We start from the raw sequence: 55,232 nt of genomic DNA, 5'->3' as shown, positions 1-55,232 counted from the left end.
GGTAGTGCACGAGGCCGTCGCCATGGTCGGCGGCATCCGGCAGAACGAACTCGACGATGCCCTGCGCTTCTACGACGACCTGGGCTTCGACTCCGTGATGCTGATGGAGCTCAAGTACCGGCTGGAGGTCCGCTTCCCCGAGATCGGCGAACTGTCCATGCCGGAGATGCTCTCCAGCCTGGTCAGCCTCGAGTCACTCATCGGGTATCTGGGCGAGCAGCTGCTGTGTCTTGCCGGGGGACAACCCCCGGACCCCCGGCCGCTGCGTCTTCCCGGGGGACAACCCCCGGACCCCCGGCCGAAGAGCGGGCCGGCAGGGCGGACCGGACCGCTCTCTCGAGGTGAGTCCGAGTGAACGCGTCCGGTGGCGCGGTGAGCCGGTCCGGCGGCCGGAGCGGACCGGTCCTGCTGGCCGGTGTCGGCACCGCCCTGCCCGGCGCGCCCGTCGACAACGCCGCGCTGTCCCGCCTCCTCGGTATCGCCCCGGAGTGGATGGAGACATTCATCGGCACCAGGACCCGGCACTTCGCGCTCGACCTCGACGGCGGAACGGTCCGCTGGACCCTCGAGGACCTGTGCACCGACGCCGCCGACCGGGCGCTCGCCGACGCCGGGGCCGACCCCGACGACGTGGCGTTCATCGTCCTCGCCACCGCGACCCCGGACGCCCTGATGCCGACCACGGCCGCGCTGGTGGCCGACCGGCTCGGCATCGACGGGGTGCCCGTGTACCAGCTCCAGTCCGGCTGCTCGGGCGCCGTCCAGGCGATGGCGCTCGCCTCGTCGCTCCTCGTGGGCGGGGCGCGCGGCCCGAAACCGGTCGGACTGGTGATCGGCGGCGACGTCTGCAGCAAACACCTCGATCTGCGCCAGGACTTCCGGGAGATGCCGCCCTCCCAGCTGGTCAACTATGTGCTGTTCGGCGACGGCGCGGGAGCCGCCGCCCTCAGCCGTGCACCCGGCACCGCCCGTGCCGTGCTCAGCAGGGCCGACCACCGGCTCAGCGGTCTCGGCAGCGCGCCGGGCCAGCGCGTCGAGTGGTTCGGACAGGCGGACCGCCACTCCGGCCGGCCCGCCGTCACGGAGGACTACAAGGCCGTCGAGGCCCGGGTGCCGGTCATGGCCCAGGAGATGCTCGACACCATGCTCGACACGCTCGGCTGGCCCGCCGAGTCCCTCGGCCATGTCCTTCCGCCACAGCTCAGCGGTCGGATGACCGAGCGGATCACGAGGGGTCTGAGGCAGGGCCTCGAGTGGGAGGAGGTCTCCTGTGTCGCGGAGACCGGCAACAACGGGAACGCGCTGGTCTTCCTCCAGCTGGAGCGGCTCCTGCCACGGCTGGCGGCAGGGGGTCGCGCGGTCGGCATCGCGATCGAGTCCAGTAAATGGATCAAGTCCGGCTTCGCAGTGGAGGCGACGGGATGAGCGCGCGGGGCGGAGCACAGCAGGAATTCCGGGCGCTGCACTCGGCGGGCCGGCTCGTCGACGCGTATGCCCGGATCCCCGAGCTGCTCGCCCGGCTCGACGACGGTGAACTCGACCTCGCGGGACGGCTGCTCGCCCGGCTGGACCCCTCGGACGTGCTCGCGGCCCACCCCGGCACCCCGGCGGTACGGATCGCGGTGACCGGTCGCTCCACCACGGCCGGGCTGGTCCCCGCGCTCACCGCCCAGCTGGCCCGGCACGGACTGCTGCTGATCCCGTACGCGGGCGGCAGCGGCGGCTATGTCCAGGACCTGGCCGACCCGGCCTCCGGACTGTACGCACACGAGCCGGACCTCACCCTGTGCGTACTGGACCCGCTCACCGTCTGGGACCGGGTGCGGCCGCCCTGGCAGCCGTACGACACGGCCCTCGAGGCCGAGCGGCAGCGGCTGCTGCTGGCCGAACTCGGCGGCGCCCACGCGGCACACGCCCCGGCCGGCGCGACCTTGGTACTGAACACCGTGCCGCTGCTGCGGCGCTTCACCCACCAGCTCACCGGACTCGCGCAGCGCGCCGAACTGGGAGCCATCTGGCGCGAGTTCAATGCCGACCTGCTGCGGATGACCGACCCGGCGGCGGGTGTGGCCGTACTCGACCTGGAGCCGCTGACCGCTGCCGGAGTGCGCGCCGACGATCCGCGCCTGGGCGCGTACGCCGACGCGCACTGCACCGCCGAGCTGCTCGCCGGGTACGCCCGCGAGGCCGCGCACCTCGCCCGGGCGCAGCGCGGCGACGCCAAGAAGTGCCTGGTGCTCGACCTCGACGGCACGCTGTGGGACGGGATACTCGCCGAGGACGGCCCCGAGAAGGTACGGGCCGCGGACTCGCTGCGCGCGGGAGCGTTCGCCGGCTTCAGACGTACCGTCGAACAGCTCGCCTCCCAGGGCGTACTGCTCGCCGTGTGCAGCAAAAACGATCCGGTACCGGTGGCCCGCGCCCTGGCGGCCCACCCCGACTGGCCGCTGAGCACGGACGACTTCGTCAGCATCGTCGCCGACTGGGGCTCCAAGGCCGAAGGCGTCCGCAGGATCGCGTCGGACCTGGGCATCTCGCCGTCCGCCGTGGTCTTCGCCGACGACAGCCACTTCGAGCGGGAGGTCGTACGGGCAGGAGTGCCCGGCGCTGCCGTCGTGCCCCTGGACGGCGAGCCCGCCCACCACACCGAACGCCTGCTGGCCGACGCCTGGTTCGACGTACCCTCCGTCAGCGAGGAGGACCGCGACCGGGCCGCCCGCTACCGGGAACGCGAACAGCGCGAGCGCCGGCGGGCCGCGTCGAAGGACTACGAGAGCTTCCTGAAGAACCTGGACATCGAGGTCGACGCCGGCCCCGCCGCCAGCCATGAGACCGCAAGAATCGCCCAGTTGAGCCTGCGGACCAACCGCTTCAACCTCACCGGGGAACGGCTGACCGGCGCAGAGATCCAGCGCATCGCGCAGGACCCGGACGCGCTCGTGCTCGCGGTACGGGCCATCGACCGCTTCGGCGACGACGGAGTGGTCGGCGCGGTGTTCGCCCGCACGGACGGCGCGGGACTGCACCTGGAGAACATGGTCGTCAGCTGCCGGGTGCTCGGTCGCGGGATCGAGAACGCCGTACTGGCCGGGCTGCTGCACGCGGCCCGCGAGGCCCACCTGCCCGCCGTACACGCAGCGTGGCGGCCGACCGTGGCCAACGAGGCGCAGCGCGCTTTCTGTCCCGCGCACGGCTTCCGGACCACGCACGAGAGCAGCGGCGAGGTCCGCTACCTGCACGCTCTGGAGGAGCTGCCGCCCGTCCCGTCCCATGTGCGGCTGCGGCTGCGCCTCACGCACGACCGGGCCCAGGAGGTGGAGTCATGCACACCGTCGTCGATCTGATCTCTCTCGCCAACGAACACCTGGGCACCGATCTCGAGCCGGCCGACGCGGAACGTGAGCTGACCGAGCTGCCCTGCTGGGACTCGGTGAGTCTGCTGCGGCTGGTCAGCCTGCTGGAGCGTGAGCTGGGCAGGCCGGTGCCGGTAGCCGAACTGCTCGAGGCGCGCAGCCTGGGCGAGATCTGGACCGTAGCGGTGGGGACATGAGCGTGTCCGGTGACCGGGCGAGGCGCCATACGCGCTACTACCTGAACTGGGCACGGGCGGCGGCCCCCGTGCATCTGGGCGCCGATGTCGACATGACTCGCGTCGAGGAGCACCGCGCGGCCGCGCGCCGGGCGGATCTGCGGTACTCGGTGGTGAGTTACCTGCTGTATGCCGCGGGGCGGGTCGTGGCCCGGCATCCCGAGGCCCGCGCGATCGCGCGGGGCGTTCTGTGGCCGCGCACCGCGCCGCTGCCGGACGTGGCGGCCAAACTCGCCCTCGACCGCACGACCGAAGCGGGCGAGCGCGTGGTGCTCACCGCCGTACTGCCGCGCATGGACGTGGCGTCACTGACGGAGATCCAGGATTTGGTGGACCTGTGCCGCGAGAGCGACCCGCACGACCTTCCCGGTGCCGCCGCGGTGCGGCTGCTGAACCAGCTGCCGCCGCCCTTCGGGGAGTTGGTGTTCCGGCTCGGAGTACGGAGTCCGGTCACCAGGGCCCAGCGGCTCGGGACCTTCGCGGTGAGCTCGCTCGGGCACCGCGCTGTCGACATCTTCCACTCCTACGGCGGCACGGCGGTCACCTTCTGCGCGGGACGGGTGGCCGACCGTGCCGTGGTGCGTGGTGGCCGGGTGGCGGCAGCGCCGGTCATGCGCCTCGGCCTGACCTTCGATCACAGAGTGCTCGACGGAGCTGCCGCGGCGGACGTACTCGACGGAGTGGTGAAGCGGTTGGAGGGCTGGCATGGTGATCTTTCCGGGACCCGTGGCGAACCCCGCGACGGAGCAGGGATTCGCGCGGCCCGTGCGGGTGACCGGCCCCGAGGGCCCCTGGGAGCAAGTCCGTGACGCGGTACGGGAGTACGGCAGCGTGGTGGTCCACGCCCAGCTCGACGACTGGCTGCCGGGCGATCTGGACGCGCCGGAGCTGCGCCCGCTGCTGGGCCGCGACTACGCGCGCTTCGCCGCGATGACGCACCATCAGATCCGGTCCCGTTTCGTGGCGTCCAGGCTGCTGCTCAAACATGTCGCGTGCGCGGTCATCGAGGCAGAACCGCAGAGTGTCGAACTCGCCTACAAACCGGGCGGACGCCCCTATCTGCGCGGCCTCGACCAGATCGACATCAGCCTCAGCCACACCGACACGCTGCTCCTGGTCGGGCTGACCCGCCGGGGCTGGATCGGTGTGGACGCCGAGCTCAGGGACCGGCCGATGCTCGGACTCGGCACCGAGAACCAGGTGTGTACGCCGCACGAGCGCACGGCCCTCGCGCAGATCGCCGACGAGCGGCGCAACGGCGCGCTGGTACGGCTGTGGACCCTGAAGGAGGCGTACAGCAAAGCGATCGGACAGGGCATGCGGTTCCGTTTCACCGAGTTCGGCTTCGGGCCCCAGGAGCGCAGAGTGCAGGTCCTGAGACCGGACGGATCGCGGGGGACCGGCGACGAATGGACCTTCCACACCTGCCTGGTGGACCGCCGGTACACGGTGAGCGTGGCGCTGTTCGACGCGGGCTTCGGGGACACCAGCGACACCGCGGCCGCCACCATGCTCGACGCCGGCCTCCTGGAGGCGCTGGCGAACACGGGACAGGACGAGTCACCGGCATGACGATCACGACAGAGGTCTGTGTGGTGGGTGGCGGCCCCGGGGGCCGCGCGCTCGCTCTCGCGCTGGTACGCCTCGGGCGCCGGGTGGTCCTGCTGGAACAGCGCACGGGCGGAGCACGCGTCTTCCGCGGCGAGTCCGTCTCGCCCGACGGGGTGCGCCTGCTGGCCGGCCTGGACGTGCTGGAACGCGTGCGGGAGCACACGCACGAGGTGCACCGGCTGGAGATCGCCGACGGAGGCGCCCGCGTCCTCGACGTACGGTTCGAGACCTTCCCGTACGCCTATCGCCATCCGGTGGAGCTGGCCCAGCCCGTACTGCTGTCCGCGCTGGCCGAGGCGGCCGCGGAGCAGGGCGGCTGTACCGTCGTCGAACCGGCCTCGGCGGCCGAGCTGCTGCTGGACGGCCGCGCGGTGCGCGGTGTGCGCGCCAGGACGCCCGACGGGCTGAGGGAGATACGGGCCGAGATCACCGTCGGCGCGGACGGCCGCTACAGCTCCGTACGCCGGCTCTGCGGCCTCGACCGCGGCGCGAGGCGCACGCCGCTGGAGCGGGACGTGATCTGGATGAAGCTGCCGTTCCCGGCCGCCTGGGACCGGCGCGCCTACCGGGTACGGATCAGCTCGGGCCGCCACGGACTCTTCCTGCCGAGCACCGACGGCACTCTGCGGGTGGGCCTCAACATCCCCAAGGGCGGTCTGCGCGAACTGCGTTCGGGCGGCCTCGGGCAGCTGCACGCGCGGCTCGCGGAGCTCGCGCCCGAGCTCGAGAAGGAGGCTGTCGACGGCATACGCGGCTGGTCCGACACCACTCTGCTGGACATCTTCACCACCGACGTACGGCGCTGGTCGGCGCCCGGAGTCGTACTGATCGGCGATGCGGCGCACACTCTCTCGCCCGTACTCGGTCAGGGCGTCAACCACGCTCTGGCCGACGCGGTCGCACTCGCTCCGCTGCTCGCCGAAGCTCTCGGTGCGCCCCGCAGCGGCCGCCCGGCCGCCCTCGCCGCCGCCGTGCTCGCCTTCCAGCAGACCAGGGAGGGCCCGGTCCGGCGTTCCCGGGGGCTGCAGCTGCGCCAGGAGCGGATGTTCAGCCTCTCCGCGCGGCCGGCGGCGGCGCTACGGCGCACCGTGTACCGGGCGATGAACGCGAGCCCCGCCCTCCAGCGCCGGGTGCTCGCACCGGCGTACTTTCCCGGTCAGCGGCCCGGGCCCGCTGCGGTCCTGCGCCGGACGGAGCAGCGGACATGAACGATCGGCACGGGCCCTCGCTGTCGCTGCAGGAGTTGCGGCGCCATGTGCTGCTGCACGCCCGCGCACAGGGTCTCGCACCCGCCCACTGCCGCCGGCTGCTGGCCGGGGTGGCGACCGCGCACGGAGCGGGGCGCGACTCCTGGCCGGCCGTCTGGAGCCGTGCGGGGGACCGGCTGGCCGGCCGCGGCAAATGGCTGGAGGCCTGCCGACACTACGGCCTCGCCCGCTTCCCGTACGCCGCCGCCGACGATGTCGTGCGCCGTCGCGCGCAGCTGCTGTGCGTCCAGTCCTTCGACCAGTGGCGCCGGACGCGCCCCGGCCTGGACCGTATCGACATCGCGCTGCCCGAAGGCAGGTTCGCCTGCTGGACGGCCGGACTCTCCGCCACCCGGCCCCGTCCGTTGATCGTCGTCATGGGCGGCATCGTCAGCGTCAAGGAACAGTGGGCGCCGATCCTGGCGCGCGCCGACGCGCTCGGCGTCGCCCTGGCAGTCACCGAGATGCCGGGCGTCGGTGAGAACACGCTGCCGTACCGCGCGGACAGCCATCGCATGCTCAGCGCGGTGCTCGACGCGGTGGCGGACCGGGCCGAGGTGCAGCGGACGTACGCCATCGCGCTGAGCTTCGGCGGCCATCTGGCACTGCGCGCAGCCCTTGTCGACGAGCGGGTGCGCGGGGTCGCCACCGTGGGCGCACCGCTGCGTCACTTCTTCCTCGACCGGGAGTGGCAGCGCCAGGTCCCCGACACGACCGTGCTCACGCTCGCCCATCTCATCGGCTGCAAGCCCGATGACGTCCTCGACGCCGTGCGTGAATGGGCGCTGACCGAGGACGAGTTGAGACGGCTGGACATCCCGGTCACCTACGCGGCCGCGCTGCGCGACGACATCGTGCCGCTCGCCGAGACGGCCGCGCTGCTGCGCGACCGCACGGCTCGGCGGGAGGTGCTGCTGCTCGACGACGAGCACGGCGCGCCGGCCGAGCTCGGCCGGGTGCGCGTGGCCCTGCTCCGCGCCGCGCTCCGCACGGTGGGTGCGCATCCGGTGCCCAGAGGGCTGCTGGCCGCGGCGGGCGGGACGCAGCGCCTGCTGAGCCGGAGAGGAAGGCTGGCTGTATGAACGACGCCCGCGGCCGGCGAACGGGGGCTCCGCCCCGGACCCCGGACGCCCTTCAGGGGGTCCCCCCACGCCCGCAGGGCGTAGGGGGAGTGTCCTCAATCGCCGGACGGGCTGAATTTCAGCCCCGCCGGCGATTGAGGCGCGGGGTCCGGGGCGGAGCCCCAGTGCGGGAACGCTCCGGCTGGACCTACCACGCCCCCGAGGGGCGGACCCTCAGCGGCGTCGTCGGCGTGGCCGCCCTCGTCACGGGCGCGCGCCTCGGCGGGGCCCGCAGCCGGGTGCTCTGGACAACCGCCGTGCTCCCCGACATCGCCCTGCTCTACGGCATCGCGGCCGCGCCCGCCTTCGAGCGTCTGCCCTCCTACGCCGTACGCCCCTACAACGTGCTGCACTCGCCCGCCGTACCCGCCGCCCTGCTCACGCTCGCGGCCCTCACCCGCAGTCGGCGCTTCGCGGTCGCCGGGCTCGGCTGGCTGGGCCATATCGCCGTCGACCGCGCCTTCGGGTACGGGCCCCGCAGGCCCGACGGTCTGCGGTACTGAACTCCTCGCTCCTCAGCCCCAGTTCACCGGCAGCGACTCCAGCCGGTTGACCAGCAGCCCGGTGTGCATCCGGACCTCTTCCACCGGCACGGCAAGTCGCAGCGAGGGGAAGCGGCGGGCCAGCGAGGCGAGGGCGATCTGCAGCTCGGCCCGTGCCAGCGGTGCGCCCAGGCAGTAGTGCGGGCCGTGTCCGAAGGCCAGATGCGGAGCGTCCCGGCGGCCCGGATCGAAGCGGTCCGCGTCCGGGAACCGGCTCTCGTCCCGGTTGGCGGAGCAGATCGCTCCGATGACCGCGCTGCCCGCCGGCACGGCCGTGCCCCCCACCTCGATCTCGGCCGTGGTGACCCTGAGCGGACCGCCGTCCCCGATGGGATTGATCCGCAGCAGCTCCTCCACGAGTGTGGCCGCCGGCTCCGGCGACGCGGGCACCAGACCCATGCCGCCGCTGTGCCGCAGCAGCGTGAACACAGAAGTGCCCAGCACCCCCACCGTCGTCTCGTGCCCGGCGATCAGCAGCGTCATCGCCATGGTGATCAGCTCGTGCTCGGTCAGCGGGCCGTCCTCGTCCCGTACCTGGACGAGCGCGCTGAGCAGGTCGTCGCCGGGCTGCTGCCGCTTCTCCGCCACGAGATGCTGGAGATAGGTGACGAGCGCCAGCTTGCGCTCCAGCATCTGCTCGGGCGTGTGAGCGGTGAGCGAGAGGACCGCGTCCGACCAGCCCCGGAACAGCTCACGGTCGGCGAAGGGCGCACCCAGCAACTCGCAGATCACGGCAACGGGATAGGGGAAGGCGAAGGCCTCGTTGAAGTCGACCGGGCCACCCTGATCCGCCATCCGCTCCAGCAGGCCGTCCGCCAGCTCCTGGATACGGGGCCGCAGCAGGTCAACCCGGCGCGCCGTAAAGGCACTCGAGACGAGGGAGCGCAGCCTGGTGTGCTCCGGCGGGTCCATGGTGAAAAGGCCGCCCGCGTCGAACGGGACGGCTGTGAGCTTCGGCGACTCGGGAAGCACCGTGGCCGCTCTGCTGCACCGGGCGTCGGAGAGGACAGTACGTACATCGTCGTAGCGGCTGAACAGATACGCTCCGTCGCCGCTGGGCATGACGACGTCGGACACCGGGGCGTCACTGCGCAGCCGCGCGTACTCCTCCGGAAGGTCGGTCGCCGAGTGACGAGGGGGCGGGTAGCTGCGCACCGCGGACTCCTGAGGCATGACCACACCGTCCGACCTGGTGCTCGGGATGTGCTCGAGCGGGTGTTCAGGACGGGTCGGGGAGGTATCCTCAGCCTTCGCTGACGGCGGGTTGGGGGAGGCCGAGTGCTGCGGGATCCATCGCACATGATCAGAGTGGTCCTTGCCGAGGACATGCACATGGTGCGGGGAGCACTGGTCGCCCTGCTCAACCTCGAGGCCGACATACAGATAGTGGCGGAGGTCGGAACGGGACGCGACATTCTGCCCGCGGTGCTGCAGCACCATCCCCATGTGGCGGTGCTCGACATCGATCTGCCGGGCATCGACGGGCTGTCCGCCGCCGCCGAAGTCCATGCCAAACAGCCGTCCTGCCGCACCCTGATCCTCACCGGACTCGGCCGACCCGGCAATCTGCGCCGGGCGCTGGAGGCGCAGGTGTCCGGGTTCATCCTCAAGGACGCGCCGCCGAGCCAACTCGCCGACGCGATCAGGCGGGTGTCCTCGGGTGAGCGGGTGATAGACCCGCAGCTCGCCCTCGACGCCTGGGCGGCCAGGGACAATCCCCTCACCGCCCGGGAGACCGAGGTGCTGCGGATGGCCGCGGGCGGGGCCGAGGCGCCCGACATCGCGGGACGGCTGTATCTGACCGTGGGGACCGTACGGAACTATCTGACCACAGTCGTCACCAAACTGGGCGCGCGCAACCGCGTCGACGCGATCCGCATCGCCCGGGAGCAGGGCTGGCTCTGAGCGCCCGCCCTAGACGATCTGCTTGTCCATCAGGACCAGGGCCGGCCGGTGCGCCCTCCGGCTCTCTCCGCAGTCCAGCGGCACCTTCGCCTCCAGATGGAAGCAGCCGTCCGCCCGTACACCGGCGGTGAGTTCACCGCCGATCGCGCTGACACGGGTGGAGAGATTGCCGATTCCGCTGCCGTCGTACGCGGCCGTATCGCCGGAGCTGCGGGCGACCCCGTCGTTCCTCACATGCAGCACCACCGTGCCATTGCCCATGTCCCGTGCCGAGATGCGGCAGCGGCGGACCGTGCTGTGCCGCAGGATATTGGTGATCCCCTCCCGCAGTACGGTGGCCAGCACCGTGCCCACCCGGTCGGGCAGGTCCATCAGTGTGGAGTCGACCTCGATGCCGATGCCTGCCGCGCCGAACACCGAGCGGGCGGAGGCGAGTTCCGCGCAGAACGACATGTCCCGATAGCTGCGGGCGACCTGCCGGGTGTCGGCGAGCGCCTGACGGGAGATCTCCAGCACGGTGGAGAGCTCTTCGCGGGCCCGCGCCGGATGCTGATCGACCAGCCGCAGCGTCAGCTCGCTGCGGAGTGTGATCGCCGAGAGGCTGTATCCCAGCAGATCGTGCAGATCGCGGGCGAAGCGCAGCCGCTCCTGTTCCACCGCGAGCCGGGCGATCTCCTGTTGCGCGCTGCGCAGTTTGAGCACCATCTCGGACAGCGAGGTCAGTCCGTAGACCAGACTCGCGGTGGTGATGGTGGAGACGCCGATGTACGTGGCGTCGAGGTAGGTCCTGCCGGACCAGGTCGTCGTCAGGCCCATGGTGGTGGCGACGGTGAGTCCTGCGCACACCCAGGACCACGGTGAGCGCAGGACGAGCAGCAGTGATCCGGTGAGAAAGCCGGTGATCCCCACCCAGGCGGTACCCATCAGCAGGATCGGCGGATAGCTCAGCGCCAGTTGGATGACCAGGATCCAGTACTGCTGTCTGCGCTTGAGCCGTACCCGGCGGGGTGCCGAGAGCACCACCTGGCACGCGAACATCCCGAGCAGGGCCAGCGCGCCCGCGATGAGTTGGAACAAGCTCTGCTGCACGGTGAGCAGATGCAGGGTCGCAGCGGCCAGCACGCCGCCGAGAGCAACCAGCAGGATGCCCAGGGCGATCTTGGGAGCCAGTCCCGCATCCCCTCCATCGCGACCGTACATGGCTGGATCGCGGTGGTCTGCGCTGTGCAAGTGTTGTCTCTCCTGGGTTCGTTTCACGTCAAGCATGTGACCCCCCGTTGCACTGCGTAGCGTGGTTTCAGATCCTAGGCGAGTGCAACGGGGCCGTGACTGTCATTACTAGACAAACAGCGGTATCGGATTGAGCTCCTCGTAGGGAATCGGCGTGGTGCGCCGCCCCAGACGCACGGGTACGTCATAGAGCCTGCCGGGACCGAAGCGTGTCCAGAAGTGGCGCAATCCGGGTACCAGAACCTTCACTGCCGGGAGCTCCAGATCCGGCCGGGTCTGATCGAGGACCAGCAGCTCCATGCCGTGTGCGCGGACCAGTTGCTCCGCGGCATGGACGTCGTCCAGGAGGTCCGGGCGCAGGGTGTAGCCGTACTCGGTACGGCGCTTCGCAGGGACCGTCGGATCGGGGCCCAGATAGGGCTGATTGGCAAGTGTGCGGCGGGTGCACCAGTCGAGGAGGGCGAAGTCGTCCTCGGCAGGCGCCTCGAGTACGGCGGGCAGCAGCTGATTCATCTCGGTGAGTGCGCGCCGGAGTGCGATATCGGGATCGAAGTGGCAGCCGAAGCCGAACATGATGTCCTCCTCCGGCTTGTCGGTCCGGCGCGAGATAGCGGCCATCGACGGAACGCCCAGGTCGGAGGTGAGATCGAGCACCCAGAACTCCCGTTTGAGCAAGGAGTACTCGGCGCGCATCCCGTCGATCCACGGGTCGGGGAACGAGTCCAGGTCCACCGCCGGCTGTGAGGTGCGGTTGTACCACCACAGCGCGACCGAGTCCCGCTCGACGAGCTCGAAAAAGCCTTGCAGGATGGCGTCTTCGAGACTGCTGCCCGCCGCGTTGCCATTGGAGTCGGCCACGGTGAAGCAGGGGCCCTTGGCGGGCGGTGGGGCGAAGTAGAGCATCCCGGTCGGCACCATCCGGTGCCTGCCGTGGGTGACCGACCAGACCGGCGTCCAGTCGACGGCCGCCTTCTCGTCGAACGGGTCGCAGATGTACTGGAACGGTGGCTGTACGGCGTTCCACTGCAGTCGGTCGGTGTACTGCCGCTCGTGGTACAGCTGGCACTCATTGGGGTGGATCGCCTCCCCGGCCAGCTCCCTGAGACTGGCGCGGATCCTCGGCTCGTCCCCGTGCATCGTTGCGGAGTAACGCTCCACCCCTTCGCAGAGCGCGCCGACCTTCGCATCCAGAGCGGTGACCCCCTTGCCACCGCTCTGGCTGCGCAATCCGGAGCGGAACGCCGCGAGACTGCGCGCGGTCCACGCCGGATTGGGCCCTGAGCGGTACGCGTTGAGGAAGTCGGGACCGCCGGGCGCGCGGTGCAGCGAGCTGACCACTCCGGTGACCGTGCCGACCAGGTGCTCGTAGCGTTCCATGACCTGTTCGGCCGTCAGGGCCCGGTGACCGTTTCCGCTGAAGGTCTTCTTGGGCCGCGACGCGAGGGTGATGGGCTGCTGCACGCGGTCCCCGACGAGCCGCGGGTCACCGCATTCGGGGCATTGCGGCCGCTGACCGACCGGATGTGCCCGGACGGCGAGCTGAAGAGTGTCCAGAACTCGTATGGTCAGCTGGCTCTTGTCGCGGTAGCCGGCAACCCACTTGGCGGCTTCCACGGCGATCGCCTGCAGGGCCAGCGAGCGGCTCGCGGCGATGGTCGCGCGTGGCGGCGTTGGCGGCGACGACATGCCGAGCGCCTGCCCGACAAGCTGTTCCGGCTGGCGGTGGTGCTTGAGCCGGTAGGCCATACAGCTCCAGCAGGCCCCTTCGCCCGGCTGGAACACCGGCCCGATCCATGGTTCGACGCCATGTGGTTTGGCGAGCAGCCACGGATGTCCGCTACGGCGCTGTTCCTTGTCGATGTCACGCAGCTGAGGCAGGAGATAGTCGTCGCACAGGACGACCGTCAGATCACAGCCGCCGGGGCCGCTCAGCGCGACCCCGGCGGTGAAAAAGGCGTCCCGGGCGGTCGGCCCGCCGACGTCACCCAGGTCCAGCAATCGGACCCGGCCCTCGGTCAGCGCCCTTCCGGCAAGCGTCGCCTCCAGACCGGCGGCTTCCCAGTACGCCGATGCGTCCTGGTCCGTCGATGCGGTTTGCGGCGCGGCATACCCGGTGACCAGATTCGCCTGCGTCAGCTTCCCCAGGAGACTGCCGAGTTCGGTGGGCGACAGCAGTCCCTGGGTGTCCCGCACAAGGGCGGGCAGGTCCCGGCTGCCGTCGAGTAGAGGAGCGATGGCTGCTACTGCGTCGCCCTCGATCGCGGTGACACCCTGTTCGGAGACCAGATAGGTCGCCTCGCCCGGTATGACGGCGGTGGTGAGGTGTCTCCTGAACCCGATCCGTGGCCATAGGGAATCCATGTGCGGCTCACACGGGCAGGGTGCCGACGGCGCCCTGTCGGGCTGCCGGCCCAGGAGGGTAGGGCTGCTCGGTGAAGCAGATGCAGGCACGTACCGCCCCACGCACGGAGTGCGCGGCGTCCGGTTCCCCCGAGGAGCTGAGGTTGGTGATCGTGACTTCGATGTCGGCCTCCGCCGGCAGCGCGGGGACGGTGCTTTCCGGTGTCATCGGAATGCCGAATTCGGCGAGAACATTGCGCGGCTCCAGCGCGTACCGCAGGGCGAGTTCCGGCTGCAGAAAGCTCCGGGCGACGAGTTCGGCGAAACGCCAGTCGTGTTCCACGGAGGTGGTGCAGGCCCCTTGAGCTGCGGTTCCGCTGGACGCGTAACCAGACATCATCGTGCTCCCATCGTGATGTGAACGGTGCCGGGCGGATGTTTCCCCTGCGGATGTTCGGCTGCGCATACGAGAGCAGTGTGCTGTCGGGTGACTTGAATCGAACAGTGGAGGCGTCATCTCCCTGGATGTGAAGATTTCATAGGCCCGTTCCAGGTGATCTCCATGAGTGGCTTATGAGCTGGTCACTGTTTCTGCACATGTGCTGCATGGGACCCTCCGTGAATCAGCTTCTCGCCGGAGGAGCTGTCCGACGGGGTGAGGAAAAGGCCATGCCGAACAGGGGGCGCCGAGTGCGCGTCGAAGTACTGGGAACTCTCTGCGGCGAGGCCGCGGGAGTCTCGGTCCTTCCCAGCGCCTCCAAACCGCGGCAGATTCTGGCTCTTCTCGCCCTCAACGCGCAGCACATCGTGCCCGTCCCGGTCCTCATGGAAGAGCTGTGGGGCGCCGGCCCGCCGCGCAGCGCGCCCACCACGCTGCAGACCTACATCCTGCAACTGCGCCGCAGACTGCGTGCCGCGATTCCCGAAACGACGGGGGTCTGGGACAAGAACGTGCTGGTGACACGGCACGGCGGCTATCTGCTCGACGCGGATCCCGCCGATGTCGATGCCCTGGAGTTCGACAGGCTCACCTGTGCCGGCCACACCGCCTTCGAAGTCGGCGACATGGCTGCCGCATCGGGCAGTCTCACCGCGGCTCTTGAGCTGTGGCGCGGCCCGGCGCTGGCCGACGTACCCCATGGGCGGCATCTGGGTATCGAGGTGACCCGCCTGCAGGAGAGCCGCCTCGGCGCGCTGGAGCGACGCATCGGCGCGGATGTACGGCTCGGCAGGCACCGGGAAGTGCTCGGTGAGTTGTGCGCGCTGTGCGAACGCCACCCTTTGCACGAGAGTCTGCGGGCGCTGCAGATGCTCGCCTACTGCGCGGACGGCAGGTCATCCGACGCACTGATCGCCTACAAGCGCCTTCGCGAAACCCTGATCGAGGAACTGGGCCTTGAGCCTTCTCCCCGAATTCAGCGGCTTCACCAGGCAATCCTCCGCGGTGAGGAAGCCATGGAAGTGTGGAGCGGCTCCTGCCGCCCGGGTGGTGCCGGCGTTCTCACCGGCTGACGCCGTACCCCGGTGAACCCGCTCCACCTCACTCCAGCTCTGATCAAGCGGCCTTCCAGCGGTGGTCGTGACGATCGGGACCCGCGTAGTCGAAACCGGTGCGGTGTGAGGAGGCGGCGTGAACCACTATCTCGCGGTGTCGCCCGGAATCTCGAAGTTGCCGGACCCGGCGCTCCGGCTGTTCTGCTTCCATCATGCGGGCGCCGGGGCTCTGACGTTCGCCCGCTGGCGTGCCCGTTTCCCGGCGGACGTGCAGGTCCTTCCGGTACGGCTGCCGGGCCGGGAGACCAGACTGCGGGAGCCGCGCATCACCGACTCCGGACAGCTGCTCGCCGAACTCGACACATATCTCGGCCCGTTGCTCAATGTGCCGCACGCCTTCTACGGGCACAGTCTCGGCGCTCTGGTCGCCTACCGGTTCGCACTCCACCGGGTCCGGGCCGGGCAGCGGCCGCCGCTGCTGGTCGGCGTCGGCGCCTGTGCCGCGCCCCATCTGCCCACCCCGCTCGTCGAGCAGTCGGATCTGCCCGACGAGGGACTGCTGGCCGCGCTCGCGCGGTACGGCACCCTGCCGCCCTATCTTTTCGAGCGGCCCAAGTGGCTGAGCATCCTGCTCTCCACCATGCGTGACGATCTCCAGCTCGCACGGAGCCTGCGGGACGGGGCCGGCGAACGGCTGCCAAGCCCGCTGTATGCCTTCGCGGGTGCCGAAGACCTGGTCGCGACCGCTCCGGCGGTCGCCGCATGGAGCCGCTACACCAGCGCCGCCTTCGATCTGCGGACGGTCCCGGGCGGTCACTTCTTCGTCCGTGAGGCCGAGCTGCCCACCTTGCTCGCGGCACAACTGCGCCACCTCGCACCACATCCGATCGCCTGAGCTTCAACGCCTCGAAGGGAGTAGCGGATATGGACATCAGCGTGCTGGGGCCCTGCCGGGTCATCCAGTCGGGAGTCTCTGTCGTCCCCACTGCAGTCAAACCACGCAAGGTCCTCGCCCTGCTCGCCATGCACCCGGACCAAGTGGTCTCGGTGGGCTCGCTGGTGGAGGAGCTGTGGGGTGAAGCCCCGCCACGCAGCGTCCAGACCACCTTGCAGACCTACATTCTTCAGCTGCGCAACCTCATAGCCGCCGCACTCGGCGGGGCCCTCCGGCCCGAGCTGCCGAACGGCGCCAAGAGCATCCTCGTCACGGAGTCGGGCGGCTATCTGCTCGACACCCAGGGCGGGGTGGTCGATGTCTCCGAGTACGAACGGCTCGCCGGGACCGGGCATCGCGCCCTGGAAAGCGGCAACTGCCCGGTGGCGTCCGACTCCTTCCGCAGGGCGCTCGCCCTGTGGCGCGGCCCCGCACTCGTCGACGTACAGTGCGGACCGCTGCTGGAGATCGAGGCGACCCGGCTCGAGGAGTCGCGCCTGAGCATCCTCAACCAGCGCATCGAGGCCGATCTGCGGCTCGGACGCCACCATGAACTCGTGGGTGAGCTGTCCGGACTCGCCGCCCAGCATCCGATGCACGAGGACACCCAGGGGCAGCTGATGCTCGCGCTGTACCGCTCCGGACGGCGCGGCAACGCGCTCGAGGTGTACCAGCGGCTGCGTTCGGTCCTCTCTCATGAGCTGGGCCTCGACCCGTCCCCCCGGCTCCAGCATCTGCAGCGCGCGATGCTGGAATCCTCACTCGACCTGGAGGTCTCGTCCGAGCCCGTCCGGGTGGGAGTGGGCGCGGGAGCCGGCGGAGGTATCGAGCGCGCCTTGCGGGCGCGCTGACAGCTCACGCCCCGGTGGCATGCAAGCCGCATCGCCGTTCGCGGCATTCCGTGCGTACACGGCATCGGCCGGATCCTCCCGGCGCCGCAGCAGCTGCGCCGCCTGCCACATCTGTGCCGCCGCCCGGGCGGTGTCCTTCGCGCGGAAGCCCTCGCACAACTGGGGCAGATGGGGCCGGAGCGCGTCCTGGACGGAGGGCGCGAACTGCACATCCCCGTCCGGGGAGATACGCACCCCCTCGGCGAAGGTGAGCCGTTCGTTGTAGGCGACTGCCTCGCTCAGCGTGAGACCGTGCGGCAGATCGAGTTCGACCCGCCGTCGCGAGACCCGCGCGGGATATCCGCCGGGCAGCCCCTGCGGTCCCGGCACGGCGGTGCGCAGCTCGGGGCCGCCGTGCAGCGCCGTGAGCAAGCGGGCCACCGTGTGCGCGGTGACCGGGTTGAGTGCCTCGCGCGGTACGCCGCGCTGCTGAGCCAGGAGCTGTCCGACACCGCCCAGTTCATGGTTGCCGAGCCAGACCCTGGCCTCGTCGTCCGGATGGTCGGGCCGGTGCAGATGGCGATGGTGGGCCAGCACCCGCAGGCCCCGCCGGGCCGCCGGGCCGAGCGCCGTCTGCACCGAAGTGGTGATCAAAGTTCCGTTGCCCACCCCGCACACGAGGGGAAGTCCGAGCCGGTACAGCAGCGGATTGACCGCATCCGGATAGCAGGCGTTGATCAACTGGGCCTGGGAGTCCACCTGTTGGAGTGCGCGGCCGACGCGCAGGGCGACGGCCGCCTGGAGCGGCAGGGTCGCGGCGAAGCCGCAGCGGTCCAGCACCCTCGTCCAGGCGGACGGCGTACGGTCCCGCTCCCACGGCGAGTGCCAGGAGGCGCACACGAGCACTGTGCCCGGCCCCACCGCCGCCAGCCGCTCCCTCAGAACCGCGTCGTCGGAGTCCAGCGCACCGGGGAGGAACCGGCGCGGCACCCGGCAGAGTGCCGCCTCGGCGCGCGCCAGACAGCAGACCGAGGAGGCACGCCGGCTGTCGCGGCCAAGCACATGCACCTCGCCGGGGCCCTGCGCCGCGGGGGTGCGGGCCAGTGCCACACAGACGGCGCGGGCGAGCGAGCCCGTGCCGACGACGACGAGCGTGGGCGGGCTCTGTCGTCGGATCACCGGCCCTCCTCCTCGGTACCGGCGGCAGGGTGCGCAGTCGGGCCGGCCCAGGTGAGCACGGCGTTCTCCGATGCGCCGGCCCCGCCGACGCTGATCACACCGCGGGAGGCGGACCCACTGGCGCCGTCGGTGAGGAAGCGTGCCCAGCATCCGCCGGGCCGGTCGCCGAAGAGCATCGGGCTGAGGACGGGGGCGACGTGGGCGGTGAACGTGCTGGTGCCGTCGGTGAGTTCGAGAGCGCAGGTGGCGGGCTCGACGTACTCCTGGACGATGCTGTCGCCGGCGGCGAAGGCCGCCTCGACCGCCTGCCGCCAGTCGACGGGCTCGGTGTAGCGGCCGACGAGGACCTCGCGGCCCATCATGCCGATGGCCTTCTTGAGGACGAACCGCTTCCGCCGGACGAGCAGAAGCTCCAGGAGTTCATGTTCCTGCCCCTCCCAGCGGGTGCGGCCGGGGAGAGTGATACGGGTCCAGGGAAGATGCCGTTCGGCGAGTCGGCGTTCGGCGCGGGTCATCCAGGGGCGGCCCTCCGAGACCAGCGCGAGGGCCTTCTTGTTGGCGAGCAGACCGCTGCTCTGCGGTGGCAGGAGAAGCAGCCCCGCGCGCTGGGCGTCATGCACAGGTCGCAGGCTCTGACCGCGTTCTCTCCAGTCGGCCGGGGCGAAGTTGCGCAGGCCGAGCGGGTAGCGCAGATTGCCGGGGCGGCCGAGTGCCTCGGGCAGCCGGTCGGGTTCGAGGAAGTCGGCGGTGAAGCCGCGGCGGCGGAACTGCTCCAGTTCGCGTTCCTGGAAGCGGATGTCGGCGTCGTCGCCCTCGAGATCGCCCAGACTTCCGATGATCGCGATCGCCCTGGGCAGCCGGCGGCTCGCGCACACGTCCTCGAATGCCCGCACCCTGGTGGCGAGCGGATCGTGTCCGAAGAAGCGTTCGCGATGCGTGTGCTGCCAGACCTCGGTCAGACCGTGGGACTCATTGGGGCCGCCGAAGGTGCCGCTGACGTTGAACTCCAGCAGCTGCGGGCCTCTTTCCCCGATGACGATGTCCGGGCGAGCCATCATGGAGCAGTACGCGGTCTCGGTGTTGTCCTGCCCGGACAGCAGCGGATAGTCGTGCGGATCCGCGCCGAGCGCCTCCGCACGGGCGGGCCATCCGGTACCGAGGGCGAGGACAGCCCGGCGTACCAGAGCCAGCAGCGTACGGGCGATGCCGAACAGCTCGTCGTAGGACTGCCGTGGCAGTACGAACGGCTGCGCCGGCAGCCAGGGCCCCGGAAGCGACACGCTCAGCCCCGCCAGCTCCTCCCGCAGCAGCGCGGTCACCTCACTCGGCGACGCCGTCCGCAGAGCGGAAGGTGCGGGCCGCTCGTTGTCCAGGAACCACGGATGGGAGCTGCTACCGGTCATGGCCGCCGCCCCCGGTGCGACGACGCCGGCCCCATGGCGCGGGTCACCACAGGATGCAGCTCGGCGGGGTGCTCCGCCCTGTGCAGCCGCTGGGGGGATATCGGCGAGAAGTCAGTGTCCGCGTACGACCCCGAGCCGTGTACGAGCACTTCCGGCTCGGTCAGCAGCCCGCGGTCGACGGCCTCCATCACACCCGTGAAGACCATGACGAGCGACCACTCGCGCAGCATGCGCGGATCGTGCGGGAGCTCGACACCGGCCGGCCGCAGCATCTCGCGGATCTGGGGGTAGCGGGTCAGGCACTCGTGCAGCGAGACGACGACGCCCCCGCCGCCGTTCGCCCGGATCAGCGGCGTCATCACCTGGCTGGTCATCGGCGTACGCGTGTAGAAGGTCGGGTCGATGACCTCGTCGGGATGGTGGGTGGTGCGCGGGAAGTGCGGGTCGGTGCTCTGGTGGTAGAGCCCGGTGGACGCCTCCAGGGTGTAGCGGGGCATCCGGTCGTGCGAGGGATCCCCGTGCAGCAGATCCAGGACCATGTCAGGGGTGTTGAGGTGCTGTACGAGAAAGTAGCGCGGAGACACCCGCTCTTGGCCGCCACCGGTGAACGACATCCCGTAGTGGTGGCCGAGCAGACCGAAGGCGCTGGACACGGCGTGCGCGTGCAGGCGGCCGCCGGCCGGCGGCGGGGGCAGCAGCTCCTCCTCCATCAGCGCTCTGACCGTGTCAGCGGCCTGGTAGTTGGCGATGTCGAGGGTGTACCACAGGGCGCTGCCGTACCGGGTGCGCAGCATGTCCGCGTTCTCGTCGTAGTAGCTGCGGGCGAGTTCCTTGACTCCCGCGGGGTCCGGTCCCGGGTAGGTCACCACGGGGTTGCGGCGGCGCAGTTCGGGGTCGGAGCTGAGCGGCGAGTCCCACAGTTTGACGCGGGAGCGCTCCGGCACGACGCTCACGATCCGCAGCTGGTCCCGGTCCGCGAGCCCGGCCCGGTGCGCGCGCAGCACGGCGTCGCGCAGCGCGGTGGCCTTGTTGCCGGACGAGGGGGTGAGAAGGGTGACGGGCTCGCCGGTACGCCGGATGTATGCCACGGCCCTGGCCACCATCACCAGAGAACCGAAGGTCTTGGTGGTACGGGTACCGGGATTGCGGCGCAGATCCAGCAGCCGCATCCGGGTGCCGCGGTAGTCGGAAAGCCGGACGACGGCGGCCTCGGAGGCCTCGAGGTAGCGCAGCACCGCGTCGTCGAGCGGCGGCAGCTCGGCGCCGGGGGTGAAGTCGCCGGGCAGGGACCTGTGTTCATGCATGGCCCGGACGGCCCGGCCCACCGTCTCCCAGTACCGGGAAAGGGCGGGGACCACTGCCGTATCGGCGTGCTGAAACCGGTCGGTTGTCTCAGTGCTGTTCATGTCCGACTGACTCCTGACTCTGCTGAGGAAGGAAGAAGAGGAAGAGGTGGGGGGCGAGCGGCGCAGGTTCATGTCCAGTGCTGCCGGAGCTTCCGGTACGCCTCGGCGAGCGGCAGGCCGGGCCGCTGGTCCGCGGCCCGCACCACGCCGAGAGCGGCGTCGAGGAACGGTGTGCCGTCCGGCAGAACACGCGGGTCGTGCTCGATACGGAAGATCAGCGGGGCGTCCATGTCCTGGACCAGCCGGACGCGCAGCGCGAAGCGCGCGGTCTGGTCCTCGGGCTCCATCTCCGCGGCCAGTTCGGGCGGGCAGGGCAGGACTCGCAGCCCGGCGGCGGTCAGCCGGCCGAGCGGCGGAAGGAAGTTGAAGACGGCGATCCGGTTGTCCTCGGTGGCCGGTGTCTCCAGCTCCCGCAGCGACAGGCCGTGGAAGGGGGGCGCTGCGGCATTGGCGCGGACGAAGCCCGCCAGCCAGTCGCCGAGCAGACGTGGCTCCTGCTGTGGAGGGACGGTGACGGCATGCTCGGCGAGCGGGCCGGGGACATTGAGCCAGTCGCGCCGGTGGCGGCCGTTGCGGAAGTAGTTGAAGGGCACGAACAGCGGCTCGGCTTCATCGCTCCAGGCGGAGAGGACCAGCTGGGTCGCGGCGAGCAGAAGCCGGTGCCGGTCGCTGCCCACCGTTTGCGCAAGCCGGTTGATGACGGCGAGGTCCTCGTCGCCGAGGGCCAGCTGTGCGGCGGCGTCGGTGCTGTACGAGGTGACCTCGCTGTCCTTGGCACCGGGGAAGCGTGGCCGTCGGTGTCCGTCCGCTGCCCTGTCGAGCGCCCTCTGCCAGTACGCCCGGGCGGCTGTCCGCCCGGCGGATTCGCCGAACTGCCGGGCGAAGGCCTGGAACGAAGGGAACGACGCCGGCGCGTGGGCGGTCTCACCCGCCAATATCGCGTACTGGTACAGCAGATGACGAATGATCAGTACCAGGGTGCGTCCGTCGGCGCATGAATGGTCGATGGCGATCAGCAGCAGATGCTCGTCGGGGCCGGTGCGGGCCAGCAGGAAGCGCGCGGCCGGATCGTCCTGGAGATGGAACGACGCCTCGGCGGCCTCCCGCAGCGAAGCCCGGATCACCTGGCGCGCCGGTCCCGGCTCGATCTCCTCCAGACGGGCCGGCGGGCGGCCCCGGTCCGGCACCCAGCACACCGTGCCGTCACCGCGGGCGCGCAGCCGCCCGCGCAGCACATCCACACCCTCCGTGGCCCGGCGCACGGCACGGCCCAGCAACGCGATGTCCAACGGGCCGCGCAGCAGCAGGAGTTCATGCACCGGCGGATAGCGGTGCCCCACCGGATGGCCGTCGGGCCCGAACTGAGCGCGCAGCAGCATCTCCCGTTGCAGACCGTACGGTTCGGCGTCCATCGGCTATCGCTCCTCGGCTGTGACGGCAGCTGCGGGCTCCGGCTCCGGCCCACGTGCCCGGCCGCTCAGCAGGCCGGGCGCGAGCATCAGCGCGGGACCTGCCATGACGAATGCGATCAGCGCGGCCAGACCCAGCTCGCCGAAGCCCGCCAGCGCTCCCGAGACCCAGACGCCGAGCACCAGGAAGGCATCGCACAGCGGGACGAGAAGGGCGAAGTAGCGTCCGGTCATCCGGGCCGCGAGCCGGCTCTGCACCTCGGCGTAGAAGACCACCGTGCCGACTGCCTCGAAAGCCCCCGCCAATGCCAGAACGACGATCGCAGGCGCCGGATGGTCCAGCAGCGGAAGCGTCAGCCAGCAGACTCCCTCGACCACATTCACCGTCATATAGACAGCGCCCTGCCGGTAGCGGCCGAGCGCGGCGGCGAGAAATCCTCCGAGCGAGGCCCCGAGACCTATTCCGGCGGCGAGATAACCGAACATCCCGGGAATGCCGGAGTAATGGTGGAGGGCATAGAGCGGGAGGAACAGTTTGCTGATTCCGAAGCCGAACATATATGTGAAGGAGGTGAGTGTCATCACCGCCAGGAAGCGGTCCTTGGTGACGATCCGCGTCAATTCCCGCACATTGTCGACGAACATCCGGCGCAGGGTGACGGCCAGCAGCGCGGCCCGCCCCGGCGGCGCGGCCACGGCAGTCGCCCGATCGTCCGGGGCTACGGGTGCGGGTGCGGGCATGCCGATCAGCAGCAGGGCCGCGACCAGGGAGAAGGCCGCGTCCGTGAAGAACAGCAGGGACAGCCCGAAGGGCACCAGCACACCGGCGACCGCGGGCCCGATCAGATTCGGCAGCCGCTCCGCCGACACCAGCAGCGCGTTGCCGCGCAGCTCGGACCCGGCGGGGACGGCCACGGTACGCAGGGACATCCGGGCCGGCACCCCGAAGGCGTACGCGATGCCGGAGGCGACGGCCAGCACCTGGACCTGCCACAGCTCGCCCGCGGCCGGCAGCAGCGGGATCACCAGGGCGCCGCCCAGCGCGCCGCCCATCGCATACCGGCGTGGGTCCGCGCGGTCGACCAGATCTCCGACCACGGCCCCGAACAGCACATTCGGCAGCAGCTCCAGAGCGAGCGTGAGCGCCGCCTGGAGTCCTGACCCGTACTGCTTGAGCACCAGCAGGGGCAGTCCGACGGCCGTCATGGTGGCGCCGAGTCGCAGGGCGAACAGGGACATGGCCAGTCGGAGCAGCGGCCAGTTCCGCAGTGACTCACGCATAGTGGCGCTCCTGTTGAACGATGCGGACGGCCGCTGCACGTTAGCGGGACGGTCTTGAGGACAACTGGAGGCGCAGCCTCAGCCCCAGGTGAGCACGGCGTTCTCGGAGGCCCCGTAGGCGCTGACACTCACCACTCCGCCTGCCTCGGGCTTCGGCGTCGCGTAGTAGCGTGCCCAGCATCCGCCGGGCCGGTTGCCGAAGAGCATCGGGCTGAGGACGGGGGCGACGTGGGCGGTGAACGTGCTGGTGCCGTCGGTGAGTTCGAGAGCGCAGGTGGCGGGCTCGACGTACTCCTGGACGATGCTGTCGCGGGCGGCGAAGGCCGCCTCGACCGCGTGGCGCCAGTCGGCGGGCTCGGTGTAGCGGCCGACGAGGACCTCGCGGCCCATCATGCCGATGGCCTTCTTGAGGACGAACCGCTCCTGCTGGGCCAGGAGCAGCGGTGGCAGCTCGTGTTCCTGACCGTGCCGGCGGGTGCGGCCGGGGATGGTGATTCGGGTCCAGGGAAGATGCCGTTCGGCGAGTCGGCGTTCGGCGCGGGTCATCCAGGGGCGGCCCTCCGAGACCAGCGCGAGGGCCTTCTTGTTGGCGAGCAGACCGCTGCTCTGGGGTGGCAGGAGAAGCAGCCCGGAGCGCTGCGCGATCCGCACCGGATCGACGCCGATGCCGCGTTCTCTCCAGTCGGCCGGGGCGAAGTTGCGCAGGCCGAGCGGGTAGCGCAGGCTGCCGGGGCGGCCGAGCGCCTCCGGCAGGCGGCCGGGCTCGAAGAAGTCGGCGGTGAAGCCGCGGCGGCGGAACTGCTCCAGTTCGCGCTCCTGGAAGCGGATGTCGGCAGTGTCGAGCAGATCCCCGGGACTTCCGATGATCGCGATCGCCCTGGGCAGCCGGCGGCTCGCGCACACGTCCTCGAATGCCCGCACCCGGGTCTCCAGCGGGTCGTATCCGAAGAAGCGTTCACGGTGGGTGTGCTGCCAGACCTCGGTCAGACCATGGGTCTCGTTCGGTCCCCCGAAGGTGCCGCTGACGTTGAACTCCAGCAGCTGCGGGCCTCTTTCCCCGATGACGATGTCCGGGCGGGCCATCATGGAGCAGTACGCGGTCTCGGTGTTGTCCTGCCCGGACAGCAGCGGATAGTCGTCCGGATTCGCGCCGAGCGCCTCGATACGGCCCGGCCAGCCGCCGTCGAGTGCGAGGACCGCCCGGCGTACCAGAGCCAGCAGCGTACGGGCGATGTCGAACAGCTCCTCGTACGACTGCTGCGGCACCACGAACGGCTGCGCCGGCAGCGGGCCGTCGAGCGGCACACTCAGCCCCGCCAGCTCCCGGTGCAACAGTTCATGCGTCTCGGCGGCGGACAGCCGCCGCAAGGACGCCGGATCAGGACGGTCGGTGTCCCGGAACCATGGGTGAACGGTGCCTCTCGGCGCGGACGCGGTGCTGGTCATGGCCCTCTCCTCACTCGCCGCTGCGCTCAGCGGACGAACTCGCCGCGCAGGGTGCCGGCGACCGGCTCCGCGAGGTCGGCCCCGGTGCCGGTGATGCGGTTCTCGCTGTCGACGAAGACGACCTGCGGGCGGTGGTGCTCCAGCTCGGAGTCGTGCAGCATCCCGTAGCCGATGATGATCACCAGGTCACCGGGGGAGACCAGCCGGGCGGCCGCCCCGTTGATGCCGATGACACCTGATCCGGGCTCTCCCTCGATGGCGTACGTGGACAGCCGTGCCCCGTTGTTGATGTCCACCACGTCGACCTTCTCGCCGCTGACGAGACCGGCGGCCTCCAGCAGATCGCTGTCGATCGTGATGGACCCGACGTAGTGCAGATCGGCGTGAGTGACCGTGGCGCGGTGGATCTTCGACTTGAGCAGTTCCCTGAACATCCGTGATTCCTCCGGGAGTTGGGGCCAGCGGGAATCAACTCCGGGAAGCGCGCCGCGAGCGGGAATCGAGCCCATTGCTATTTCTTTCGAGAGTAATTCTCCGCCCCGCTCCTTCTCCTTCTTTCTTCTGGACACGTATTCCTTCTTCTGTTTATTCTGTCATTCATCGCTGCACCGGGCTGAGTTCCGGGCTCTCGTGCGAAGAGCCGCAGGAAAGTTAGTCGGACGGTCTCGAGAACCACTGGAGACCCTCCGGCCGCCACCGGTTCCCGTCGGTCCCGCCCCGACATCCCTGTGCCGCGAGGAGACAGCTCGATGAGCCATCCGTCCATGCCCGTTCTGGAGTCGTTCACCCGCACCTGGCCCAACCTCGAAGCCGCGCACGAGAAGGCGATGAGGTCCGCCTCCGCCCTGTTGACCTGCCGTGCGGACCTGCTGTCGCTGCTGACACGGGTCGCCACCTACAGCAGTGCCCGCGATGAACTACTGCGTTCCGTGGGGGCGTTGACCGGCGCGCCCTGGGAGCTGGCCCGCAACTGCCCGCCCCAGCTGTCGCGGCTCTCGGTGTTCCTGCCGTCGAACAACATCCTCTACTCGTACGCGCTGTTCGGCCTGATCCCCGCGCTCTACTGCGACGAGGTGATCATCCGTCCCTCGGCGCGTGTCCGGGACACCGCGTATGCCGTGCACAAGCTGATCAGCAGCCGTCTCGACCCGGATCTCGCCCAGCGCATCAAGATGGTCGACGTCTCCCAGCGGCAGTTCAAGCCGATCTGCTCGGGGTCCGACGCGGTGGTCTTCACCGGTCAGCCCTCCAACGCCCATGCCGTGATGAAGTCCGTCGGCGACCGGCCGCTGTTCCTCGTCATGGGCTCCGGGCCCAACCCCCTGATCGTCGGCCCGCGCACGGACCCGGGTGCCGCCTGCCGGGCCATCCTGCGCGCCCGGCTGTACAACTCCGGCCAGGACTGCCTGTGCCCGGATGTCATCTTCGTGCACCGGCTGCGGCTCGACGCGATCGTCGAGCAGCTGCGCGCCGAACTGTCCGTACTCACCGTGGGCGCGCGCAGCTGGCCCGACACCGTACTGACCCCGCTGGTCTACGACGACGCCGCCGAAGGCGCGGCGGAATTCCTCGCCGAGAACGCCGACCACGTGGTCAGCGGCGGCGAGGTGGACCTGGAGCGGATGCTGGTCGAGCCCTCGCTGCTGGTGTTCCCGGAAGGCGTGGGCTTCCACCCGCCGGAGCTCTTCTCGCCGGTCTTCTGCATCGTGCCGTACGAGGACCCGGAGATGCTCCGCGAGTGGGCCCGCAGCCCCGAGGAGCTGGAGCGGGGCATGTATGTCTCGGCGCTGGGCGAGCCCCGGCTGACGGGCGAGACCCTGGGCACCGCCGTCATCAGCCGCAACGCCACCACACTGGACGCGGAGGACGGCAACCAGCCGTTCGGCGGCTACGGCGTGCACGCCAGCAGCATCCGGCGCGACGGGCGGCTGATCGGCCGGCCGCTGCTGCTGTCGGCGGAGGCAGGCCTGCGGCAGTCCGTCATCACCGGACCGCTGCGGTGAGCGTCGCGACCCAGGCGTACGACACCCACACGGGCGCGCAGGCGGGGTTTGCGCGGACGCTGGTGGCGGACGCGGGGAGGCCGGGACCGGGGACCGTACAACTCGTGACGCGTGTCCTTGCCGCTCTGGTGGCCGGGTCGGATCCGCCGCCGCGCGCTGCGCCCATCGTGCTCGCCGCGACCGACCACTGCCTGCGTGCCGTCGCCGAGTACGTCACGAAGTGCGAGGACACCGCACGGCGGCTGCGGCCCTCGGTGTCCCTGGCGCTCGAACCCTCGCTGCTGCTGGGCCGGTTCACCGTCGAGCAGGGGTGGGCCGCGCCGTGCTACGCCCTGGTGACGCCCGGCGGGGCGGGCGCGGGCGCGCTGCGCTGGGCGACGGCCGCCGTGCGCAGCGGCAGCGTGCCCGCCGCGGTGGTCTGCGAGGTGCTCCACGGTCAACTCGCCGGCCAGGAGAGCGTGGTGGCGGTCGCCGGGCTCATCGGGCGAAGCTGTGCGGCCACGACCGGCGTACGCACCCTCGCCGAAGACCTCGACGTCAACGCCCTCGACAGCGTGCTGCTGCGTGCCGCACGGGGCGAGGGGGCAGGGACATGAGCGGCATCCCCTCCGCCTGGCAACAGGCGGCCGACTGCCTCGCCGACGCGGGCTGCGAGACCGTCTTCGGACTGCCCACCGACGAACCGGGACTGCTGGACGCGGCCGACGCGCACCCCAAGCTGCGCGCCGTAGGGGTACGTGCCCACCGCGCCGGAGCCTGTATGGCGATCGGCCATGCCGTGGTCACCGGCCGGCCCGTGGTGCTGGCCCTCGGCGCGGGACCGCCGTTCGGCGACGCCGTCACCGCCTTGATCGAAGCCGACTCGCTGTGCGCGCCGGTGGTCGTGGTGACCACGCGAATCCCCGCCGAGGGGCTGGGCCGCGGGGGCTTCCAGGACGTCGACCAGGCGGCCCTGGCCGCTGCGTTCACCACGACGTATCTGCGGGTCCAGGACCCGGGGACGCTGGCCTGGGCGCTGCGCAGAGCCGTCCATATGTCGGTCAACGGGCGGCCCGGGGTGAGCGTCGTCGAGGTCGGCCACGAAGTGACCGAGGCCGCGATCCCCGCTGACGCGCCGCCGGGCTACGGACCCGTACGGCGGCTGCGCTCCGTACCGGAGGAGGCCGAACTGCGGCGCGCCGCCGGGATTCTGGCCGTGGCTGAGCGCCCGCTGCTGCTCCTCGGCGGCGGCGCCCGCGCGGCGGCGGCGGGAACCGCCGCCCTCGCGCTCGCCGAGCGCTGGGGAGCGCCGGTGATGACGACCGCGGCGGGCCGCTCCACCGTCCCCGAGGACCACGCGCTGGTCTGCGGCTCGGTCGGCCTGTACGCGACGCCGCCGCTGGAGACCGTCCAGTGCGGCGCGGACACGGTGCTCGCCGTGGGCAGCCGGCTCGAGGAGACCGCCCGCATGGGCTGGGACACCCTGGAGTCGGTCCGGCTGGTGCAGATCGACAGCGACCCGGCGGCGTTCGGCGCGGGCGTGGTGGAGCCCGCCGCCGCGCTGCTCGGAGACGCGGCCGCCACCGTGGCGCTGCTCGCCGGGCTGCTCCCGCAGCGCACCCCGGAACGGGAGGAGTGGCTTCGGACCGCGGCACACGCCCGCCGAACGGCACAGCTGAGCTGGTCCGCCGACGGCGACCGGGCCGAATCGCCCGCCCGTACCGCGCTGCACGCCCTCGCCGAGATCTTCCCGGAAGCCACCACCGTCCACGACAACGGCATGAACGACATCTGGTCGTACCACTGGCCGGTCCACCGGGTCGGGCCGCGCGCCCGGACCGTGGTCCCCGGCGAGCAGACGATGCTCGGCTTCGGCACCGCCGCCGCACCGGGAGTCGCTCTCGCCGCGGGCCGCCCGACCGTCGTGGTGTGCGGCGACGGAGGGGCCGAGATGGGCCTGGACGCCCTGCCCACCGCGGCCGAACTCGGCCTCGGCCTCGTCCTGGTCGTATTCGACAACCAGGGCTACGGCTGGCCCCGGCTGCTGCGCCACGAGCTGGACGCGCCCACGGGGCTGACCCGGTTCGCCAGGCCACTGCCCGTCGACGACGTGGTACGCGGCCTCGGCGGGCAGGTCGAGTCGCCGGACGGCGCAGCCGCCATCCCCGCCGCGCTCCGCCGGGCCCGGGACGCCGCCGCGTCGGGGTGTATCGCCCTCGTACGTATCAAGGTCCCCGACGACGATGTGCCGCCCGGCGTCAGGCGGCTGTTCCTGACCGGCGGAGAAGACGCGGGAGACCCGATATGAACGCAGCTCCGGGTCCCCTTGTCATCGACGGGAACCTCATCACCCCCACCGCGCTGGGCACCGCGGTCGAGCGGACCGCCAAGACCCTGAGCCGTGAACTCGGGCCCCCGACCGGCCGCCCGCCCCTGGCCGTGGGAGTCGACGCGACGACCGGCCCCGCCGTGATCGTCACGGCGCTCGCCGCCGAGCGGCTGCACGTGCCCCTCTTCCTGCGCGGCCACTCGGCCGCCGTACAGCACTGGCCACCGCAGGTCATTGCCGTCGCAGCCCCGAACGGGGGCGAGCTCGCCCCCGTCGTCACGGCGACGCCCCGCCGGCCCGTGGAACCACCGGCCCCCGGCACCGGTGCGGTGTTCTGGACCTCCGGCAGTTCGGGCACCGCCAAAGCGGTCGTCCTGTCCCGGTCCGCACTCGACTACCAGGCCGAGGCCACCGCCCGCCATCTCGGCATCGACGGCGACGACGCGCTGCTGCTGCCGCTGCCGCTCAACCACGCCTACGGATTCAGTGTGTTCGGCATCTGGCGCCGGTTCGGCGGTGAGCTCAATCTGCACACCGTGCTGCGTCCGGAGGCGGTCGCCGCCGATGTGAAAGGCCGCCGTACGACCTCGCTGGACGGTGTGCCCTTCCTCTACACGCTGCTCGCCAAGGCCGCCGAGTCCGACCCCGTACTGCGCGCAGGGCTGAGGGCGCTGACCGTACGGGGCTGCGGTGGCGCTGTCCTGCCCGCCACCGTCGCCGCGCACTTCCTCGACGTCGTCGGAGCACCCGTGCACGACGGCTACGGACTCACCGAGGCGGGCCCCAACGTGGCCCTGTCCTCGGCCGCGCACTCCCGTACGGGCACGGTCGGCAGGCCCCTGCCCGGCACCGACGTACGTATCGCCCCCGACACCGGCGAAGTCCTGGTCCGCGGACCAGGACTGATGACCGGGTATCTCGGCCGCCCGGACGAGACCGGGGACGCGCTGTCCGGTGACGGCTGGCTGCGCACCGGGGACACCGGTGCGCTCGACCCGGACGGCTACCTCAGCGTGCTGGGCCGGCTCAAGGACCTCATCATCGTGCTCGGCGAGAACCACGCACCGGCCACCATCGAGGACGTACTGCGCGCGGACGAGGCGGTCGCCGACGCCGTGGTGGTCGGCGTGCCCACGCAGAAAGCCCACGGCGACTCGGTGTTCGCCTTCGTCGAGGCGGCCGACCCCGGGCGTCCGCCGAGCGAAAGGGCGCTGCGCACCCGCTGTTATCAGGGTCTGCCGCCGCTGCTGAGGCCCCGTGTCATCCAGGTCGGCGCCCTGCCGAGGCTGCCCGGCGGCAAGGCCGACCGGCAGCGGCTGCGCCGGCTTGCCGCCACTTCGGGAGGAGCGCGCTGATGGCCCCGCGAACCACACCCGACACTGTGATCACCGGCATGGGCCTGATCACCGCCTACGGCGGCGGCACCCGCGCCTACTGGAGCGGACTGCTGGCAGGATCCCGGGCGCTGCGCCCGCATGCCGCCCTGGCCGCCGCGGGCTTCGAGCGCACGGTGACCGCGCCGGTCGCCATGGCGGACGGCGCGGCGCGCGGCGAGCGGCACGGCTCGCGCCGCAGCCTCCTGGCCCGGGTCGCCACCGGCCAGGCGATGCGCGAGGCCTCTCTGACCGAACTCGGGCCCGGAACACTGGTGGTGACGGTAGGTCAGACGCCGCAGGCCGACGACGCGAGGGAAAACGCGGGTGACGGCGCGGCGCCGCGCTGGGGACGGGACGAGCTCGCCGGCCCCTCGCCCGCAGACCTGCCCGGCATCTCCCCGCGCGCCGAGACCGTCTATCTCTCCCAGGCCTGCGCCTCCGTCTCCTTCGCCCTCGACTACGCCCGCACCTGGCTGCGCTCCGGCTGCGGCACGACCGCACTCGTCGTCGGCACCTGCGTACTCAACGCCTACGAATACGCGGGCATGGCCATCACCGGGGCGCTCAGCCCCACCGGCGCCCGCCCTTTCGACACCGCCCGCGACGGCACCAGCCTCGGTGAAGGCGCCGGAGCGCTCCTGCTGGAGACCGCGGCGGCCGCCGACCGGCGCGGTGTGCGACCACAGGCCGTTCTCGCCGGCGCCGCCGCCCGCGTGAACGGCCGCAGCCCGGCCGCCTCGGACGAGGAAGCCATCAGCGACTGCGTCCGTGCGGCCCTGGACGACGCCGGACTCGAACGCGTCGGCTACATCCACGCCCACGCCACCGGAACCGTCCAGGGCGACTCCGTAGAACTGGCCGCGCTGGAGGCCGTGGGCGCTCCACGCGGCTGGGAGGCCGTCCCCGTCAGCGGCCACAAGGGCGGCATCGGCCACCTCATGCACGCCTCGTCCGCCCCCGGAATCGCCGCTGCCCTGGGCTATCTGCGCACCGGCACGGCCCCCGGCACGCCCGGCCTCGACGCCCCGGAAGCGGCCGGCCGGTCCCTACGCCTGCTGACCAGGCCTCGTGAGCTGCCCGGCGCGCCCCGCAGCTGCCTCGTCAACAGCTTCGGTTTCGCCGGAAACAACTCCTCCCTCGTCCTGACCGCACCGGATGGGAGCACCCGATGATCCGCACGCTGCGCGCCCGGGCCGACTACGGCTGGCGGCACAGCGCCGAGCCCGCCGTGGCCCAGCTGCGGCGGCTGTACGAAGGCGAGTTGCGTGCCGCCCTGCCCCGCAGATCCGTGCACACCCACGGCGCGGACGGCGGACCCGGCGTCTTGTACACCGGCCCGCAGGAGATCGGCAAAGGGCTGCTCGCCCAGATCGAATGCCACAGCGGCAGCCCCGGCTCCCCGGCCGCCGCCGGACCCGAGCTGGTCATGGTCACCGCATCGGCCCGCCGACTGGCCGCACTGCCCGGCGACCGCTCGCTGCTGCTGCCGGCCCGCGTCCACCAGATCGTGCCGATCCGGGGCGACCTGGCAACTGTGCTGGCCGGCCGCAGCCGCCGGAATCTGGACAGATTCCGGCGCAACCAGCGGGTGGAAGGCTGGAGTTGGGAACACGCCGGAACCCAGGAAGACCTCGACTTCTTCCACCGGCGGATGCTGCTGCCGACCGTGCGCGACCGGTACGGCCCCTACGCCGTCAGCGAGGACCCGACCGTGATGCGGGAGTGCCTGCTGCGCCAGGGCCATCTCTTCTTCGTACGGGCCGGCGGCCCCGGCGGAGAGCGCATCGCGGGAGCACTGTGCCGCTGGGACGCACGACGGCGCACCCTGCGCTTCCGGCTCACCGGAGTGCTTGACGCCGACCCCGAGCTGCGCAGGGCCGGCGCACTCATCGCCGCCGAGTACTTCGTCTTCGACTGGGCGTGGCGGCACGGCGTCGCCGCGGTCGACCTCTCCGGCGGCGCTCCGTTCCTGTCCCGCCCGATCGTCCAGTACAAGATGCGGCTGAACGCCGAGATCGTGCCGGCGCCCACCCCCGTACGCCATCTCGGGACGTGGTTGCACATCGCGCGGGACAGTGCGGGGGTACGCGATTTCCTGGTGGCCAACCCTCTGCTCGCCACAGTGCCCGGCGGCGGTCTTGAAGCCGTCTACTTCCACGACCGGACGCGGCCCGTGCGGGAGGATGTGGCGTGGCGCAGCGCGGGCGTCGACCGGTTCCGCGCCGTGGACCTCGATGAATTCCTTTCCCCGCGGGCAAAGTTGGACGACGGGTCAAGCGGTGCTCCAGTGCTGCCTGTCACGGTTCTGGAAGGCCCGCCAATCGCAGGGCTTCCCAGCACATTCCACGAAGGAGGCCGACGGTGGCACACCGGACGCTCATAGTGGCTCGGATGGAGCCGGGCAAAGCCGGCGACATCGCCAAGATCTTCGAGGAGTCGGACTCGAGCGAGCTGCCCCACATGATCGGTGTGGCGAGGCGGTCGCTGTTCACCTTCCACGACCTCTACTTCCATCTCGTCGAGGCCGACAACGACATCAGCCCCCGTCTCTACCAGGCCCGCAGCCATCCCCTCTATGACGACATCAACACCCGGCTCGCCGAGTGCGTCTCGCCGTACGACCCGAACTGGCGGGAGCCCAAGGACGCGATGGCGCAGCCCTTCTACGTGTGGACCAAAGAAGGAGGAAGGATCCAGTGAGCGAGTTCACCCTGGCGGAGCTTGCCGGCAAGCTCCGCGAATGCGCCGGAGAGTCCGAGGGAATCGACCTCGACAGCGACGCGGTGCTGGACGTTCCCTTCATCGACCTCGGCTACGACTCGCTGGCGCTGCTCCAGGTGACCGGAGTCATCAAGCGCGAGCGCGGAGTCGAGCTCTCCGACGACGCCGTGGTGGAGGCAGAGACACCGCGCATCCTGCTCAAGATGATCAACGTCAATCTTCCTGAGGCGGCATGAGCACCGAAGATGCCATCGCTTCGGGTCTGGCCGGAAAGCGAGTGCTCATCACCGGGGGCACTCGCGGCATCGGGCGGGCGACGGCTCTGGCCTTCGCCCGTGCCGGGGCACAGGTGGTGGCGGGACACAGCAGGGACGGCGAGGCCGCCGAGTCGCTCGTGCGGGAACTGGGCGAGTTCGGCGCCGGTCATCGGACCGTACGCGCCGACGTCACCACCGCTGACGGAGCCAGAGAGCTCGCCGAGGCCTGCGAGGAGCAGCTCGGCGGGCTCGACGTCCTGGTGAACAACGTCGGCATCGACGGCCACGCCAAGTTCGGCGATCTGGATGCGGCGGAGTGGCAAAGGCTGTTCGACCACAATGTCACCTCCGCCTATCTGGTCACCCAAGCCGTGCTCGATCAGCTCACCGAGGGCGCGTCCATCGTCAACATCGGCTCGTCGGTCGCCCTGCGCGGCCGGCCGTTCAGCGCCCACTACTCCGCGTCCAAGGCGGCCCTCGTCGGCTTCGGGCGGGCGCTGTGCAAGGAGCTCGGGCCGCGCGGCATCCGCGTCAACACCGTGGCCCCGGGTGTGACCGAGGCCGAGACCGGAGGAGATCTGCCGCCGCAACTGCGGGAGCGGATCGCCTCGATGACCGCTCTGGGCCGTCTTGGCAGGCCCGAGGACGTGGCCGGGGCCGTGCTCTTCCTGGCGGGCGACGCCTCCCGCTATGTCACCGGTGCCACGATCACCGTCGATGGAGGAATCTGATGCCGTACGCAGCGATCACCTACCGGGTCAAGCCCGGGCACGAGGACGAGATCGCGGAGATCTTCGCGCATTTCACCCGGGTCGACACCCCCGACTACCAGGGCGAGGACGGCGCTGCCGCCGGGCGGCTCCTGGGCACCGGAGTGTTCATCAAGGACGACGTGATGGTGCGCGTCATCCACTACGAGGGCGACTTCGCCGCCATCGGCCGCCATATGGCCACCCAGAAGGGCGTGCACATCCTGGAGGAGAAGCTCCAGCCGTATCTGGCCGAGGAGCGTGACACCTCCTCGCCGGCCGGCTTCGCCGCGTACTTCCGCAACGCCACGATGCGGTCCATCGCGCAGCTCAGCGTCGACTCCCACCCGGCACAGGCCTGAGTGCCATGACCGAGGTGCTGGGGATAGCTGTTCTCCTCGGCAGCGGTGTCACCGCGGGGGTGCTCTTCGCCGTGGCGCTGAGCGTGCTCCCGGCACTCTTCGCCATGGAGACGGGCACCTACGTGTACGCGCACAAACTGCTGGGCCGCAACTGGGACCCGACCATGCCGGTCGTCGTCCTCACCTCCACGCTGCTGACCGCGGCGCTCGCCGTCATGGCCGACGACGGCGCCGCCCAGGTCCTGTTCACCGCCGCCGCGGTCCTGCTGCTGGGGGTCTCCGCCGTCTCGCACCTGTGCAACGTGCCGATCAACCGCAGGGTGAAAGCCGTCGAGAACCCGGACGAGCTACCGGCCGACTGGCAGGACCCGCGCCCACTGTGGCGCCGCTGGCACCTGCTGCGCACTCTGCTCGCCGTCATCGCGCTCGCGCTCAATGCCGCGGCGGTCACCGTGCTCTGACACGGTGACCGCCGCGGCGGTTCTGCTCGTACGTACGCTCAGCGCACCATCTCCATCTGGCCCATCATGCCCATCGTCAGATGGCCCATCAGATGGCAGTGGAACATGAACATCCCCGTGTACTCGGTGAACTTGATCTTTATCCGGGCACTCTCGCCGGGCATCACCGAGACGGTGTCCTTCAGCCCCGCCTCGCTCGGCCCGGCCGGCTTGCCATTGCGCTCCACGACCTGGAAGTGGTCCAGATGCGGGTGCAGGGAGTGCGGGATGGTGAATGCCACGTCCTTGTTCTCGATCGTCCAGATCTCGGTGGTGCCGAGCTTGGGACGGAAGTCGACGCGGTTGATGTCGAAGGGCTTGCCGTTGATCAGGTGCTGCTGGCTCTGCGGATCGAAGGACATCGCGAACTGCCGCTCCACCGTCGGCGTACCGAGGTCCGCCACCGGCCGGAGCCGGCCCGGCACACTGCTCGGGTCGTCCGCGCCGCGCACCACGTCGAAGCGCATCACCTCGGGGGCTTCGCCGGGATACGTCATCATCGTCTGCAGCACGATCTTCGAACCGACCGGGTACTTGGAGAAGTCGACGACTATCTCCTGCCGTTCGGCCGGCCACAGCTGCAGGATCCGGCTCGGCACCGGGGCGGGCAGCAGACCGCCGTCCGTGCCGATGTGCGTGAACTCGTCACCCTCGCCGAGCCGCAGCACGAAAGCCCGCTCATTGGACGTGTTGACCAGGCGGAAACGGTACTTGCGGGCGGCCACCCGGAAGTAGGGCCTGGGCGAGCCGTTCACCAGAAATGTCGGCCGCTCCTGGAAGCCGTGCAGGTCGTACACGAGCGTGCCGTTGTCCTCGATCTTGGCGTCACGCAGCTGCAGCGTGACGTCGTACTGCCCCTTGGGAAGCGGCAGCCGGTCCTCTTCGGGGTCGGTGAGCACATAGGTGGCGGCGGCGCCGCGGTAGATGTTCTCCGCATGCGCGTGGTGCGAGTGGTCGTGCACCCACATCGTCGAGGCCAGTTGGGTGTTGGGGTAGTGGAACAGCCGGCTCTTGCCGGGAGCCACCTCGTTCTTGGGGTGGCCGTCGGAGTGCGCCGGGACGTGCCCACCGTGCAGATGCATCGAGAACGGCACGTTCAGGGCATTGGCCTGCTCGATGACCACCGGCCGCCCGCGCCGCGCCACGATCAGCGGGCTCAGCGCGCCGTTGAACGTACGGACCGTGGAGGTCGTCCCGGGAAGGATCTCCACATCCGCTTCCCGTGTCGTCAGCCGGTACAGGTCGTAATCGGCAAGCCGGACCGGCCTCAGCGGCGGCGACACCTTCAGCGGCACGGTGAACGGGGTGGTGGCGTCCACGGTGCGCCTGGGCTGCGCCCCGAGAACGAGACCGGCGGGTACGGCGGCCAGAACACCGGCCGCTGCACCCGCCTTGAGCAGACTTCTGCGGTTCAGCACGGAATCTCCCTCAGTTCGTGGACTGGACTGTGGCGTCGCGTACGGACATCTGCGCCATGCAGGTGAGCAGGGACCGCTCGAAGGTGGCGACAAAGCCTTCGACGGTGTCCGTCGCACGTGGCCTGGTCAGATAGGGGGCGAGCTTCTCCTCGACCTCGCGCACGCCCGGCTGCGTCGCCATGTGCCGGGCGATGGCGCCCAGATCCCCCTGGTACTCGATGACGCGGACCATGGTGTCGTCGCGGATGAAGACGGCGGTGGCCAGAATCCGCGCGGCCTCCTCGCCCCCGTCGCCCTTGACGACGGGGGAGCCCACCCGGCGGAATCCGGTGAAGATCTCGGTGATCTCCTTCTCGTAGCCGGCCTTGATGTCGTACGTGATGGCGGCGAAAGGCATGGCTGCTCCCTCGATGGGTGCTGTGTCTCGCGCCATGGCAGGTCACAACGCTCGCCGTCGGCTCGAGCGTGAGTACACCGGGGCGTGGTGCAGGCACATCAATGCCTCTTCGAGCCGGTCTGTAGGAACGGCTGCGACGGTTCCAGCCACTGGACGGACCAGGTCGTTGAGGAGGCGGGCAGTGACCACCGAGATCACGCGCACCGTGCGGGTGCACGCTGACGACGTCGAGGCCAACACCCGGCGCGGCGGCGACATCCGGACGACGCTCAGCCCCAGGACAGTGGGGTGCACTTCCGGATTCGGCGGTGTGCTGACCCTGGAGCCGGGCGACTTCGTCACCGAGCACTACCACCCGTATTCCGAGGAGTTCCTGCATGTCGTCTCCGGCCAGCTGGAGATGACGATGGACGGCCAGCCGATCACGCTCGGCCCCGGCGACTCGCTGCTGGTGCCGATCGGCGTACGCCACCGGCTGGTCAACACCGGCACCGGGACGGCGAGCGGCGCGTTCCATCTGTCACCTCTGGCGCCCCGCCCCGAACTCGGGCACGTGGACACCGAGAAGGTCCAGCGGCCGCAGGAGTCCAACCCCCAGGTGGGCGGTGCCCAGTGAGCCGTAGGGCCGTCATCACCGGTATCGGTGTGGTGGCGCCGGGCGGGGTGGGCAGGGAGGCATTCTGGGACCTGCTCTCCGCGGGGCGCACCGCGACCCGCCGGATCACGCTGTTCGACCCCAGCGCCTTCCGTTCGCAGGTGGCAGCCGAGGCCGACTTCGACCCGGTGGCCGCCGGACTGAACCCGCGCCAGATCCGCCGCATGGATCGCGCGGCGCAGTTCGCGGTGGTCAGCGCGCGTGAGGCCGTCGAGGACAGCGGCCTCGACTTCGCGAACACTCCGCCCGAGCGCATCGGTGTGAGCCTCGGCAGCGCCGTCGGCTGCACCATGGGGCTCGAGGAGGAGTACGTCCTGCTCAGCGACGCCGGCCGGCACTGGCTGGTGGACCACACCTATGGAGTGCCGCATCTGTACGGCTACATGGTGCCGAGCACCCTGGCCGTCGAAGTCGCCTGGGAGGTGGGCGCGGAAGGACCCGTCGCCCTGATCTCCACCGGCTGCACCTCCGGACTCGACTCCATCGGGCACGGCGCGCAGCTCATCGAGGAGGGGACGGCCGATGTCGTGCTGACCGGCGCGACCGACGCCCCGCTCTCCCCGATCACCGCGGCCTGCTTCGACGCCATCAAGGCCACCTCGCCCAACAACGGCGACCCGGAGCACGCCTCCCGCCCCTTCGACCAGGACCGCGACGGTTTCGTCCTCGCGGAGGGCTCGGCGGTCCTTGTCCTGGAGGAGAAGGAGGCCGCCGAGCGTCGCGGCGCCCATATCTACGGCGAGCTCGTCGGCTTCGCGGGACGCAGCAACGCCTTCCATATGACGGGCCTGAAGGCCAACGGACGAGAGATGGCCGAGGCGATCAAGGTGGCCCTGGACCGGGCCCGGCTCGCACCGACCTCCGTGGACTACATCAACGCGCACGGCTCGGGCACCAAGCAGAACGACCGGCACGAGACCGCCGCCTTCAAGCGCACGCTCGGCGGCCACGCGTACAAGGTGCCGGTCAGCTCGATCAAGTCGATGGTCGGCCACTCGCTGGGCGCCATCGGCTCCATCGAGGTCGCGGCCTGCGCCCTGGCGCTGGACCGCCAAGTGGTGCCGCCCACCGCGAATCTGCGCACCTCCGATCCGGAGTGCGATCTGGACTATGTGCCGCTGACCGCCCGGGAGCATCGGATGGACGTGGTGCTCAGCGTCGGCAGCGGCTTCGGCGGCTTCCAGAGCGCCATGCTGCTGGCCCGGCCGGGCATGGTCGAGTACGGGAGGAGCTGACGGTGAGCGCTGCCACAGCACAGGCCCCGGTCATCACCGGTCTCGGCGTCGTCGCGCCGACCGGGCTGAGCGCCGAGGCGCACTGGACCGCCGTCCTCGGCGGGACACCGGCCATCGGCCGGATCAGCCGCTTCGACCCGTCCGCGTACCCGGTGCGGCTGGCGGGCGAGGTGCCGGACTTCGTCACCAAGGAACAGGTGCCGAGCCGGCTGATCGCGCAGACCGACCGCTGGACGCATCTGGGGCTGTCCGCGGCCGAGGCGGCCATCGCCGACGCGGAGGTGAACCCGGCCGAACTGCCGGAGTACGAACTGGCCGTGGTGACCTCCAGCTCATCCGGCGGCACCGAGTTCGGCCAGCACGAGATGGAGAACCTCTACCAGCACAACCCCGAGTGGGTCGGCGCCTACCAGTCGATCGCCTGGTTCTACGCCGCCACCACCGGCCAGGTCTCCATCCGGCACGGGCTGCGCGGCCCCTGCGGAGTGATCTGCTGCGAGCAGGCCGGCGGTCTTGACGCCATCGGCCAGGCCCGACGGCTGATCCGCACCGGCTCCCGCCTCGTCGTCACCGGCGGGACGGATGCCTCCCTGTGCCCGTACGGACTCACCGCGCAGCTGTCCACGGGCAATCTCTCCACCGTTCAGGACCCCGCCCGCGCCTATCTGCCCTTCGACGCCGAGGCATCCGGCTATCTGCCCGGCGAGGGCGGCGCGATGCTCATCGTCGAGAGCGCAGAAGCCGCCGAGGCCCGCGGCGCGCAGAAGATCTACGGCAGGGTGCTCGGCTACGCGGCCGGCTTCGACCCGCCGCCCGGCTCCGAGCGCCCGCCGTCGCTGCGCCGCACCATCGCCGCCGCGCTCGCGGACGCACGGCTCGAACCCGGCGCCGTGGACGTGGTGTTCGCCGACGCGGTCGGCGTGCCCGCGGACGATCTGGCCGAGGCCGAGGCGCTCGCCGAGATCTTCGGCGCGCGTGGCGTCCCCGTCACCGCACCCAAGACACTGACCGGCCGGCTGTACGGCGGGGGCGCGCCCCTCGACGTCGCCACCGCGCTGCTGTCGCTGCGCGACCAGGTGATCCCGCACACCGTGGGACCCACCGCGGTCGCCCCCGGACACGAGATCGACCTGGTGCTCGGCGAACCGCGCCACCAGGAACTGCGCACCGCGCTCGTGGTCGCCCGCGGGCACGGCGGCTTCAACGCCGCGCTCGTCCTCGGGCGGGCCGACTGACCACCGCGCCACACCGACTACCGGCAGGAGGCCGCCATGGCGGGACACACCGACAACAGCATCGTGATCGACGCGCCGATGGGCCTGGTCTGGGACTTGACCAATGACCTGAAGTCCTGGCCGCAGCTCTTCAGCGAGTACGCGTCCGTCGAGGTGCTCGAGGAGGAGGGCAAGGAGATCACCTTCCGGCTGACCATGCACCCGGACGAGGACGGCAATGTCTGGAGCTGGGTCTCCAAGCGCATCCCCGACCCCGAGACCAGGACCGTCCAGGCCTTCCGGGTCGAGACCGGACCCTTCGAATTCATGCGCCTGTACTGGGAGTACACCCAGGAGGACGACGGCGTACGGATGCGCTGGGTGCAGGACTTCCATATGAAGCCCGAGGCCCCGGCCAGCGACGCCGGTATGACCGAGCACCTCAACCGCAACACCGGTATCCAGATGAACCTGATCAAGCAGAAGGTCGAGGCCGAGGCCGCCCGCCGGACCACGGCTGGCTAGGAGGCATCAGGTGATCGCCCTTCTGGTCCCCCTGGTCGTCCTGGTCAACGGACTGGCCGCCGGAGTGCTCCTCGGCACCCAGCTCGGCGGCTGGCCGCTGCTCGCCGCACTGCCCGCCGACCGCTATGTGCACGCGCACTCCTTCTTCGCCACCCGTTACGACCCGGCGATGCCGCTGTGCCTGCTCGGGACGCTGATCGGCGATGTCGTACTGGCGGTGATCGCCCCGGGCCAGGCGGTCCGCGCCCTGTTCATCACCGGCGCCGTGCTCGCGGCCGCCACCGTCACCATCTCGCTCACCAAGAACGTCCCGGTCAACAAGTGGGTACAGACGCTCGATCCGGACAATCTGCCGGACGACTTCGAGGCCAATGACCCGCGCTGGAACTGGGGCGCCTGGAACCAGCGGCGCAGCGTGCTCACCGTGCTTGCGCTGCTCGCCAACTGCTCTGCCCTCGCACTGTTGCTCTGAACTCTTCCGGAGGAGAACCATGGATCTCGGCCTTACGGGCAAGAAAGCCCTGGTCACCGGCGGCACCCGAGGAGTCGGCCGAGGCATCGTACGGGCGCTGGCCCAGGCCGGCGTCGATGTCCTGACCTGTTACCAGAACTCCAGCGACGCCGTCACATCGCTCGAGAAGGAACTCAAGGAGACCGGCGGCGACCACCATGTCGTCAGGGCTGACGTCGCCGATCCGGCCGATGTCACCGCGCTGCTGGCGCAGGCCAAGGCGCACTACGGCCGCCTCGACCTCGTGGTCAACAACGCGGGCGCCATCAGCCACATCCCGTACGCGGAGCTGCCGTTCGACGAATGGCGGCGGATCATCGACACCAACATCACCGGATCCCATCTGGTGATCCAGAACGCCCTGCCGCTGCTGCGCAGGGGCTCCTCGGTGGTCACCATCGGCTCCAAGGCCGTCGAGGCCGGCATTCCGCTCCGCTCCCACTACACCACCACCAAGGCGGCCATCGTCGGTCTGAACCGGTCCCTGGCCAAGGAGTTCGGCTCCAAGGGCATCCGCTTCAACGTCGTCGCACTCGGCGTCATCGAGACCGAGAACCTGCACAAGATGCCGGCGGAGCAGCAGAAGCTGATGATCGAGCGGTACAGCGCCAAGACGGCGCTGGGCAGGCTCGGCACCCCCGAGGAGGTGGCGGGCGCGATCCTCTGGCTTGCCAGCGATCTGTCCCGGTACGTCACCGGGGCCACCATAGGCGTCGACGGGGGGATCTCCTGATGACCAACGGCAACAGCAACGACAACAGCAACCGCAACAGCTCAGGAAACGAAGGCGCGTTCCGGGTACTCCTGCGGATGGAGATCAACCCGGGCCTCGAGGCGGACTTCGAGAAGGCCTGGCGCGGCAGCACCGAGGCGGTCACCGGCCACCCCGCCTGCCTGGGCCAGTGGCTGTCCAAGGACACCGCCGAGGAGAGCGTCTACTTCATCGTCAGCGACTGGACCGACGAGCCCGGCTTCCGCGAGTTCGAGTCCAGCGAGGCCCACCTCGCCCACCGCGAACGGCTCCACCCCTACCGCGGCAAGGGCTCGTTCAACACCATGCAGGTGGTGGCGCACATCCAGGGCAAGGCCTCCGCGCATGCCGCGTGAGGTACGGGTCCTGGTCCACCAGGCGGCCCACGACGACGAGCAGCTGGAGGCGGTACGCGCCGCGTACCACCTGGTCAGCAAGCGACTGGCGGAAGTGCCCGGCATGCTCGGCAACGAGCTGCTGCGCTCACCGCTGGACCCCACCTCGCTCGTCGTCGTGAGCCGCTGGGCCGATCTGGCCGCGTTCCGGCGGTGGGAAGAGGGCGCCGGACACCGCGAGGACACGGCACCTCTGCGCCCGTACCGCGACACCCGGCTCGCCGTGCCGTTCGGCATCTACGAGGTAGAGGCGGCCTACTGAAGGGCTAGTAAGAGATGACCACCACGGTTCAACCCGCAGCCAACGCCACCGCCGGCGAGCAGGTGGCATGGGTCTCCTGCTCCGGCTGCCGCTCACTGGTCTACGGCAAGCGCTACGCGCGTCTGCTGCGGGTCTGCCCGGAGTGCGGGGCGCACGCCAGGCTCGACGCACCCAGCCGTATCGCGCAGCTCTTCGACTCGAGCAGCACACAGATGGTGCCCGTACCGGCCACCCAGCTCAACCCACTGGACTTCGTCGACCAACAGCCGTACGCGGAAAGGCTGCAGCAGGCCAGGGCCCGTACCGGGCAGCAGGACGCCGTGCTGGTGGTCCGCGGCCGGATCGACGGACGGCCGCTCGTCGCCGCCGTCATGGACTTCCGCTTCTTCGGAGGCAGTCTGGGGGTGGCGGCGGGTGAGGCGATCACCACGGCCGCCGAGACCGCGCTGAAGGACCGGGTGCCGCTGCTGATCGTCACCGCGTCCGGCGGAGCGCGCATGCAGGAGGGCGCGCTCTCCCTGATGCAGATGGCCAAGACGAGCAACGCGCTGGCCGAGCTGGACGAGGCCGGACTGCTCACCGTCACTCTGGTGACCGACCCGACGTACGGCGGGGTAGCCGCCTCCTTCGCGACGCTGTCCGACGTGGTGGTCGCGGAACCGGGCGCCCGGATGGGCTTCGCCGGACCGCGGGTCATCGAGCAGACCATCGGACAGCAGCTTCCCGCAGGCTTCCAGACCGCCGAATTCCTCCTGGAACACGGCCTGGTGGACGATGTCTGGCCGCGTACCGAACTGCGCGCGCGGCTCAGCAGACTGCTCGCCGTGGCCGAGGAGCCGGGCCCCGACTGGGGCGCAGGCGAGGAGGACCCGGTGGTCCGCGACAGCCAGCTCCTGGACCAGCTCCCGGCCTGGGACTGCGTCCAGCTGGCCCGTGAGGCCGGCCGGCCCACGGCGCTCGAGCACATCGGCTACTGGCTGGACGGCTTTGTCGAACTGCACGGCGACCGGGCGGGCGAGGAGTGCCCGGCGATCGTCGGCGGCCTCGGCCGCCTCGACGGACTGCCCGTCATGGTGATCGGCCATCAGAAGGGTCACACCACGGCCGAACTCGTCAGCCGCAACTTCGGTATGCCCTCACCGGCCGGATACCGCAAGACCGCCCGGCTGATGCGGCTCGCCGCCAAGCTGGGCATTCCTGTGGTGACCCTGATCGACACCCCTGGCGCCTATCCGGGCCTCACCGCCGAGGAGAAGGGCCAGTCCAACGCCATAGCGGAGAACCTGCGGCTGATGGGCTCGCTGTCCGTGCCGGTGGTGGCCGTGGTGACCGGCGAGGGCGGCAGCGGCGGAGCGCTCGCGCTCGGCGTGGCCGACCGGGTGCTGATGTGCGCCAACGCCACCTACTCGGTGATCAGCCCGGAGGGCTGTGCGGCGATCCTCTGGAAGAACGCGGCCGAAGCGGCGGTGGCTGCTGACGAACTCGCCCTGGACGCCGCCTCGTTGCTACGCCTCGGCGTGGTCGACGGAGTGATCCCGGAGCCCGAGGGCGGCGGACACAAGGACACCACCGCGATGAGCGACGCCGTGCGCCGCGCGGCCGTTGTCGCGCTCCGCGAGCTGCGCGGCGTCACCGCGTCACCGGCTTCGCGCCGACGGCGCTTCCGGGCCTTCGGACTGGCCCACGACCTGGAATCACGGACGTGACCAGGCCCCACGGCAACGGTACATACGACGGCAGATACGACGGCAGGTTCTACGGAGAGAGACCGATGAGCGAAGTGACCAAGGAGAGCCTCGGCACCACCAGGACCGGCGATCCGCTCGCCGGTCTGGACTACGACACCAGCGCGCTGGCTCTCACCGATATCTGCCGCAGCATCGCGGACGTCGTACGAGTCGGCACCAGCCACCCGCGCCGGGTCCGGGTGGCCCTGGGTGCGGCCAGCATCGAGGTGGAGTGGGAGGAGGGGCAGGCACCCACCGCCCGCGAGCCCGCCGCCGCGCCGGCCAACGATGAGGAGTCGGTCGACGGATACCACGAGTGCGCGCCGCTGGTCGGCACGTTCTATATCGCACCCTCACCCGGCTCCCCGCCCTTCGTCCGCCCCGGCGACCGTATCGAGGTGGGCCAGCAGCTCGGCATCATCGAGGCGATGAAGCTGATGAACCCGCTCGAGGCCACCAGGGCGGGACGGGTGGTCGAGGTGCTCGTCGACGACGGCACCTCGGTCGAGTACGGACAGCCACTGGTGCTCCTCGACCCCGAGGACTCCGTGAGCCCGGCCGGAGAGGGATGACCATGGCCTTCGACACGATCCTGATCGCCAACCGGGGCGAGATCGCGCTGCGGGTGATCAGGACCTGCAAGGAGATGGGCATCCGCACCGTCGCGGTGCACTCCACCGCCGACAAGGACAGCGCACACGTACGGGCCGCCGACACCGCGGTGCAGATCGGCCCCGGTATGCCGCGCAAGAGTTACCTCTCCGCGCCCGCGGTGATCGAGGCCGCGCTGCGCACCGGGGCCGACGCCGTCCACCCCGGCTACGGCTTCCTCTCCGAGGACCCCGACTTCGCCGAGATCTGCGCCGACAACGGACTGGTATTCATCGGCCCGCGGCCCCAAGTGCTCTCCCGCCTCGGGGACAAGGCCGTGGCCAGGGCGCTGATGACGGACGCGGGACTGCCCGTACTGCCGGGCAGCCCCGGCACGGTGGACAGCGCTGCCGAAGCGACCGACCTCGCCGGCCGGATCGGCTTCCCGCTGATCATCAAGGCCGCGGCGGGCGGCGGCGGGCGCGGAATGACCGTGGTACGCCAGCAGAGCGAACTGCTTCCCGCCTACCGCCAGACCCGCGCCACCGCGCAGGCCGTATTCGGCGACAACCGGGTCTACCTGGAGCGCTTCTGCGACAGCGCACGCCATATCGAGGTCCAGGTACTCGCGGACGGCCATGGCACGGTTCTGCACCTCGGCGAACGCGACTGCTCTGTGCAGCGCAGGCACCAGAAGCTCATCGAGGAGAGTCCGGGACCCGGCCTGCACAAGGAACTCACGGCAGCGATGGCGCGTGCCGCGGTGCGCGGCGCCCGGGCGGTCGGTTACACCGGCGCGGGCACCTTCGAATTCCTCGTCCACGACGAGGGTTTCTCCTTCATGGAGATGAACTGCCGTATCCAGGTGGAACATCCGGTGACCGAGGCGGTGTTCGGGGTCGATCTCGTACGCGAACAGATCCGCGTCGCGGCGGGGGAGAGCCTCGGCTTCTGCCAGGAGGACCTCGCCCCGCGCGGTGCCGCCGTCGAATGCCGGGTCAACGCCGAGGACCCGGCCCGTAACTTCGCGCCCTGTCCCGGCACGCTGGAGGAGTTCGTGCCGCCCGGCGGCCCCTTCGTGAGGGTGGACACCCACGGCTACGCGGGCTGGCGGGTGCCCTCGCAGTACGACTCGCTGCTCGCCAAGGTGATCACCTGGGCGCCCCAGCGGGACCAGGCGCTGGACCGGATGGACCGGGCGCTGGCCGAGTTCCGCATCGCCGGCCCCGGGGTGCACACCACCATCCCGCTGCTGCGGGAGGTCATCGCCGACCCGGTGTTCCGGGACGGCAAGCACGACACCTCGTTCCTCGACGCCCGGCCCTGACACCGGGACGCCCGCAGGCCCTGACAGCGTGCTGTCAGGGCCTACGGGCGTCGTGCGTCGGGACTCGTCGGCGGTCGAGTCTCACCAGCCGACGACGGTGTCCCGGCGGAAGAGAACCCCTGAAGGGCCGTCATCGGGGAGCGTCGCCGCACGGGCGACGGCTTCGGCCGCGGCCTCGGGCGACTGTGCGGCCTCCGGCCGCATACGGGTGCGTACGAGCCCGGGGTTGACCGCGTTGACCAGGACGCCCGAGCCCTCCGTCTCCTTGGCCAGCATGACGGTGAGGGCGTTCAGCGAGGCCTTGGAGACCGAGTACGCGGGGCACTGCGCGGCGATGCCGATGGTGAACGTGCCGGTGCCGCTGGAGACATTGACGACCCGGCCCCAGCCGCGCCGCACCATCGCGGGCACAAACGCCTGCGCGATCCGCCAGGACCCCAGCAGATTCACTTCCAGGGTCCGCTCCACCAGATCGAGCGGGATCGCGGAGGGCGTATTGCCCCAGTCCAGCTGTACGCCCGCGTTGTTGACCAGGATGTCGACAGCTCCCGTTCCGGCGGCGGCGCGCGCCACGGAGTCCGGGTCGGTGATGTCCAGGGCGACGCCGGACGCGCCGTCGCCCAGAGCGGCGGCGGTCTTGCGGGCCGCCTCCTCGTCACGCGCGGCGACGACGACGCGATGGCCCTGAGCGTGCATCAGGGCCGCGACCGCCAGCCCCAGTCCTCGATTGCCGCCGGTCACCAGCACGGTGCGGGGAACAGTAGCCATGACAGGTGCCTTTCCGGGGTTGGGACGACGAAGGGAGGGCCCGGCACCCCGGACAGGGGTGCCGGCCCTCCCACGTACCAGCTGGGTCGATCAGGTGGTACGGGAGAGCAACTGGCCCACTGCGGCGGCCAGTTCACCTTGCGGATCGGCGACGGAGCCCGCCGAGCGCCAGGCGACGAACCCGTCGGGGCGGACCAGGACGGCGCCGCCCGCCTCGATGCCGTACGTCTTGGCCACCCCGTTGCCCGGCGCGACGATCTCCGCGCCAGGACCGCCGATCCGGTGCGCGGTGAGCGTGACGCCGAGGTCGTCGGCGACGGCCTTCGCCGCATCCGCCCATGCCTGCCCGCCCTCGGCGGTGATGACCACCGGAGTCCGGCCGTACAGATCGAGCACGGAGATGCTCTTCCCGTCGCGCTCCAGCTCCAGATGCGGGGCCCGCGTGCCCGGCTCCCCACTGAGCTGCTGCGGCGACACGGGCGGGCCGGGGCTGTAGCGGTAGCCGAACACCGTGGTGCCGTAGGCGTCCGCCTGGTCCTGGCCCTCCCCTTCGTCGCCCGTACGCTCCTGCATCATTCCCAGGGCCTGCTGGAGCGTCATCCAGGCGACCGGGTGGCGCTCCGCCTGGTACGTGTCGAGCAGCTCGGGACCGGCCTCACCGTCGAGGACAGCCGCGAGCTTCCAGGCGAGGTTGTTCGCGTCCTGGATGCCCAGGCTGGCCCCGAACCCGCCGGTGGGCGGCACCAGATGGGCCGCGTCACCGACCAGGAAGACCCGGCCCTGACGGTAGTCGCGGGCCACCTGCGCGCCGATGACGAAGCTGAGCCACTTCGCCCCGCCGGCCGGCAGCTGCGCAATGATCCCGACCTCGAGATCGGGTTCTCCGATCGCGGCCCGCACCAGCTCGACGGCCTTCTCCTCGGTGATGTCGTCGAGGGTGTCCCCGGGCGGCATCCCGGTGGCGAAGATCCACCGCTTCTTGCCGTCGTGCGCGAACAGGATCGTCGACGGCGCCGGCTTGTCGAGGTAGCAGACCCCGACGGGACGGCCCCTGGCTGCCTTGCTCAGATCGGCCTCGAAGAGCACCGACACGGTGGTGGCGAACTCGCCCGGCCCGTCGGACTCGATGCCCAGCGTGTTACGGATCGGGCTGCGGCTGCCGTCGGCCGCCACCAGATACTTGGCGCGGACCGTGCGCTCGGCCCCCGTGCCGGTGTCCTTCAGGACGGCGGTGACGCCGCTGTCGTCCTGCTCGAAGGAGACCAGCTCGGTGGAGAACGCCAGCTCCGCGCCGAGTTCCCCGGCGCGCTCGCGCAGCAGATGCTCCAGCCGGTCCTGGTCGATCGGCGCCCACTCGCAGGGGCTGACCGAACCGCTCGGGTCGGGCTGGTCGGTCGGACCGCTGAAGATCTCCTGTCCCGCCAGGGTCTCGGCACGGATCATCAGCAGCTTGCTGAAGTCCGTGGCGAGGCTGGCCTCCGACCACAACCGGTCCTCGAGCCCGACCTGCCGGTACAGCTCGACCGTACGCGGATTGACACCACGCGAACGCGGGTGGCTGAGGGTGTCCGGGTGCCGCTCGACCACCAGCGAACGTATCCCGTGCCAGCCGAGGAAGACCGCGGTCGACAATCCGGTCACCGCACCTCCGACGACGAGGACCGGGACCTCCTCAGGGGTCTTGCTCATTGACGGATTCCTTTCCTCGGGGCGTGACAGCCCGACCGGACCGCGCTCACGCGGCCTTGCGGCAGACGACGACCGTGTCGTAGTCGCTGAGCGGGGAGACCTCGGTCGATGCGAAGCCGGCGTTCTTGGCGTGCGCGAGGAGTTCGGAGGTCGGGTACTCGGAGCCACCGTCGGTGACGAGCAGCATGTCCAGGCTGATCACCAGGTTCTCGACGTGGTCGGGCTCGTCGTCGAGCATCCGGTCGTAGACGATCAGCGCACCGCCCGGGTTCACCGCCTCGAACGCCTTGGCCACCAGCTCACCGCGCTGCTTCTCGTCCCAGTCGTGCAGGACGTGGCCCATGGTCACCACGTCCGCCTTCACGGGCAGCGGGTCGGTGAAGAAGCTGCCGCCGTGGAAGTGGACCTTGCCGGTCAGGCCGTAGCTCTCCACGTGCTCGTCGAACAGCGGCTCCATCGGGGGCAGGTCGAAGACATGGCCCTCCAGGTGCGGCTGGTTCTTCACGATGATCGAGCAGAGGTTGCCACGGGCGCCGCCCACGTCGAGCACCGACGTGGAGCCGGACCAGTCGAACTTGCCGACCAGCTCGGGACCGACGACATGCGTGAGGGCGTCCATCATGTGCACGAACTGCTTGAGGATGTGGGGGTTCTCGACGACCACGTCGAAGTGGCTTCCGGACTGCTGCTCGCCGGTGCGCAGCGCCTCGCCGAGCCGGCCCCAGGCCGGGTACAGGTTGCGGTTGGAGCGCTCCAGGAAGCCGCCCACCCAGGTGCGCTCGCCGCGCACCAGGTAGGTGTCCGCGCCCTTGGCGTTGCGGTACCCGCCGTCCGCACGCTCCAGCAGGCCCAGCGACGTCAGCAGGTTCAGCCAGTCGCTCAGGCCCCGCCCGTGCAGTCCGAGCTCCTTGCGGATCTCCTCCTCGGTGGAGGCCCCCTTCGTGTGCAGCGTGGTGAACAGATCCAGTTCGACTGCGGTCAGCAGCGCCTTGGCGTCGCAGAACGCGTTGCTCAGCCGGATGATTCCGGCCGACGTGCTGACATCCGGGCTGGTTTGCGTCATGCGCAGGACTCCTTCCAACACGGCGCATGGCCTGGCGCCAGGCCGCTGTGGCGGAGAATCCACGCCGCGGGTTGAGGTCACCTCAAGGGGGACTGGGGCAGCCGCCTCACCGCCGCATCTCCACTGCGCCTCAAGTCGGCGTGGCTACTCATTTTGGGTGCCGTGGAGGGATCCCGGCGGAAGCCCAGCTTGCCCAGAGGGGATATGCATGTATGACGTGAAGATCCCGGTGCTGATCGTCGGTGGTGGTCCCGTCGGCCTGTCCACTGCACTGTTCAGCGGCCGGCGTGGAGTACGCACGATGCTCCTGGAGAAGAGGGACAGCACCTCCATGCTGCCCCGCGCCCCGGGCCTGCAGGCCCGGACCATGGAGCTGTTCCGCGCGGCGGGACTCGGCAAGGACATCCGCGCGCTCGAAATGGGTGACTCCCATGCCTACTTCGAGGGCGGGATCATCAAGGTCGAGACGTTCTCCGACATCGACAACGCGGAGCTGCTGGAGTCGCCGTCGCTGGACGGCGAGACGGTGAGCCCCGAGCGTGTGATGGGCTGCGGCCAGGACCGGTACGAGAAGGTACTGGTGGCCAAGGCCAAGGAGTACGGCGCGGACGTCCGCTTCAACACGAAGCTGATCTCGTTCGAGCAGGACGCCGACGGCGTCACCGCCATCGCCGAAGAGGGCGGCAGCGGAAAGCGGTTCACCATCCGCGCCGGCTACCTCGTGGGCGCCGACGGAGCGGGCAGCCGCATCCGTGAGGCGCTCGGAGTCAAGCGGGTCGGCCGCGGCACGGTGTTCAACGCCCTGAGCATCTACTTCCGGGCGCCGGAGCTGGAGACGCTGCTCAAGGACACCAAGTTCATCCTGTGCTACGCCTCCGCGGGCGGCACCCTGATGGGCCTGTCGCGGCTGCACGGGTGCGACCCGTGGCTGGCCGCACCCATCTACTTCCCGGAGAAGGGCGAGAAGCCCGAGGACTACACCGACGAGCGGTGCATCGACATCGTCCGCCGGGCCTCCGGCAAGGACATCGACGTCGAGATCATGGACAAGGTGCCGTGGCAGGGCGCCCAGCTGGTCTCGGAGACCTTCCGCGCCGGCCGGGTCTTCCTGGCGGGGGACGCCGCCCATGTGCACCCGCCGGCCGGTGGGTTCGGCGCCAACACCGGTATCCACGACGCGCACAACCTGTCGTGGAAGCTCGCGGCCGTCCAGCACGGCTGGGGCTCCGAGGCGCTGCTCGACACCTATGACGCCGAGCGCCGTCCGCTGGGCACCGCCATGTCGGAGCAGGCGCTGGTGCGCAACCGCATCCGGCACGGCTACTCCACCGAGCAGGACCGGGCCGACTTCGTGGACGACGTGATCATCACGCTCGGCTACCGGTACCGCTCCACGTCCATCGTCGGCGCCGAGGGTACGAAGGTGCTCACGCCGCACCTGGAGCTGACCGGCGAACCCGGCACCAGGGCCCCGCACGTCTGGCTGGAGCGGGGCGGCGAGACGATTTCCACGATCGACCTGTTCTGGGACTCGTACGTGCTGCTGACCGGGCCCGACGGCAGTGCCTGGGCCGAGGCCGCGGTGCCGATCGCGGAGAAGCTCGGCATTCCGCTGCGTACATACGCGATCGGACCGGACGAGGAGCTCAAGTCCACCGACCGCGACTGGGCGGAGGTCTACGGCGTGGGCCGTGGCGGCGCGGTGCTGGTGCGGCCGGACGCCTTTGTGTCCTGGCGGACGGCCGGGGGAGGCGACGATCCGCAGAGTGTGCTCGCGGATGTGCTCGCCCGGGCCTCGGGCGCCGAGACCGCCGCCGTACCGGCTCCGTGAGAGGAGGGGCGCAGATGACCGGACACGAAGCAGGCGCTGCAGTGCATCCCGGCGCCGTGCTGGCGCAGGCGATGGCCTTCCAGCCCGCGCGGCTGGTCCTGACGGGCATTGAGATCGGGCTGTTCACGGAGCTGGCGAAGAAGCCGGCCACCGAGGACGCGATCAGGGAGCGGCTGGGCCTGCACACACGGGGCACCGACCACTTTCTGGCCGCGCTGGTCGAACTCGGGTTCCTGGAGCGCTCCGACGGCGGGGAGTTCTCCAACTCCCGGGCGGCGCAGCAGTTCCTGGTACCCGGCGACGAGGGGTATCTGGGCGGCTTCCTGCGGATCGCGGGCCAGGTGATGTACCCGGCGTGGGACAAGCTGGGCGAGGCGCTGCGCACGGGTGCCCCGCAGGCCGCCACGTACACCGGCGAGGACATGTTCGGCGAGCTCTACGAGAGCGACGAGAAGAAGGACGGTCTGGTCGGCATGGCGGAGGACGCCAGCCGCCCGCTGATCCCGGCGCTCACCGAGTCGTTCGGATGGGCGAAGTACTCCTCGGTCCTCGAACTCGGCGGCTGCCGGGGCAACGTACTGGCCGGGCTGGTGAAGGCGCATCCGCATCTGGATGCGTGTGTCTTCGACCTGCCGCAGCTGGATGGGGACTTCACCGCCCATATGTCCGCCATCGGCATGGCGGACAAGGTCCGCTATCACGGCGGTGACTTCTTCGCCGATCCGCTGCCGCAGGCCGATGTGCTCATGATCGGGCATGCGCTGGTCGACTGGAACGACGAGCAGCGCAAGCAGCTGGTGAAGAACACCTTCGCCGCGGTGCGTCCCGGCGGGGCGTTCCTGGTCTGGGACCCGGTCATCGTCGATGACGACGAGAGCTATCTGCGCAATCTGATCCGCAGCCTGAACCTGCAGCTGATGACGCCGCACGGCAAGGGCTACCGGTTCGAGCAGTGTGCCGAGTGGATGCGGGAGGCCGGCTATGCCGAGGTCACCCGCACCTCACTCGGGCACGACGTCACTCTGGTCATCGCCCACAAGGACTGAGCGGTTCGTGGGGGAGTGGGGTCACGACCGGATCCGGTCGAGGTGCCGCTCCTGCAGCTCCCGGCTGCTGCGCATGAAGTCCAGCAGCAGTTCCAGCTGCTCGGTGGTGTAGCGCGCGACATGCCGGAAGCCGTCCTGCGCGAGCGGGCCGAAGAGCTCCGCCACGGCCCGTACGGCTTCCGGTGCCGGCCGCACCACTGACTTGCGCCGGTCCCTGGGATCGGGGGAGCGGGTCACGTAGCCGAGCCGGTCCAGGCGGTCCAGCAGGGCCGTGACACTGCCCGTGGTGAGTCCGAGCGCCGCACCCAGTTCGCTGGGTGCGGCGCTTTCGCGCTGCATGAGGATGTCCAGGCAGTGCAGATCGGTGCGGTTGATCCCCAGCCGCTCGGCGGCCGCGGCGTCGAAGGAGTCGACTGCTGTCTGGAGCGCGCGGATCTCGCCGGCGAGCTCCTGCTGAAGATCTTTTCTCTTATCGCTTGACATCCAAGTAACTCGACCTTCAAGATAAATATCGATAGCTTGGCAATCAAGATAGTCGAGCTCCAAGAGAAGTCAAGATCGGGTCGTTGCCCGGGTTCCAGGAAGGAACACTGCGATGAACACCCAGCACACTGTCTCCACGGTCAAGACCGGCACTGCCGGGACGGAGGAAGCCGCACGAATCGAGGCGTACTACACCAATGAGAAGCGACTCGGCCACTGGACCGTCGCCCGCACCATCGAGGTGACCGCCCGCCGCAGCTCGGTCCAGATGGACCTGCGGTCCGCCGAAATCCCCAAGGGCGACATCGAGGTCCGGATCGCCGGCGAGCGCTCCATCGTCAAGATCCTGGTGCCGGACGGCACCGTGGTCGACGAGTCGGAGCTGGAGTACGTCGGCCGCTCCAAGGTCAAGGACATGCAGCGGCACACCGCCTCCGGCGGCCGTGTCCTCCGGCTGACCGGTGTCCTCAAGCGCAGCGAGGTCCGCATCGTCCGCGGCGGCGTGGCGACCCTCACCGCCATGTTCTCCCGTGAGTTCGTCGACGACTGCCGTACGGCACACCGCGACGGCACTGTGCCCACCGTCCACGCCCCCGAGAGTGTCCGCGAGGGAACCCCGAGGGATGCCCACTGATCCCTCAACAGGGCCTTGAGTGTGCCCCCTTAGCTTCGGAGCAGCGGCTTCCGGGTCCCCCCGGCAGCTCTCCGCAGGCTAAGGGGGCATGCGTATGACACCTCATCAGGTTCAGTCTCTGTTCATCGGACTCGCGGCCATTCTCGTGCTCAGCCGGGTCCTCGGCGCCGCCGCGCGCCGTCTGGGGCAGCCACCCGTGGTCGGCGAGATACTCGCCGGGATTCTGGTGGGGCCCAGCCTGTTCGGCGGCGCCGTCGCCGAATTCCTCTTCCCCACCGACATCCGCCCGCTGCTCGCCGCACTGGCCAACCTCGGCCTGGTCCTGTTCATGTTCGTCATCGGATACGAACTCGATCTGGCCCTGATGCGCGGCAAGGAAAAGGTCGCGGCGAGCGTCTCGCTCTGCTCGGTCCTGCTGCCGTTCTCCCTCGGAGTGCTGCTCGCTCTCCACCTGAGTAGCAGTCACCACACCGGGAACCGGACCGGGTTCGTGCTCTTCCTGGGCGCGGCCATGTCCGTCACCGCCTTCCCCGTGCTCGCCAGAATCCTGGCCGACAGTGGTCTGGCCCGGACCAGAATCGGCGGAATCGCGCTCGCCAGCGCGGCTTTCGATGACATCGTGGCCTGGTCGCTGCTGGCCGTTGTGGTCACGGTCTCGGGCGGCGGCGGGCAGTGGGCCATGCTGCTCGCGCCGGTCTATCTGGCCGTGATGTTCTTCGCGGTCAAGCCAGGTCTGCGGTGGCTGTTCGACGAGCGCCGGGGCAGCGGCCGGATCACCGCCGACCGGCTCATCGTCGTCCTCGGCGGCCTGATGCTGTCCTGCTGGGCCACCGAATGGCTCGGGGTGCATTTCGTCTTCGGCGCGTTCCTGTTCGGCGTCGTGATGCCCCGCAGCACCAGCGAGCTGGTCCGGATACAGGTCGTCGACCGGTTCGAACACCTCAGCCGGCTGCTGCTGCTCCCCGCGTTCTTCGTCGTCGCGGGCCTCAAGGTCGATCTCTCCCAGACCGGTCTGAAGGGGCTCGGCGAGCTCGGGCTCATTCTGCTCGTCGCCATCTCGGGGAAGTTCATCGGCGCCTTCGTCGGAGCACGGGCCAACGGCGTGCCCGCGCTGCAGAGCGGAGTTCTCGCGACCCTGATGAACACCCGCGGACTCACCGAGATCGTCATCCTGACCATCGGGCTCCAACTGGGCGTCCTCGATGCAGGGTTGTACGCCCTGATGGTGGTCATGGCCCTGGTGACCACCGCGATGGCCGGACCGCTGCTGCATCTGCTGAAGCGGCGCGCCGGCGGCTCCGAAGCAATCGGCGACTACGCCGAGAGCGCGGCGGAGAGCGAGGTGGACAAGCAGCGGCCCGTCGCGCCGGCCGGCCGGCCCGCGGGCTGAGCGAACACAGCAGGAAACAGGAGGGTGCGCCGGCCGCGCCCGGGGGCCCGCCCGGGGGGGGCGGCCCGGCCCACAGC

56 protein-coding genes (1 of these 56 running past the window's edge) are annotated in these 55,232 nt (G+C 70.4%); 39 read left to right on the top strand and 17 right to left on the bottom strand.

The window, feature by feature from the left end:
* From ACFWDI_RS24365 to ACFWDI_RS24325, 9 genes are all read left to right on the top strand, one after another.
* Positions 1–355: the end of a type I polyketide synthase gene (locus ACFWDI_RS24365; RefSeq protein ID WP_385306794.1), read on the top strand. 2,681 nt of this gene lie to the left of the window's left edge; only the last 355 of its 3,036 coding nucleotides appear in the window; the start codon falls outside the window, past its left edge; the stop codon is at positions 353–355.
* A complete protein-coding gene (locus ACFWDI_RS24360; RefSeq protein WP_385306792.1) occupies positions 352–1,425 on the top strand; it encodes a 3-oxoacyl-ACP synthase in 1,074 nt (357 codons plus the stop codon). The genes ACFWDI_RS24365 and ACFWDI_RS24360 overlap by 4 nt, the downstream gene beginning before the upstream one ends.
* Entirely contained in the window at positions 1,422–3,344 is a 1,923-nt protein-coding gene (locus ACFWDI_RS24355) for an HAD-IIIC family phosphatase (protein ID WP_385306790.1), read from the top strand. The genes ACFWDI_RS24360 and ACFWDI_RS24355 overlap by 4 nt, the downstream gene beginning before the upstream one ends.
* Positions 3,323–3,550 (top strand): phosphopantetheine-binding protein, encoded by a 228-nt coding sequence (locus tag ACFWDI_RS24350; protein WP_385306789.1) that lies wholly within the window; start codon positions 3,323–3,325, stop codon positions 3,548–3,550. The genes ACFWDI_RS24355 and ACFWDI_RS24350 overlap by 22 nt, the downstream gene beginning before the upstream one ends.
* The gene (locus ACFWDI_RS24345) at positions 3,547–4,398 is read left to right on the top strand and encodes a 2-oxo acid dehydrogenase subunit E2 (protein ID WP_385306788.1); all 852 of its coding nucleotides are present in this window, start codon (positions 3,547–3,549) and stop codon (positions 4,396–4,398) included. The genes ACFWDI_RS24350 and ACFWDI_RS24345 overlap by 4 nt, the downstream gene beginning before the upstream one ends.
* Complete coding sequence (locus ACFWDI_RS24340; protein ID WP_385306786.1) at positions 4,295–5,161, top strand: 4'-phosphopantetheinyl transferase family protein; 867 nt, start codon at positions 4,295–4,297, stop codon at positions 5,159–5,161. The genes ACFWDI_RS24345 and ACFWDI_RS24340 overlap by 104 nt, the downstream gene beginning before the upstream one ends.
* Positions 5,158–6,408, top strand: coding sequence for an FAD-dependent monooxygenase (locus ACFWDI_RS24335; protein WP_385306784.1), 1,251 nt, complete (start codon positions 5,158–5,160; stop codon positions 6,406–6,408). Before ACFWDI_RS24340 ends, ACFWDI_RS24335 begins: the two co-directional genes overlap by 4 nt.
* Positions 6,405–7,529, top strand: a complete 1,125-nt coding sequence (locus ACFWDI_RS24330) for an alpha/beta fold hydrolase (protein ID WP_385306783.1) — start codon at positions 6,405–6,407, stop codon at positions 7,527–7,529. The genes ACFWDI_RS24335 and ACFWDI_RS24330 overlap by 4 nt, the downstream gene beginning before the upstream one ends.
* A gap of 164 nt (positions 7,530–7,693) precedes the next feature.
* Positions 7,694–8,071 carry a DUF4260 family protein gene (locus ACFWDI_RS24325; RefSeq protein ID WP_385306782.1) on the top strand — a complete coding sequence of 126 codons (378 nt, stop codon included), beginning with the start codon at positions 7,694–7,696 and terminating at the stop codon, positions 8,069–8,071.
* Between the two features lie 12 nt (positions 8,072–8,083).
* Here ACFWDI_RS24325 and ACFWDI_RS24320 read toward each other — a convergent pair whose 3' ends face one another.
* Entirely contained in the window at positions 8,084–9,283 is a 1,200-nt protein-coding gene (locus tag ACFWDI_RS24320) for a cytochrome P450 (protein ID WP_385306780.1), read from the bottom strand.
* Positions 9,284–9,409: 126 nt separating this feature from the next.
* Here ACFWDI_RS24320 and ACFWDI_RS24315 point away from each other — a divergent pair, with 126 nt between their 5' ends.
* Positions 9,410–10,015, top strand: coding sequence for a response regulator transcription factor (locus tag ACFWDI_RS24315; RefSeq protein ID WP_327327139.1), 606 nt, complete (start codon positions 9,410–9,412; stop codon positions 10,013–10,015).
* A gap of 9 nt (positions 10,016–10,024) precedes the next feature.
* On the opposite strand, the gene ACFWDI_RS24310 is transcribed toward ACFWDI_RS24315, so the two are convergent.
* From ACFWDI_RS24310 to ACFWDI_RS24300, 3 genes are all read right to left on the bottom strand, one after another.
* Entirely contained in the window at positions 10,025–11,215 is a 1,191-nt protein-coding gene (locus ACFWDI_RS24310; protein ID WP_385306777.1) for a sensor histidine kinase, read from the bottom strand.
* A gap of 138 nt (positions 11,216–11,353) precedes the next feature.
* Positions 11,354–13,606: a TOMM precursor leader peptide-binding protein gene (locus tag ACFWDI_RS24305; RefSeq protein WP_385306776.1), complete on the bottom strand. Its 2,253-nt coding sequence runs from the start codon at positions 13,604–13,606 to the stop codon at positions 11,354–11,356.
* 7 nt (positions 13,607–13,613) lie between these two features.
* The gene (locus tag ACFWDI_RS24300; protein ID WP_362676509.1) at positions 13,614–13,928 is read right to left on the bottom strand and encodes a hypothetical protein; all 315 of its coding nucleotides are present in this window, start codon (positions 13,926–13,928) and stop codon (positions 13,614–13,616) included.
* A 347-nt stretch (positions 13,929–14,275) separates the two neighbouring features.
* On the opposite strand from ACFWDI_RS24300, the gene ACFWDI_RS24295 reads away from it, so the two are divergent.
* The 3 genes from ACFWDI_RS24295 (at position 14,276) to ACFWDI_RS24285 (ending at position 16,864) form a co-directional block, all read left to right on the top strand.
* A complete protein-coding gene (locus ACFWDI_RS24295; protein WP_385306917.1) occupies positions 14,276–15,097 on the top strand; it encodes a BTAD domain-containing putative transcriptional regulator in 822 nt (273 codons plus the stop codon).
* A gap of 118 nt (positions 15,098–15,215) precedes the next feature.
* Positions 15,216–15,974: a thioesterase II family protein gene (locus tag ACFWDI_RS24290; RefSeq protein WP_385306774.1), complete on the top strand. Its 759-nt coding sequence runs from the start codon at positions 15,216–15,218 to the stop codon at positions 15,972–15,974.
* A gap of 29 nt (positions 15,975–16,003) precedes the next feature.
* The gene (locus ACFWDI_RS24285; protein ID WP_327327145.1) at positions 16,004–16,864 is read left to right on the top strand and encodes an AfsR/SARP family transcriptional regulator; all 861 of its coding nucleotides are present in this window, start codon (positions 16,004–16,006) and stop codon (positions 16,862–16,864) included.
* On the opposite strand, the gene ACFWDI_RS24280 is transcribed toward ACFWDI_RS24285, so the two are convergent.
* The 7 genes from ACFWDI_RS24280 to panD form a co-directional block, all read right to left on the bottom strand.
* Positions 16,772–18,022: a hypothetical protein gene (locus ACFWDI_RS24280; protein ID WP_385306772.1), complete on the bottom strand. Its 1,251-nt coding sequence runs from the start codon at positions 18,020–18,022 to the stop codon at positions 16,772–16,774. The two genes, ACFWDI_RS24285 and ACFWDI_RS24280, sit on opposite strands and share 93 nt — an antisense overlap.
* A complete protein-coding gene (locus ACFWDI_RS24275; protein ID WP_385306770.1) occupies positions 18,019–19,425 on the bottom strand; it encodes a hypothetical protein in 1,407 nt (468 codons plus the stop codon). The genes ACFWDI_RS24280 and ACFWDI_RS24275 overlap by 4 nt, the downstream gene beginning before the upstream one ends.
* A complete protein-coding gene (locus tag ACFWDI_RS24270; protein ID WP_385306769.1) occupies positions 19,422–20,831 on the bottom strand; it encodes a DUF6002 family protein in 1,410 nt (469 codons plus the stop codon). The genes ACFWDI_RS24275 and ACFWDI_RS24270 overlap by 4 nt, the downstream gene beginning before the upstream one ends.
* A 68-nt stretch (positions 20,832–20,899) precedes the next feature.
* The gene (locus tag ACFWDI_RS24265; RefSeq protein ID WP_385306767.1) at positions 20,900–22,243 is read right to left on the bottom strand and encodes a condensation domain-containing protein; all 1,344 of its coding nucleotides are present in this window, start codon (positions 22,241–22,243) and stop codon (positions 20,900–20,902) included.
* Positions 22,244–22,246: 3 nt separating this feature from the next.
* Positions 22,247–23,521, bottom strand: coding sequence for an MFS transporter (locus ACFWDI_RS24260; RefSeq protein ID WP_385306765.1), 1,275 nt, complete (start codon positions 23,519–23,521; stop codon positions 22,247–22,249).
* A 78-nt stretch (positions 23,522–23,599) separates the two neighbouring features.
* Positions 23,600–24,967, bottom strand: coding sequence for a hypothetical protein (locus tag ACFWDI_RS24255; RefSeq protein WP_385306763.1), 1,368 nt, complete (start codon positions 24,965–24,967; stop codon positions 23,600–23,602).
* Positions 24,968–24,993: 26 nt separating this feature from the next.
* Positions 24,994–25,401: an aspartate 1-decarboxylase gene (gene panD, locus ACFWDI_RS24250; RefSeq protein WP_385306761.1), complete on the bottom strand. Its 408-nt coding sequence runs from the start codon at positions 25,399–25,401 to the stop codon at positions 24,994–24,996.
* A 315-nt stretch (positions 25,402–25,716) separates the two neighbouring features.
* On the opposite strand from panD, the gene ACFWDI_RS24245 reads away from it, so the two are divergent.
* The 11 genes from ACFWDI_RS24245 to ACFWDI_RS24195 are packed head-to-tail and all read left to right on the top strand — an operon-like array spanning position 25,717 to position 35,204.
* On the top strand, positions 25,717–26,970 hold the full coding sequence (locus ACFWDI_RS24245; protein WP_385306759.1) for an aldehyde dehydrogenase family protein: 1,254 nt from the start codon (positions 25,717–25,719) through the stop codon (positions 26,968–26,970).
* Complete coding sequence (locus tag ACFWDI_RS24240) at positions 26,967–27,566, top strand: hypothetical protein (protein WP_385306757.1); 600 nt, start codon at positions 26,967–26,969, stop codon at positions 27,564–27,566. The genes ACFWDI_RS24245 and ACFWDI_RS24240 overlap by 4 nt, the downstream gene beginning before the upstream one ends.
* Positions 27,563–29,257: a thiamine pyrophosphate-binding protein gene (locus tag ACFWDI_RS24235; protein ID WP_385306756.1), complete on the top strand. Its 1,695-nt coding sequence runs from the start codon at positions 27,563–27,565 to the stop codon at positions 29,255–29,257. The genes ACFWDI_RS24240 and ACFWDI_RS24235 overlap by 4 nt, the downstream gene beginning before the upstream one ends.
* Complete coding sequence (locus ACFWDI_RS24230) at positions 29,254–30,633, top strand: class I adenylate-forming enzyme family protein (RefSeq protein ID WP_385306754.1); 1,380 nt, start codon at positions 29,254–29,256, stop codon at positions 30,631–30,633. Before ACFWDI_RS24235 ends, ACFWDI_RS24230 begins: the two co-directional genes overlap by 4 nt.
* Complete coding sequence (locus ACFWDI_RS24225) at positions 30,633–31,826, top strand: beta-ketoacyl synthase N-terminal-like domain-containing protein (RefSeq protein ID WP_385306752.1); 1,194 nt, start codon at positions 30,633–30,635, stop codon at positions 31,824–31,826. The genes ACFWDI_RS24230 and ACFWDI_RS24225 overlap by 1 nt, the downstream gene beginning before the upstream one ends.
* A complete protein-coding gene (locus tag ACFWDI_RS24220) occupies positions 31,823–33,037 on the top strand; it encodes a hypothetical protein (protein ID WP_385306750.1) in 1,215 nt (404 codons plus the stop codon). Before ACFWDI_RS24225 ends, ACFWDI_RS24220 begins: the two co-directional genes overlap by 4 nt.
* Positions 33,016–33,354 (top strand): TcmI family type II polyketide cyclase, encoded by a 339-nt coding sequence (locus tag ACFWDI_RS24215; protein WP_327327154.1) that lies wholly within the window; start codon positions 33,016–33,018, stop codon positions 33,352–33,354. The genes ACFWDI_RS24220 and ACFWDI_RS24215 overlap by 22 nt, the downstream gene beginning before the upstream one ends.
* Positions 33,351–33,611 (top strand): acyl carrier protein, encoded by a 261-nt coding sequence (locus ACFWDI_RS24210; RefSeq protein ID WP_327327155.1) that lies wholly within the window; start codon positions 33,351–33,353, stop codon positions 33,609–33,611. Before ACFWDI_RS24215 ends, ACFWDI_RS24210 begins: the two co-directional genes overlap by 4 nt.
* Positions 33,608–34,363, top strand: coding sequence for an SDR family NAD(P)-dependent oxidoreductase (locus ACFWDI_RS24205; RefSeq protein WP_385306747.1), 756 nt, complete (start codon positions 33,608–33,610; stop codon positions 34,361–34,363). The genes ACFWDI_RS24210 and ACFWDI_RS24205 overlap by 4 nt, the downstream gene beginning before the upstream one ends.
* Positions 34,363–34,743 carry a SchA/CurD-like domain-containing protein gene (locus tag ACFWDI_RS24200; RefSeq protein ID WP_327327157.1) on the top strand — a complete coding sequence of 127 codons (381 nt, stop codon included), beginning with the start codon at positions 34,363–34,365 and terminating at the stop codon, positions 34,741–34,743. The genes ACFWDI_RS24205 and ACFWDI_RS24200 overlap by 1 nt, the downstream gene beginning before the upstream one ends.
* A 5-nt stretch (positions 34,744–34,748) precedes the next feature.
* Positions 34,749–35,204, top strand: coding sequence for a DUF1772 domain-containing protein (locus ACFWDI_RS24195; protein WP_385306745.1), 456 nt, complete (start codon positions 34,749–34,751; stop codon positions 35,202–35,204).
* A gap of 38 nt (positions 35,205–35,242) precedes the next feature.
* On the opposite strand, the gene ACFWDI_RS24190 is transcribed toward ACFWDI_RS24195, so the two are convergent.
* Positions 35,243–36,661 carry a multicopper oxidase family protein gene (locus ACFWDI_RS24190; protein ID WP_385306743.1) on the bottom strand — a complete coding sequence of 473 codons (1,419 nt, stop codon included), beginning with the start codon at positions 36,659–36,661 and terminating at the stop codon, positions 35,243–35,245.
* A gap of 10 nt (positions 36,662–36,671) precedes the next feature.
* Positions 36,672–37,058, bottom strand: coding sequence for a SchA/CurD-like domain-containing protein (locus ACFWDI_RS24185; protein ID WP_327327160.1), 387 nt, complete (start codon positions 37,056–37,058; stop codon positions 36,672–36,674).
* 181 nt (positions 37,059–37,239) lie between these two features.
* Between ACFWDI_RS24185 and ACFWDI_RS24180 the strand changes: the two genes are divergently transcribed.
* From ACFWDI_RS24180 to accC, 11 genes are all read left to right on the top strand, one after another.
* The gene (locus tag ACFWDI_RS24180) at positions 37,240–37,674 is read left to right on the top strand and encodes a cupin domain-containing protein (RefSeq protein WP_385306741.1); all 435 of its coding nucleotides are present in this window, start codon (positions 37,240–37,242) and stop codon (positions 37,672–37,674) included.
* On the top strand, positions 37,671–38,948 hold the full coding sequence (locus ACFWDI_RS24175; RefSeq protein ID WP_385306739.1) for a beta-ketoacyl-[acyl-carrier-protein] synthase family protein: 1,278 nt from the start codon (positions 37,671–37,673) through the stop codon (positions 38,946–38,948). Before ACFWDI_RS24180 ends, ACFWDI_RS24175 begins: the two co-directional genes overlap by 4 nt.
* A gap of 2 nt (positions 38,949–38,950) precedes the next feature.
* Positions 38,951–40,183, top strand: a complete 1,233-nt coding sequence (locus tag ACFWDI_RS24170) for a ketosynthase chain-length factor (protein WP_385306738.1) — start codon at positions 38,951–38,953, stop codon at positions 40,181–40,183.
* 36 nt (positions 40,184–40,219) lie between these two features.
* Positions 40,220–40,687, top strand: coding sequence for an SRPBCC family protein (locus tag ACFWDI_RS24165; RefSeq protein WP_385306736.1), 468 nt, complete (start codon positions 40,220–40,222; stop codon positions 40,685–40,687).
* 10 nt (positions 40,688–40,697) lie between these two features.
* Complete coding sequence (locus tag ACFWDI_RS24160) at positions 40,698–41,159, top strand: anthrone oxygenase family protein (protein WP_385306734.1); 462 nt, start codon at positions 40,698–40,700, stop codon at positions 41,157–41,159.
* A 19-nt stretch (positions 41,160–41,178) separates the two neighbouring features.
* Positions 41,179–41,931 carry an SDR family NAD(P)-dependent oxidoreductase gene (locus ACFWDI_RS24155; RefSeq protein ID WP_385306732.1) on the top strand — a complete coding sequence of 251 codons (753 nt, stop codon included), beginning with the start codon at positions 41,179–41,181 and terminating at the stop codon, positions 41,929–41,931.
* Entirely contained in the window at positions 41,931–42,305 is a 375-nt protein-coding gene (locus ACFWDI_RS24150; RefSeq protein ID WP_385306730.1) for an antibiotic biosynthesis monooxygenase family protein, read from the top strand. Before ACFWDI_RS24155 ends, ACFWDI_RS24150 begins: the two co-directional genes overlap by 1 nt.
* Positions 42,295–42,606 (top strand): antibiotic biosynthesis monooxygenase family protein, encoded by a 312-nt coding sequence (locus ACFWDI_RS24145; RefSeq protein WP_385306728.1) that lies wholly within the window; start codon positions 42,295–42,297, stop codon positions 42,604–42,606. The genes ACFWDI_RS24150 and ACFWDI_RS24145 overlap by 11 nt, the downstream gene beginning before the upstream one ends.
* Positions 42,607–42,620: 14 nt before the next feature.
* Complete coding sequence (accA, locus tag ACFWDI_RS24140) at positions 42,621–44,312, top strand: acetyl-CoA carboxylase carboxyl transferase subunit alpha (protein WP_385306726.1); 1,692 nt, start codon at positions 42,621–42,623, stop codon at positions 44,310–44,312.
* Positions 44,313–44,377: 65 nt separating this feature from the next.
* Positions 44,378–44,905, top strand: coding sequence for an acetyl-CoA carboxylase biotin carboxyl carrier protein (locus ACFWDI_RS24135; protein ID WP_385306724.1), 528 nt, complete (start codon positions 44,378–44,380; stop codon positions 44,903–44,905).
* Positions 44,902–46,251, top strand: coding sequence for an acetyl-CoA carboxylase biotin carboxylase subunit (gene accC, locus ACFWDI_RS24130; protein WP_385306722.1), 1,350 nt, complete (start codon positions 44,902–44,904; stop codon positions 46,249–46,251). Before ACFWDI_RS24135 ends, accC begins: the two co-directional genes overlap by 4 nt.
* An 81-nt stretch (positions 46,252–46,332) precedes the next feature.
* On the opposite strand, the gene ACFWDI_RS24125 is transcribed toward accC, so the two are convergent.
* The 3 genes from ACFWDI_RS24125 to ACFWDI_RS24115 form a co-directional block, all read right to left on the bottom strand.
* Positions 46,333–47,019, bottom strand: a complete 687-nt coding sequence (locus tag ACFWDI_RS24125; RefSeq protein WP_385306721.1) for an SDR family NAD(P)-dependent oxidoreductase — start codon at positions 47,017–47,019, stop codon at positions 46,333–46,335.
* 90 nt (positions 47,020–47,109) lie between these two features.
* Positions 47,110–48,708: an FAD-dependent monooxygenase gene (locus ACFWDI_RS24120; RefSeq protein ID WP_385306719.1), complete on the bottom strand. Its 1,599-nt coding sequence runs from the start codon at positions 48,706–48,708 to the stop codon at positions 47,110–47,112.
* A 46-nt stretch (positions 48,709–48,754) separates the two neighbouring features.
* Positions 48,755–49,771 carry a methyltransferase gene (locus tag ACFWDI_RS24115; protein ID WP_385306717.1) on the bottom strand — a complete coding sequence of 339 codons (1,017 nt, stop codon included), beginning with the start codon at positions 49,769–49,771 and terminating at the stop codon, positions 48,755–48,757.
* Positions 49,772–49,979: 208 nt separating this feature from the next.
* Between ACFWDI_RS24115 and ACFWDI_RS24110 the strand changes: the two genes are divergently transcribed.
* Both ACFWDI_RS24110 and ACFWDI_RS24105 read left to right on the top strand, forming a co-directional pair.
* A complete protein-coding gene (locus ACFWDI_RS24110; RefSeq protein ID WP_385306715.1) occupies positions 49,980–51,602 on the top strand; it encodes an FAD-dependent monooxygenase in 1,623 nt (540 codons plus the stop codon).
* A gap of 14 nt (positions 51,603–51,616) precedes the next feature.
* Positions 51,617–52,648 (top strand): methyltransferase, encoded by a 1,032-nt coding sequence (locus tag ACFWDI_RS24105; RefSeq protein ID WP_385306713.1) that lies wholly within the window; start codon positions 51,617–51,619, stop codon positions 52,646–52,648.
* A 21-nt stretch (positions 52,649–52,669) separates the two neighbouring features.
* Here ACFWDI_RS24105 and ACFWDI_RS24100 read toward each other — a convergent pair whose 3' ends face one another.
* The gene (locus ACFWDI_RS24100; RefSeq protein ID WP_327327177.1) at positions 52,670–53,131 is read right to left on the bottom strand and encodes a MarR family transcriptional regulator; all 462 of its coding nucleotides are present in this window, start codon (positions 53,129–53,131) and stop codon (positions 52,670–52,672) included.
* 112 nt (positions 53,132–53,243) lie between these two features.
* Here ACFWDI_RS24100 and ACFWDI_RS24095 point away from each other — a divergent pair, with 112 nt between their 5' ends.
* Both ACFWDI_RS24095 and ACFWDI_RS24090 read left to right on the top strand, forming a co-directional pair.
* Positions 53,244–53,765, top strand: coding sequence for a hypothetical protein (locus tag ACFWDI_RS24095; RefSeq protein ID WP_385306711.1), 522 nt, complete (start codon positions 53,244–53,246; stop codon positions 53,763–53,765).
* 94 nt (positions 53,766–53,859) lie between these two features.
* Complete coding sequence (locus ACFWDI_RS24090; RefSeq protein WP_385306710.1) at positions 53,860–55,155, top strand: cation:proton antiporter; 1,296 nt, start codon at positions 53,860–53,862, stop codon at positions 55,153–55,155.
* Positions 55,156–55,232: the final 77 nt, after the last annotated feature.

Source organism: Streptomyces sp. NPDC060064, assembly GCF_042736455.1.
GTDB lineage: Bacteria > Actinomycetota > Actinomycetes > Streptomycetales > Streptomycetaceae > Streptomyces.
The sequence above is the reverse complement of the archived record's forward strand: the minus strand, read 5'-3'. Positions and strand labels throughout refer to the sequence as shown.

Excerpts from the sequence above, each read along its gene's own strand:
- ACFWDI_RS24355 (WP_385306790.1), top strand. The coding sequence starts at position 1,422 with ATGAGCGCGCGGGGCGGAGCACAGCAGGAATTCCGGGCGCTGCACTCG.
- ACFWDI_RS24350 (WP_385306789.1), top strand. The coding sequence starts at position 3,323 with ATGCACACCGTCGTCGATCTGATCTCTCTCGCCAACGAACACCTGGGC.
- ACFWDI_RS24345 (WP_385306788.1), top strand. The coding sequence starts at position 3,547 with ATGAGCGTGTCCGGTGACCGGGCGAGGCGCCATACGCGCTACTACCTG.
- ACFWDI_RS24340 (WP_385306786.1), top strand. The coding sequence starts at position 4,295 with ATGGTGATCTTTCCGGGACCCGTGGCGAACCCCGCGACGGAGCAGGGA.
- ACFWDI_RS24335 (WP_385306784.1), top strand. The coding sequence starts at position 5,158 with ATGACGATCACGACAGAGGTCTGTGTGGTGGGTGGCGGCCCCGGGGGC.
- ACFWDI_RS24330 (WP_385306783.1), top strand. The coding sequence starts at position 6,405 with ATGAACGATCGGCACGGGCCCTCGCTGTCGCTGCAGGAGTTGCGGCGC.
- ACFWDI_RS24320 (WP_385306780.1), bottom strand. The coding sequence starts at position 9,283 with ATGCCTCAGGAGTCCGCGGTGCGCAGCTACCCGCCCCCTCGTCACTCG.
- ACFWDI_RS24315 (WP_327327139.1), top strand. The coding sequence starts at position 9,410 with ATGATCAGAGTGGTCCTTGCCGAGGACATGCACATGGTGCGGGGAGCA.
- ACFWDI_RS24310 (WP_385306777.1), bottom strand. The coding sequence starts at position 11,215 with ATGTACGGTCGCGATGGAGGGGATGCGGGACTGGCTCCCAAGATCGCC.
- ACFWDI_RS24305 (WP_385306776.1), bottom strand. The coding sequence starts at position 13,606 with ATGGATTCCCTATGGCCACGGATCGGGTTCAGGAGACACCTCACCACC.
- ACFWDI_RS24285 (WP_327327145.1), top strand. The coding sequence starts at position 16,004 with ATGGACATCAGCGTGCTGGGGCCCTGCCGGGTCATCCAGTCGGGAGTC.
- ACFWDI_RS24275 (WP_385306770.1), bottom strand. The coding sequence starts at position 19,425 with ATGACCGGTAGCAGCTCCCATCCGTGGTTCCTGGACAACGAGCGGCCC.
- ACFWDI_RS24270 (WP_385306769.1), bottom strand. The coding sequence starts at position 20,831 with ATGAACAGCACTGAGACAACCGACCGGTTTCAGCACGCCGATACGGCA.
- ACFWDI_RS24265 (WP_385306767.1), bottom strand. The coding sequence starts at position 22,243 with ATGGACGCCGAACCGTACGGTCTGCAACGGGAGATGCTGCTGCGCGCT.
- ACFWDI_RS24260 (WP_385306765.1), bottom strand. The coding sequence starts at position 23,521 with ATGCGTGAGTCACTGCGGAACTGGCCGCTGCTCCGACTGGCCATGTCC.
- ACFWDI_RS24255 (WP_385306763.1), bottom strand. The coding sequence starts at position 24,967 with ATGACCAGCACCGCGTCCGCGCCGAGAGGCACCGTTCACCCATGGTTC.
- panD (WP_385306761.1), bottom strand. The coding sequence starts at position 25,401 with ATGTTCAGGGAACTGCTCAAGTCGAAGATCCACCGCGCCACGGTCACT.
- ACFWDI_RS24245 (WP_385306759.1), top strand. The coding sequence starts at position 25,717 with ATGAGCCATCCGTCCATGCCCGTTCTGGAGTCGTTCACCCGCACCTGG.
- ACFWDI_RS24235 (WP_385306756.1), top strand. The coding sequence starts at position 27,563 with ATGAGCGGCATCCCCTCCGCCTGGCAACAGGCGGCCGACTGCCTCGCC.
- ACFWDI_RS24230 (WP_385306754.1), top strand. The coding sequence starts at position 29,254 with ATGAACGCAGCTCCGGGTCCCCTTGTCATCGACGGGAACCTCATCACC.
- ACFWDI_RS24225 (WP_385306752.1), top strand. The coding sequence starts at position 30,633 with ATGGCCCCGCGAACCACACCCGACACTGTGATCACCGGCATGGGCCTG.
- ACFWDI_RS24220 (WP_385306750.1), top strand. The coding sequence starts at position 31,823 with ATGATCCGCACGCTGCGCGCCCGGGCCGACTACGGCTGGCGGCACAGC.
- ACFWDI_RS24205 (WP_385306747.1), top strand. The coding sequence starts at position 33,608 with ATGAGCACCGAAGATGCCATCGCTTCGGGTCTGGCCGGAAAGCGAGTG.
- ACFWDI_RS24200 (WP_327327157.1), top strand. The coding sequence starts at position 34,363 with ATGCCGTACGCAGCGATCACCTACCGGGTCAAGCCCGGGCACGAGGAC.
- ACFWDI_RS24195 (WP_385306745.1), top strand. The coding sequence starts at position 34,749 with ATGACCGAGGTGCTGGGGATAGCTGTTCTCCTCGGCAGCGGTGTCACC.
- ACFWDI_RS24185 (WP_327327160.1), bottom strand. The coding sequence starts at position 37,058 with ATGCCTTTCGCCGCCATCACGTACGACATCAAGGCCGGCTACGAGAAG.
- ACFWDI_RS24165 (WP_385306736.1), top strand. The coding sequence starts at position 40,220 with ATGGCGGGACACACCGACAACAGCATCGTGATCGACGCGCCGATGGGC.
- ACFWDI_RS24155 (WP_385306732.1), top strand. The coding sequence starts at position 41,179 with ATGGATCTCGGCCTTACGGGCAAGAAAGCCCTGGTCACCGGCGGCACC.
- ACFWDI_RS24150 (WP_385306730.1), top strand. The coding sequence starts at position 41,931 with ATGACCAACGGCAACAGCAACGACAACAGCAACCGCAACAGCTCAGGA.
- ACFWDI_RS24145 (WP_385306728.1), top strand. The coding sequence starts at position 42,295 with ATGCCGCGTGAGGTACGGGTCCTGGTCCACCAGGCGGCCCACGACGAC.
- accA (WP_385306726.1), top strand. The coding sequence starts at position 42,621 with ATGACCACCACGGTTCAACCCGCAGCCAACGCCACCGCCGGCGAGCAG.
- ACFWDI_RS24135 (WP_385306724.1), top strand. The coding sequence starts at position 44,378 with ATGAGCGAAGTGACCAAGGAGAGCCTCGGCACCACCAGGACCGGCGAT.
- accC (WP_385306722.1), top strand. The coding sequence starts at position 44,902 with ATGACCATGGCCTTCGACACGATCCTGATCGCCAACCGGGGCGAGATC.
- ACFWDI_RS24125 (WP_385306721.1), bottom strand. The coding sequence starts at position 47,019 with ATGGCTACTGTTCCCCGCACCGTGCTGGTGACCGGCGGCAATCGAGGA.
- ACFWDI_RS24120 (WP_385306719.1), bottom strand. The coding sequence starts at position 48,708 with ATGAGCAAGACCCCTGAGGAGGTCCCGGTCCTCGTCGTCGGAGGTGCG.
- ACFWDI_RS24115 (WP_385306717.1), bottom strand. The coding sequence starts at position 49,771 with ATGACGCAAACCAGCCCGGATGTCAGCACGTCGGCCGGAATCATCCGG.
- ACFWDI_RS24110 (WP_385306715.1), top strand. The coding sequence starts at position 49,980 with ATGTATGACGTGAAGATCCCGGTGCTGATCGTCGGTGGTGGTCCCGTC.
- ACFWDI_RS24105 (WP_385306713.1), top strand. The coding sequence starts at position 51,617 with ATGACCGGACACGAAGCAGGCGCTGCAGTGCATCCCGGCGCCGTGCTG.
- ACFWDI_RS24100 (WP_327327177.1), bottom strand. The coding sequence starts at position 53,131 with ATGTCAAGCGATAAGAGAAAAGATCTTCAGCAGGAGCTCGCCGGCGAG.
- ACFWDI_RS24095 (WP_385306711.1), top strand. The coding sequence starts at position 53,244 with ATGAACACCCAGCACACTGTCTCCACGGTCAAGACCGGCACTGCCGGG.
- ACFWDI_RS24090 (WP_385306710.1), top strand. The coding sequence starts at position 53,860 with ATGACACCTCATCAGGTTCAGTCTCTGTTCATCGGACTCGCGGCCATT.